Source organism: Mesorhizobium loti CJ3sym, from assembly GCF_000472785.1.
GTDB classification, from domain to species: Bacteria; Pseudomonadota; Alphaproteobacteria; order Rhizobiales; family Rhizobiaceae; genus Mesorhizobium; species Mesorhizobium loti_E.
The window spans coordinates 1-57,671 of sequence record NZ_KI421462.1 but is presented as its reverse complement, the minus strand read 5'-3'; the positions used below and the strand labels follow the sequence as shown (position 1 = coordinate 57,671).

At 58.9% G+C, this 57,671-nt stretch carries 34 protein-coding genes and 2 pseudogenes (1 of these 36 running past the window's edge); 17 read left to right on the top strand and 19 right to left on the bottom strand.

Going from position 1 to position 57,671, the window contains the following annotated elements:
• On the top strand, window positions 1-849 hold the 3' portion of the coding sequence (locus tag A3A9_RS42245) for a tyrosine-type recombinase/integrase (RefSeq protein ID WP_152536310.1). Its footprint begins 726 nt before the window's first position; 849 of the gene's 1,575 nt are visible here — the last part of the coding sequence; the start codon falls outside the window, past its left edge; it ends in the stop codon at window positions 847-849.
• 231 nt (window positions 850-1,080) lie between these two features.
• Window positions 1,081-2,088 carry a hypothetical protein gene (locus A3A9_RS42115; protein WP_152536309.1) on the top strand — a complete coding sequence of 336 codons (1,008 nt, stop codon included), beginning with the start codon at window positions 1,081-1,083 and terminating at the stop codon, window positions 2,086-2,088.
• A gap of 407 nt (window positions 2,089-2,495) precedes the next feature.
• Here the strand turns inward: A3A9_RS42115 and A3A9_RS0136670 are convergent, their stop codons facing one another.
• The 8 genes from A3A9_RS0136670 to A3A9_RS0136640 form a co-directional block, all read right to left on the bottom strand.
• Window positions 2,496-4,553 (bottom strand): UvrD-helicase domain-containing protein, encoded by a 2,058-nt coding sequence (locus A3A9_RS0136670; RefSeq protein ID WP_027062858.1) that lies wholly within the window; start codon window positions 4,551-4,553, stop codon window positions 2,496-2,498.
• Window positions 4,554-5,186 carry a hypothetical protein gene (locus A3A9_RS0136665; RefSeq protein WP_027062857.1) on the bottom strand — a complete coding sequence of 211 codons (633 nt, stop codon included), beginning with the start codon at window positions 5,184-5,186 and terminating at the stop codon, window positions 4,554-4,556.
• Between the two features lie 7 nt (window positions 5,187-5,193).
• A complete protein-coding gene (locus A3A9_RS46175) occupies window positions 5,194-5,505 on the bottom strand; it encodes a DNA methylase (RefSeq protein ID WP_245279232.1) in 312 nt (103 codons plus the stop codon).
• On the bottom strand, window positions 5,502-8,123 hold the full coding sequence (locus A3A9_RS41630; protein WP_245279231.1) for a site-specific DNA-methyltransferase: 2,622 nt from the start codon (window positions 8,121-8,123) through the stop codon (window positions 5,502-5,504). The genes A3A9_RS46175 and A3A9_RS41630 overlap by 4 nt, the downstream gene beginning before the upstream one ends.
• Entirely contained in the window at window positions 8,123-10,000 is a 1,878-nt protein-coding gene (locus A3A9_RS0136655; protein WP_027062856.1) for a GmrSD restriction endonuclease domain-containing protein, read from the bottom strand. Before A3A9_RS0136655 ends, A3A9_RS41630 begins: the two co-directional genes overlap by 1 nt.
• Entirely contained in the window at window positions 9,997-12,993 is a 2,997-nt protein-coding gene (locus A3A9_RS0136650; RefSeq protein ID WP_027062855.1) for a BPTD_3080 family restriction endonuclease, read from the bottom strand. The genes A3A9_RS0136655 and A3A9_RS0136650 overlap by 4 nt, the downstream gene beginning before the upstream one ends.
• 106 nt (window positions 12,994-13,099) lie before the next feature.
• On the bottom strand, window positions 13,100-19,216 hold the full coding sequence (locus tag A3A9_RS0136645) for a DEAD/DEAH box helicase (RefSeq protein WP_027062854.1): 6,117 nt from the start codon (window positions 19,214-19,216) through the stop codon (window positions 13,100-13,102).
• A gap of 2 nt (window positions 19,217-19,218) precedes the next feature.
• Window positions 19,219-22,677 carry an STY4851/ECs_5259 family protein gene (locus tag A3A9_RS0136640; protein WP_152536308.1) on the bottom strand — a complete coding sequence of 1,153 codons (3,459 nt, stop codon included), beginning with the start codon at window positions 22,675-22,677 and terminating at the stop codon, window positions 19,219-19,221.
• Window positions 22,678-22,904: 227 nt separating this feature from the next.
• On the opposite strand from A3A9_RS0136640, the gene A3A9_RS44665 reads away from it, so the two are divergent.
• Window positions 22,905-23,237 (top strand): hypothetical protein, encoded by a 333-nt coding sequence (locus tag A3A9_RS44665; protein WP_152536307.1) that lies wholly within the window; start codon window positions 22,905-22,907, stop codon window positions 23,235-23,237.
• 79 nt (window positions 23,238-23,316) lie between these two features.
• Window positions 23,317-23,748: a hypothetical protein gene (locus tag A3A9_RS0136625; protein ID WP_033839194.1), complete on the top strand. Its 432-nt coding sequence runs from the start codon at window positions 23,317-23,319 to the stop codon at window positions 23,746-23,748.
• A 573-nt stretch (window positions 23,749-24,321) separates the two neighbouring features.
• On the opposite strand, the gene A3A9_RS42110 is transcribed toward A3A9_RS0136625, so the two are convergent.
• The gene (locus A3A9_RS42110) at window positions 24,322-24,984 is read right to left on the bottom strand and encodes a transglycosylase SLT domain-containing protein (protein ID WP_051371539.1); all 663 of its coding nucleotides are present in this window, start codon (window positions 24,982-24,984) and stop codon (window positions 24,322-24,324) included.
• 232 nt (window positions 24,985-25,216) lie between these two features.
• On the opposite strand from A3A9_RS42110, the gene A3A9_RS0136615 reads away from it, so the two are divergent.
• The 3 genes from A3A9_RS0136615 (at window position 25,217) to A3A9_RS0136600 (ending at window position 31,373) form a co-directional block, all read left to right on the top strand.
• On the top strand, window positions 25,217-26,335 hold the full coding sequence (locus A3A9_RS0136615) for a DUF2806 domain-containing protein (RefSeq protein WP_027062851.1): 1,119 nt from the start codon (window positions 25,217-25,219) through the stop codon (window positions 26,333-26,335).
• A 1,379-nt stretch (window positions 26,336-27,714) separates the two neighbouring features.
• Window positions 27,715-28,455 carry an SIR2 family protein gene (locus A3A9_RS0136605; protein ID WP_161634584.1) on the top strand — a complete coding sequence of 247 codons (741 nt, stop codon included), beginning with the start codon at window positions 27,715-27,717 and terminating at the stop codon, window positions 28,453-28,455.
• Between the two features lie 260 nt (window positions 28,456-28,715).
• A complete protein-coding gene (locus A3A9_RS0136600; RefSeq protein ID WP_152536306.1) occupies window positions 28,716-31,373 on the top strand; it encodes a hypothetical protein in 2,658 nt (885 codons plus the stop codon).
• A gap of 274 nt (window positions 31,374-31,647) precedes the next feature.
• On the opposite strand, the gene A3A9_RS0136585 is transcribed toward A3A9_RS0136600, so the two are convergent.
• Entirely contained in the window at window positions 31,648-32,106 is a 459-nt protein-coding gene (locus tag A3A9_RS0136585) for a hypothetical protein (protein ID WP_027062848.1), read from the bottom strand.
• A gap of 328 nt (window positions 32,107-32,434) precedes the next feature.
• Between A3A9_RS0136585 and A3A9_RS0136575 the strand changes: the two genes are divergently transcribed.
• The 5 genes from A3A9_RS0136575 (at window position 32,435) to A3A9_RS41625 (ending at window position 35,000) form a co-directional block, all read left to right on the top strand.
• The gene (locus A3A9_RS0136575) at window positions 32,435-33,190 is read left to right on the top strand and encodes a hypothetical protein (RefSeq protein ID WP_027062846.1); all 756 of its coding nucleotides are present in this window, start codon (window positions 32,435-32,437) and stop codon (window positions 33,188-33,190) included.
• Between the two features lie 29 nt (window positions 33,191-33,219).
• A complete protein-coding gene (locus tag A3A9_RS0136570; protein WP_027062845.1) occupies window positions 33,220-33,564 on the top strand; it encodes a hypothetical protein in 345 nt (114 codons plus the stop codon).
• A gap of 9 nt (window positions 33,565-33,573) precedes the next feature.
• Entirely contained in the window at window positions 33,574-34,266 is a 693-nt protein-coding gene (locus A3A9_RS0136565) for an SOS response-associated peptidase (RefSeq protein ID WP_051371538.1), read from the top strand.
• Window positions 34,267-34,465: 199 nt separating this feature from the next.
• Window positions 34,466-34,759 carry a hypothetical protein gene (locus tag A3A9_RS0136560; protein WP_027062843.1) on the top strand — a complete coding sequence of 98 codons (294 nt, stop codon included), beginning with the start codon at window positions 34,466-34,468 and terminating at the stop codon, window positions 34,757-34,759.
• A 46-nt stretch (window positions 34,760-34,805) separates the two neighbouring features.
• Window positions 34,806-35,000 (top strand): DivIVA domain-containing protein, encoded by a 195-nt coding sequence (locus tag A3A9_RS41625; protein WP_245279230.1) that lies wholly within the window; start codon window positions 34,806-34,808, stop codon window positions 34,998-35,000.
• Between the two features lie 6 nt (window positions 35,001-35,006).
• On the opposite strand, the gene A3A9_RS0136550 is transcribed toward A3A9_RS41625, so the two are convergent.
• From A3A9_RS0136550 to A3A9_RS0136530, 3 genes are all read right to left on the bottom strand, one after another.
• Window positions 35,007-35,216, bottom strand: a complete 210-nt coding sequence (locus tag A3A9_RS0136550) for a hypothetical protein (RefSeq protein WP_027062842.1) — start codon at window positions 35,214-35,216, stop codon at window positions 35,007-35,009.
• Between the two features lie 3 nt (window positions 35,217-35,219).
• Window positions 35,220-36,089, bottom strand: a complete 870-nt coding sequence (locus A3A9_RS0136545) for an RNA ligase family protein (RefSeq protein ID WP_027062841.1) — start codon at window positions 36,087-36,089, stop codon at window positions 35,220-35,222.
• A 1,826-nt stretch (window positions 36,090-37,915) separates the two neighbouring features.
• Window positions 37,916-38,494, bottom strand: a complete 579-nt coding sequence (locus A3A9_RS0136530) for a hypothetical protein (protein WP_027062840.1) — start codon at window positions 38,492-38,494, stop codon at window positions 37,916-37,918.
• Window positions 38,495-38,698: 204 nt separating this feature from the next.
• Here A3A9_RS0136530 and A3A9_RS46455 point away from each other — a divergent pair.
• Together A3A9_RS46455 and A3A9_RS0136515 are read left to right on the top strand one after the other, a co-directional pair.
• Window positions 38,699-38,916 (top strand): annotated as a pseudogene (locus A3A9_RS46455) (carbohydrate ABC transporter permease); the annotation flags it as partial.
• 779 nt (window positions 38,917-39,695) lie between these two features.
• Window positions 39,696-40,148 (top strand): hypothetical protein, encoded by a 453-nt coding sequence (locus tag A3A9_RS0136515; protein WP_033839192.1) that lies wholly within the window; start codon window positions 39,696-39,698, stop codon window positions 40,146-40,148.
• Window positions 40,149-40,998: 850 nt separating this feature from the next.
• On the opposite strand, the gene A3A9_RS40895 is transcribed toward A3A9_RS0136515, so the two are convergent.
• Window positions 40,999-42,411 (bottom strand): exonuclease domain-containing protein, encoded by a 1,413-nt coding sequence (locus tag A3A9_RS40895; protein WP_051371536.1) that lies wholly within the window; start codon window positions 42,409-42,411, stop codon window positions 40,999-41,001.
• A gap of 152 nt (window positions 42,412-42,563) precedes the next feature.
• Entirely contained in the window at window positions 42,564-43,127 is a 564-nt protein-coding gene (locus A3A9_RS0136500; RefSeq protein ID WP_027062836.1) for a hypothetical protein, read from the bottom strand.
• A 1,016-nt stretch (window positions 43,128-44,143) separates the two neighbouring features.
• Here A3A9_RS0136500 and A3A9_RS0136495 point away from each other — a divergent pair.
• The 3 genes from A3A9_RS0136495 to A3A9_RS46170 are packed head-to-tail and all read left to right on the top strand — an operon-like array spanning window position 44,144 to window position 50,330.
• Window positions 44,144-45,337 (top strand): DUF6361 family protein, encoded by a 1,194-nt coding sequence (locus tag A3A9_RS0136495; protein WP_027062835.1) that lies wholly within the window; start codon window positions 44,144-44,146, stop codon window positions 45,335-45,337.
• Window positions 45,334-47,163, top strand: a complete 1,830-nt coding sequence (locus A3A9_RS0136490) for a phospholipase D family protein (RefSeq protein WP_027062834.1) — start codon at window positions 45,334-45,336, stop codon at window positions 47,161-47,163. Before A3A9_RS0136495 ends, A3A9_RS0136490 begins: the two co-directional genes overlap by 4 nt.
• Window positions 47,160-50,330 (top strand): hypothetical protein, encoded by a 3,171-nt coding sequence (locus A3A9_RS46170; RefSeq protein WP_051371534.1) that lies wholly within the window; start codon window positions 47,160-47,162, stop codon window positions 50,328-50,330. The genes A3A9_RS0136490 and A3A9_RS46170 overlap by 4 nt, the downstream gene beginning before the upstream one ends.
• A gap of 45 nt (window positions 50,331-50,375) precedes the next feature.
• Here A3A9_RS46170 and A3A9_RS46450 read toward each other — a convergent pair whose 3' ends face one another.
• The 4 genes and pseudogenes from A3A9_RS46450 to A3A9_RS43645 form a co-directional block, all read right to left on the bottom strand.
• Complete coding sequence (locus A3A9_RS46450) at window positions 50,376-51,872, bottom strand: 3'-5' exonuclease (RefSeq protein ID WP_343286157.1); 1,497 nt, start codon at window positions 51,870-51,872, stop codon at window positions 50,376-50,378.
• Window positions 51,860-53,779, bottom strand: a complete 1,920-nt coding sequence (locus tag A3A9_RS46445) for a UvrD-helicase domain-containing protein (protein WP_343286156.1) — start codon at window positions 53,777-53,779, stop codon at window positions 51,860-51,862. The genes A3A9_RS46450 and A3A9_RS46445 overlap by 13 nt, the downstream gene beginning before the upstream one ends.
• The gene (locus A3A9_RS0136475; RefSeq protein ID WP_202596449.1) at window positions 53,776-56,439 is read right to left on the bottom strand and encodes a PD-(D/E)XK nuclease family protein; all 2,664 of its coding nucleotides are present in this window, start codon (window positions 56,437-56,439) and stop codon (window positions 53,776-53,778) included. Before A3A9_RS0136475 ends, A3A9_RS46445 begins: the two co-directional genes overlap by 4 nt.
• A 986-nt stretch (window positions 56,440-57,425) precedes the next feature.
• Window positions 57,426-57,671, bottom strand: a pseudogene (locus A3A9_RS43645) (IS5/IS1182 family transposase); the annotation flags it as partial.

Below are 57,671 nucleotides of genomic sequence, written 5' to 3'. Positions count from 1 at the left end.
AACTTGTCCAAGTTCATCCGACATAACGACGCCCGTAAGCTCACCAAGCAGAATCTTCTCGATTGGAAAGATGCGAGCCTGAAAACGCTCGCCAGCAAGACCGTCTCTGACGTGTATTTAGCCTCGGTGCGGACGGTCTTGAAATGGGCGGTCAACAACGATCGACTCGAAACCAACGTGGCGGAAAACGTTCGCATCAAGGTTTCGAAAAAGCAGCACTCGCGCGAAAAAGGCTTTACCCTGGACGAGGCGGTTGAGGTTCTGAAGGTCGCTCGTGATCATCAGCCGAAACACTTTGCCAATCCGCAGACGCGGGAAGCACCGCAGACGACCGCCGCGAAGCGTTGGTCGCCGATCCTTTGCGCGCATACGGGGTCGCGGATCACAGAGATCACTCAGCTTCGAAAACAGGACTTCCGCTATGAAAAAGGTGTGCCGGTGCTTCGGATTGCGCCTGACGCTGGTTCCGTAAAGGCGGGCAATTATCGCGATGTTCCCTTGCATCAGCAACTGGTCGATCTGGGCTTTGTGGAGTTTGTGAACGCGGCAGCCGACGGTCCGCTGTTCTACCCACCCTCCAAGACGAAGGAGGGGACGCTTCCGGCGCGAACAGTGGCCGGCCGAGTAAGTCAGTGGTTGCAGGCAAAGAAGGTCATCCCTGAGGGCGTGAGTCCCAACCATGGTTGGCGCCATCGATTCAAGACGGTCGGTCTTGAGATCGGCGTTGGTGGTCGGACGCTTGACGCGATCCAGGGCCATGCGGGGCGAACAGCCGGCGACGACTATGGGGACGTGACAATCGCGGCGAAGGTGGCTGCGATTGAACGGTTGCCCCGGTATGAATTTTGAACATTGGCATAGTTCCGCACCTAGATGACCACCTCCAAGGCGGAACTTCAGTTGCCGGATTGCTCCAACTGCCGATGGCGTGCCGGTGCGATGATCAGGCACACGCTCAAAAAAATAAACTACCCACTTTCCTGCGATCCCTTCGACAGACCGCTATAGGGCATTTTTAGACGGCTCCGCCTGGGCCGTCAGAAGTGCAGGTATTTCGCCTGCTCCTGAAGGAGATCGATCTTGGACCCAATGAAATTAGCGGAAAGCCTACAAGAGCTTTCCATGGCCAGGAGTCTGATTCCGCCGGAACTGCTTGCGCGCGAGCCCAACCTACTAACCAAAAAGTGGTTCGATTACCGCTTCCTCTCCCCGCTGCAAGCGACCATTGCATTCGGCGTTGCCTACAAACAAGGAATTCGGGCCTACGCCAGCATGCATTTCGATCGCGACTTTGCCCAACGCATGAACGGGGTCAACGTAAGTATGCCGCCGGCCCCTAGTGGCATGTTCACCCAGCTCTGGACTGCTAGGCAGCGAGCCGACGAACTCGGTGTCCCCTACGAGGTTTTCATGGAATTCTCGTTCCATTTTGCTGGACGGAGGCAAAGGCAAATGGCCCCTACGCCGCTGCAACTACATGCCAATTCCAGCACCGCATATGCGTGGCTTATCGAGTTTGAAAAGTTCAAAGCCAACCGGCCACCGTTTGTTTTGTATCCGGCAACAGTCTTGCCTCAATATCGCATTGAGCACGAACGCGGCCTTCCGGCTCAAACGGATTTTCGCGAGTCGTTGACTTCGGCAGTGTGCGCTAATCCACGCAGTTGGTCGGACGTCATCGCGCGCTACCATCTTGCAGAATCGCAGCTTTCAAGGTCAGCCGTTCTGGATCTTGTGCCCGCAGACATTCGTGACCAGGCCGTTGAAAAAGCTGAATTTGAGTATGCCGCTGGGATGTTCGGGAGCAGCACTGCCGTCGCGTTAGACGATACCGAGTTTTTCCAAAGCTGCTTCGGGATGCAGGACGCCCGAGCAGGAGCGAGTGATCAATGTGCAATCTGTCCGCAACGGAAGGAATGCGTCTTTCACACGACCATGGTCGATGTCGTTACGAACCGGGAATTTGGGTCGGTCTCACCTGTGGTCGTCGCTCGCCGTGCGGGAGGTGCGGCCAGAGTCGCAAAACACCGTGCCAAAAAGGCCGCCCTGCTGTCGACCGGAGGATGTATCGCAAAATCAACAGCTTAGTGAGAGTCAGGGATGCATCTGAAATGTAACGCCTGCCTAATCTTTCTTTCTTTCTTCCCTTTCTTATTTCTTTTAGGGAGGCGTTACATGAATGACTGGGATTCTCCGGCTGGGAAAGAATCCAACACGTAGAATCATCTGTCGTTATCCGACGGCACTGTCGTTGATTTGCCTGAATTCTCGAAACGAGCTGCGCGAGGTTGCCTTCGTCGAAGACTTGCTCCGGCCCGGTAAACGCGAGGTTGGTGAAGGGCGACTCGCAGAGCAAGCTCGGGTCCATCGTGCCTTGGCGGTCTGATGCTCGATGATGATGCCTAGGAACACGATCTGAGCGCTGAAGGTCTCGCCGAAACGGCTACACGGTCAAGCCCGATCAAGTGAACGTATGATGGGGGCCGATGCCGCTCCTATTGCGTGAAATCCGCGAGATACTCAGAAGTCGGTGACACGCCGGTAAGCAGCAGATGCTCGCGCGCTCGCGTGCAGGCGACGTAGAGCAGGCGCCGCTCTGTTTCGTAAATATCGTCGAGTTCCGCTTCGTCTGCTGCGTCCGCCACACGCTCATCGAGCGGCAGAATGCCCTCGTCGCAAGCCATCACGACAACAGCACGGAATTCTAGTCCCTTGGCCAGGCTCATGGGCACGGTCACCATCTGGTCGGCGCCAGGCAGCCCGCTGACCGCAGATCTCGCCCGAGCGACAAGTTGTGGCGTGCGGACAAACAGGCCGATCTCCTGGGCGACGATGCCCTCGCCAAGCCAGGCAGCAACCGTGTCGCGAACGGTTTCGGCCTCGGCTGCAACTGTGGCGAGGGACCTGACCTCCGGCGGTGGCCCATCGAAGACCGAGATGATGCCGCGCCGCTCATCCTCCGCGCCGTCGGCATCGCGCAGGATTGTTGGCAAAAGCCGGTCCGCTGCTCGCCGGATCTGTTGCGAGGTGCGGTAGCAGACCTTGAGCGTGTGCGATCGGCCCCGCACGTCCACACCGAGGCTCGCCCAGGAATAGGGATGCTGGAAAATGCGTTGGCCGATGTCGCCCGCCAGAAACAAACCATCCGGCTTGGCGGGCGCCAGGGCGGCGAAGAATCGCAGCTCGGCCGGCGCGAGATCCTGTGCTTCGTCGATGAGGACATAGTCGAATGGCTTGGAGGATCGATGCGCCAGCGCCTCCGCTAGGTTTGTAAACACGTCCGCCCAGGTCGTATAGCGTTCCGCCGCCAAGGCCTCGCGCACGCCTGAGAAAACGGGCCACAGGCGCGCACGTTGGTTCGGGCCGAGCCGGCTCTTCCGGCCCATGCGCTGAACCGTTGAATAGGCATCGGGCGATGTCAGTCCCCAAGCATCGACCACGTTGGTCCATTCGGACAACAGGAAGCGTTCTGAAAAGCCCTTGAGATCCGCCGTCGTGGCGGCGACGCGCAACCTTTCGCGCAATATGGCGTCGGTCGCGATGCGCGGTTTCACGCCATATTCGAGCTGATACATCTGCTCGGCGATCCCCCGGAACGACGAGGTGGTGATCCGGGGAACAATGCCGCCCGTCTCGGGAGCGAGGACCAGAATCTTCTTCGCCATGGCAACCGCCAGTGGCTGAGAAAAACTCGCCAGCAATATTCGTGCGCTTGGGTTCTCGCGGGCGAGCCGGACGGCACGGTGGATCGCCACGATGGTCTTGCCGGTTCCCGCCGAGCCGGCCACCCGCGCCGGACCTGAGAACGAGCGCTCGACCAGCGCGCGTTGCGACGGGTGGAGGAAGACGCCCCATTTCTCCCACGGAAAGGCCAGCGCCTGTTCCAGTTCCTCCTGATCGGCGATCGGGCGGATCCGTCGCAGCGCATCAGGATGCTTGAAGGGATCGGCGACAGCTGGAACGGGTGCCGCCAGTCTGCCGGTGGCGGCATATTCGAGCAATGCTTCGGAGGCCTCGGCCGGGAGATGCCCGGCCAGTGCGAAGAAGCCATCTTCATTGGCGGCGCGAACATCGGCCAGCCAGTCGGCCGGAACGCCGATGGAGAGCAGCGCATCATCGTCCAGCGAGGAAAACAGGCCCGTCGCGTCGACCTGTGCCTCCTTGCTCTTTGCTGGCTCGGGGAAGACGAAATCGAACTTGGCGGGCAGGCCCACATCCTCCACCCGCTCGCGCACCTCGACGATCTGGACCGCGCCGGTTCGCGGATGCGCTTCGATTCGCCGCCGCTCCGCCCAGGCGTAGGCATCGTCGTGGTGGCCGACATAGGCGACGAGGAGGCTGTCGTCGGTCTTGTGCACGATCAGCCGGACATCGCGATTGACGCGCGCCGACCAGAAATTGGGATCTTTGCTCTTGTCGACGCGGTGCAGTTGGAGACCGTTGCCGGTCGGGTCCATTTGCAGGTCGAAGACGCTCGCCTTCACTGCCTTTTGGTCCAGGCCGGACAGGCGGTTGAAGGAGGCCGTGAAGGTGTCAGCGATCAAGAAATTCACTCAGTCTTTCTCCTGATCGCCGAGAATAACCCTAGCAGAAATTAGCTTTCGCTCCGCCAATCTGCTGACGATCGCGTCCTGGTCGCGAACTAACAACGGAACCAAGGCATCGTGCATATCAGGGTGAGAATCGAGCAATTGTAGAGCATCCTGCGCATTCCTTATCTTCAACGCCTGAAGGCTCTCCCGGTCTTTCTCAATTTCGATGCGTTTGAGTTCTGTGTCTAAGCTCGCTTGGGCATCTCGCTCGCTCCGAAGGTGGGCTTCATCGAAGTAAGTCTTCATTCGCCCGATCGAGTTGGCCAAGGTCTCGACGATCTTTCCAATGCCAAGCAGATCGATTCCGCCCGGCGAGGCATATTGAATTCTGCCAACGCTTAGCCGTCTGTAAGACGGAGTTTCGTAACGCGCTCGCTCAAGCATTCTCGCGTTCAGTTGATCGAGAGCGGCCTCAAAAGACAAAACGCCAAACCGCTCTCGCTCGAAAAGGAGATATTCGTCGTCTAGCCAAAATGGCGGCCTAAAGCGATGCAGACGCTCTTGCACCAGCTTGTAATAAAATGACTCAATGGCCCCCAGGACTTCTATGAAGTCTTGCGGCTCCCATCGCCCGTCGATCTCAAGGCTAAGCATGGCGGCCTTACACTCCGAACACCTTCATCACCTCGTCGCCGAAGTGGTTGATGACCTTCACCGCGATCCGCCCGCCCGCCGGCCGCCCAAACGGGCGCGAGGTATCGGAATAGAGAGTCGCCCAGGCATCCTCGTTGATCTCGGCCTGGAGTGCGGTCTTGAGGCTCTTGTAGGGGTCGTTCGCGCCGAGGAAATAGGCGTGGCGAACGAAGAAGCTTTCTTCGTTATAGTCGGTATCGATGAACCAGGCGGCGATGCCCTTGGTGTCGCTCGATCGAATGTCGCCGGTGTTGGGATCGAACACATCGACGCCGTTCACCTTGACCCGGATTTCAGGGCCGCCGTCGTCGAGGATTTCAAGGTCTGCTCGCCGAACACCACGAACATGTTGCCACGCCCCGTGTTCTTCAGCTCTTCCGACATGTGCATGTCGGGGTTGATGCGCGCTTTAAGAATGGTGAGGCTACCAAGGCTCGCCAGCTCGGACGAATGCGCGTCGAAGTTGAAGGCGCACGCGATCAGCACATCGAAGCGCGCGTCGACCGCCTCGCGCGCCGCCGCCACGATATCCTGCCGACCGACGGTGCCATATTCTGGGCCTATCAGGATCGCGGCACGGCGCTCGGGACCATTGTCGCCTTCGATAAAGGTGCCGCTCGCGCCGATGAAATTGCCTGGCCACGGCGTCAAGCTTTCGAAGGTGATGCGGTCGCCCCTAGCCTGCTGCTTCACGCCCTCGGCCTTAAGATAGTCGATCACGATCGCCGAGAAGTCCTGCCCCGCCAGGTCGGCATCGGCAGGCGAGCGCTGGCCCTCACCGGCATTGATCTCATCAATCAGTTCCTCCTCGCTCGCGGGCAGCACGCGGTGCGGCGAAAGACTCTCGACCGTGAACGGCCCGGCGACGCGGACACGAGCATTGTCGGGGTAGGGCTTGTCGTAAAGATATTCGACATCGGCGCGCGCAGCGATGCTGGCGTCGATTTCGCGCTGGCGGGCGATACGTTCTTCCCACCACGACTTATGGACGGCTGCGATGTTGCCTGACCAGGAAGGGTCAGCGTCGAGCGGGATTTCCCATTCTTCCCAATTCTTCTTTGCGAGCAGGTTCAACTCGGCCCGCCTAAGCTCCAGAACGGCCTGCCATTTCTCCCAGATGTCGTCGATCAGCGGGTTGTTGGCGATCGACTTGAGCGTGATGTGCGGCACGCGCTCATAGACAAAGCCCTGGCGGATATCGTTGTGGACGGGCGTATCTACCGGCGGTCGCTGGGTGAGCGCGGCTTCCCTGGCGCGGCCTTCGCGGCTGTCGGCGAGCAGATACCAGGGGTAGCGCGCCGCCATGAGGCGCGTGCGCGCAAGCGCCAGCGCGACGCGGCTCGTGTCCATTGTGATCCAGCGCCGGCCCCACTGTTCGGCGACATAGGCCGTGGTGCCCGAGCCGCAGGTGGGATCGAGCACGAGATCGCCCGGATCGGTGGCCATCAGTATGCAGCGTTCGATAACCCCGTCCTGTGTTTGAACAATGTAGATACGCTCATTGGCTTTACCTGACGTGTCAGTCCAAGCGTTTGTCAATCGACGCTTTGGCCAGTCCTTGTGGTAGCGTTTATACCAGGGTCGTCCACCCCGAACCTCAAGCCTGCCGGCCAATGAAAGGCGGTTGACACCAATTTCAGTCGTCTTCCAATGTGAGTTGCCACGTGGGCGATACGCCTCCCGTCTAAAAGAGAGCTCGAAAGGGTTCTTCGCTGCACCAGCCGAAAACATATCCGTAAGCTGATAGACACTGGATGAAGTTCTCAGACCCGTAGGGTCCGCTTTTTCGGATGGCGTCAAAGGCCGGTCTATATCATTCTCCGTAACACCCCAAGAACCTCCTTTGGTCTCGCTAGTCCATTCCTTTAGGGGTTTTTCGTTGTATACACTTCTAACCTTTATTCTGTCTATATCAAAACAATACCATATTACATAATATAGATTATTGTCTAATGTTGCACTTGGTGTAGTTGTTTTGAATACAGATATCAGCGAGACCGCACAGTTCTCCCCGAACACCTCATCCATCACCGCCCGCACGCGGTGCACGTTCTCGTCGCCGATCTGCACGAAGATCGACCCGCTTTCCGTGAGCATGTCGCGCATCACGGTCAGACGGTCGCGCAGATAGGTCAGGTAGGAATGGATGCCGTCCTTCCAGGTGTCGCGGAACGCCTTCACCTGCTCGGGCTCTCGCGATATGTCCTTCTGCTTGTCCGTGACATCACGCGACTGCGTCGAGACCTGCCAGTTCGAGTTGAATTTGATGCCATATGGCGGGTCGAAATAGATGCATTGCACCTTGCCGCGCAGGCTCTCGCGCTCGGCTAGGCTCGCCATCACCTGAAGGCTGTCGCCCAGGACCATGCGGTTCGACCAATGTTGGTCGTGCTGGTAGAATTCGGCGCGTTGATCGGGCTCGATACCGTTGAAGTCGGCGAACAGGTCAGGAGCGTCGGTCTGTGCCTCGCGCTTGTCGGCCGTGCGGCGCTTCAAATCGTCGATGATCGCCTTGGGGTGAATCTTCTCTTGGATGTAGAGCGGCGGCACGTTGACTACGAGGTCGGACCAGTCCTGCCGGTCTTTGCCGCGCCACACCAGTTGCGCGTCGGATAGCGTGAGCGTTCCGGTCTCGGCCAGCTCGGCCATCTGCGCGTCGGTGATCGTGATGCGCGCCCCATTCCAGATTAGCTCAGGCACGCTCGGCTCCTCTTTGGTGCGCCCCTCGCCTGCAGCCAATGGCCGGGCGCGCGGATAATGTTTCGGTGGCATCGGCGACTGATCTTCATCCCGGCGGAAAAAGCTCTCCATCTCCGCTGTCGGGATGTTTTTCCGCGTCGCCGCATCGTGTTTCAGCGCGTCAATCTGCTTCGAGGAGGATTTGGGCGGACGGGCCATCAGGCGGGAACCTCTTCGCTCTCGGCTGCTTCCATCAACTCGGCCTCGTGCTCCTCCTCGCCATAGCTGTCATCCGGATCGGGCGGCGCCACGTCTTCGCGGACGGCAGGCTTGCCCATAGCGGTCTCGATAAGAGCCAGCAAGCGCGCCCGCCGGTCGTCAAAGAATGCTTGGAAAGAGTCCGCTGCCAGGAGCGACACGTCGATCTCATGTGATTTGAGGATCGACCGCAAGCGATCGGCGGGGATCGGCGGGTTCTGGTCGTTTCCTTTTTCGATGCGCGCCAGATAGGCGGCAGGCGCCACCCCGCCGATCATGCGGTTCGTCCGCGCAGACAGCGGCGTCTTGTTGACGGCGCTGTTGTAGACTTCCGGCTTGATCTTCTGCACCTTGCACCACGCTTCGGGGAAGATGTGGTGAATGTCGACGCTTTCGTCGAAAAAAACCATCTGATCGAAGGGTTGCCCGGACCGGAAATCCTCGGCTCCGGTCTGCATGAGCAAGGCATGCACGCCCTTGTAGGCGGCGGAAAGCCGGGTGCGCAATGTGCGCAGACGTTCCTCGCGGAAATCAGCACGTTCGATCGTTTGCGGTAACGGGCCGCCAGTCAGCCAGCGGCCGAAATCTCGGATATCGAGGGCGAAGCGCGACTCCACCGCCGAACCGTAGAGCTCGCCGAAGACACCGCACCAATACCACTGCGACAAACTTTTCCGGGTGACGTCATTCTCCCAATTGTCACCGAGTTGGGCGAGGATCGCAGCCAGGGGCACGAGCTGCGTCTGATACGGAAGATCGCGCGCGCGGAAAATCTTCAGCCAATGAAGGAACTTGGCGGCCGTCAGGTAACCCCGCTCAACCTGGTCGGCATATTGCCGATACGCCGACAGAGGCAGTTGTAGCAGGCTGTTGCGATTGGCACTGATTGCAGGCGGCTCCTTGCCCGCTCCTTCGGCCGTATCGCGAAGTCCTTTCGTATGCAGAAGCGAAATGGCCTGAAGGAACTCGACAGGTTCGACATTAGAGAGCACGGAGTGCTTCACCAATCTGTCGCGTCGCGCCCTCCAGTCATCGCGCAGGCGAAATTCCTCCTTCTCTCCAGCATACATGGCGGTAACGAGTTCAAAGGCGTCGAGCGCCTTGCCGCCAGTGTTGACCTTCTCGAACACCAGACATACAGCCGCGCGACTCGTTTCCTTGCCGAGCGTGATCACCGGCAGATGGTATTCGGCGAAGTTGTTGACGATCTGCTTGGAGAACTCGTTGATGAGATTCATGTGCTCCTGGCGGGCCTCCATATCCTGAAAGGCCCAAGTAAGTGCCTTCTGCGTCCAGATATGCGCGTCGAACATGCGATCAATCGGAAAGTGGAGCGCTGCGAACTCCTTGTCCTCCGACGAAAGATCGAGCGCTATGTCTCGTCCGAAATTCTCGCGCACAACGCGGTCCTCAGGGACGGGCAGGATCGCATCCCGCCGGGCGATGTTGGGATTGAGTGCGTCTCGAATGCTGAAATAGAAATGCAGCTTCGCGGGTCGATTCTTCGCGGTTTGGGTCAGCACCGGACTGCGCGACGATGTGGACTGATAAAGCGAGGTCATGCGCTGCTGCCCGTCGAGCAGATAGGCTTCCAGCTTTTTTTGCGGCGCGGGTGCGCCTTCGACGGGACGGACGGCAAAGGCAACTTCACCGGAGGCGTCAAGCGTCATGAGCGCTCCTACCGGAAATCCTTCCGAGATCGACGCCAGCAGATCGATGATCCGATCCTGGTCCCAAACCCAACCGCGCTGGAAATCGGGAAGCTGTAACTTGCCCTCATGGCAGTCCCGCATCAGATCCTTGAGCGAGACCGGGTGGGTCTTGAACGACGTCGTCACTTGCTATCTCCCATCAGTCTCTCGACCAAGGCTGCGAAGTCCTGGTCCATTACTGTCCAGTCCCGAAATTCCTGGAAACCCCAGCGGCCGAAGCCGCCCAGTGCATTCACCCCACTCACCCACAGGTCGCGGGTCGTCTGTGCCTTCGCTTTATCAGTCTCGTCGCGAATGCCCTTCACTTCGAGCACGAGATTGAGCGGCGCCTCGCCGCCATCATCAAGCCTGACAAGGAAGTCGGGCAGATAGCGCCGCAGAACCCCGCCATCGAGATAGGGTATCTCGAACCCCAGCGCCTGGTTCTTGGCATAGGCGATCACACGCGGATGCCCTTCCAGCGTCAGGGCAAGCTGCTCTTCCCAAGTCGAATCAAGGACGACATGACTTATGTGGCTCTTTGGCGGGCGCGCGCCGGTCGCCCAGCATTTCTTGGACGTGATGAAGTTGACGTGGCGCGTGGAACCCTTCGGATTGTAGGGATCGAGGACGGCGAGGATGTGACCATCGCCACCACGCGTCAGCGCGATGTCGATCTTCTCCGCCGCACGGGCCAGCTGGTCCTGATAGAGGATCGCGCCAACCGGCACGCCTTTGGTGACCAGATAGCCCTCATCGAGCCAGCGACGCGCGAGACGTTGAATCTGCGGGAAGAGGTGCTGTTTGGGAAAGCCCTCGTCATCGCGGAAATGGGCGTAGAGCAGATGCTTGGCGAGATTGAAGCTGATCTCCGAGGGCCGCAGCCGTTCCAACACTTGGGGCGTGATCGTGACACCGGCGCCGACGATCCCCTCCATGACGACGGACGTGGGGCCGATGTCGGCGGGCGTGATCTCCAGCCGACTGTCCTCGCTGAATACGGCTTCCAGCTTTTCGGACGGCAGGTCGCGGCGGTAGCCACTGACGCGCGGAAAGACGATCTCCAGCTCGCCCCGCTCCTTGATCGCGTGAACGCGCGTGACCGGCTTTGGCTTGGTCGCCTTTGCCTCTTGCGGTGAGGATGCAAAGTCGAACGGAATTCCCATGATGTCGGCATACTCGACATCGAACAGGCCAGTCTCCGGATTGAGGTCATAGGATTGGCGGCGCAGGCCGCGGCCGACCACCTGTTCGCACAAGAGCTGGGTGCCGAAAGCGCGAACGCCGAGGATGTGTGTGACAGTGTTTGTGTCCCACCCTTCGGTAAGCATCGACACCGAGACGACGCAACGAATCTGTTCGCCGAGCCGGCCTTCACGACCGACGGTGTTCATCACTTCTCGCAGCAGCTCACTCTCGGTCGCTTCGCCTTGCGCACTTGCGGCGCCGACGCGGGCGGCAAGCTCACGCTTGAATTGCTCGATCTCCGGGCCGGCGGCGTCGCGGAACCCCTTGTCCAGCGCGTCGCCGGATTCGATCTGGCGGGAGTCGATCAACAGCGTGCGCGGGCGGGCAAGGCGGGCGCCCTGGTCGTCATAATTTCGGAACAACTCGAGATGCCCAGCATGGAAGGCGGCGCGCTCGCCCTCCTCGACATCGCCACGCTCGAAGCCGGCGATCCATTCGAACACCAGCTTGGAGATCGCGGTGTTCTGGCACACCACGATGAACACTGGCGGCACTCCGATCCCGGCGCGCTGCCAGCGCTCGAACTCACCCTCATAATGGCTGTAGAGCGCGTTCAGCGCTGTCTTCAGCATGTTGGGCAGGTCGAACGGGCTGAGCTTGCTTGCGCCGGCAGCGGTCTTCGGTAGGTCCTTGCCGATATGCTTCCACAGGTCGCGGTAGACCACCGTATCGGTCTGAACCAGGTTGTCGGTTACGGGCACCCTCGGCAGCTTGACGATGCCGCTCTCGATTGCGTCCATCAGGCTGAAATCAGACACCACCCAAGGGAAGAGATAACCTTCAGGATAGCCCGAGCCGCGAAGGAAGAAGGGGGTGGCTGACAGGTCGTAGACCCCGCGAACGCCCTTCGAGAGTTTGCGCCCCAGGGATTCGATGCCGTTAATCCAGAGCCGCGCGGCCTCTTCGTTCTCGGCTGCCTCCTTCTTGTCATCGCCGGTCAGTGCACCTTCGACATTGTCTCCGACCTTGTGCCGGTAGCAATGGTGCGCCTCGTCATTGATCACATTGACACGGTCATAGTTGAGCAGCTTGCCACAGGCTCGTTCCAGCATCTCCGCGTCGGTTTCGGTGGTCTTGAGCGGCTCGGGCGCATTGCCTTGCAGGAAGCTGCGCGCGACCTTGGGCAAGGCGAGCGTCTCGCGGTGCTGGAAGGCATGGTAGTTGGTGATCACGATCTCAGCGCGGCGGATCTCCGGTAGCATTTCCGGCGGCACGATCTCGCGGGTCTCGTAGTAATTGTCCGGCTCGCTAGGCAGCAGCACACGGAGTCGGTCGCGGATGGTGATGCCCGGAGTGATGATCAGGAAGGCGCGGGAGAAATCCTTCGAATCCTTCCGAGCCGCATTCACCGCCTGCCAGGCGATCAGCATGGCCATCACGGTCGTCTTGCCGCTGCCCGTCGCCATCTTCATGGCAAGACGGAAGAGCGCCGGGTTGGCCTCCTCATTGGCTTTGGCGATCTGATCCAGGAGTCCCTTCGACGCAGCCCGCTTCGGAGCGACCTCGGTCAGCCAGATGATCGTCTCGACGGCTTCAAGCTGGCAAAAGAATGGTATCGGCCCATTGAATTTATGATGGCGCCAATGCTCAAGCAGCCGTTGCGTCGTTCCCGTGACACCCCAGTCGGCGGGGTTGCGAAGCACACGCCACCTGTCGAGATAGCCGCGGATCTCGTTGATCAGCGCGTTCTCGGTGTAGCTTTCTAGGTCGAGCGACGCCTGACCGGCTGACGCTTTTTTTCGCGAGGCCGGAACAGGAACGATGAAGCGGGAAGGACGACGCCCGTGCCTCGGCTCACTGCTAAGCGGTTGGCCATTCTTGTCGAGGGGGTGGTGCAATTCCGGCGCGCGATAAGGCGAGTTCAGAATCGGCCGCTCGTAGAAGCTGTTCAATGGTTCACCCGCCCCCCTGCAAGTCATACTCAGTTCGAGTATCTACAACAATTCTTTGCTGGCCAAGATCCGCTCGCAAGGCAATCCCGAGTCGACCGCCATTCTCTCAGGCCAGCGTGGCGACCAGATAGGTCTTGCCTACGCCATTCTTGTGAAGAACGGCGTTTATAGCAGCGAGCTTCTTCGCTTGCGCGGTCTTATCTCCACCGAAATCATACCGGACGGGAATTTGCCTGGGCGGCGCCCACGCTCCGAATCCCTGATCCAACACGATCGTGGCGCGACTTCCATCTTTGAAATCCATGTATATGTAGCGGCCATGTGGCACGTCCCGATGAAGCAGCGATACACTGATACCCCTCTGTTCTCCTAGCAGTTCGATCACGTCCCGCTGATCGCCTGCCTCCCGCCAATCGTGCCAGATCTGCCACGGCTGACCACGCTGTTCGGAGTTACGCGGTGCACGGGTCTCGATAATCAGGGATGCGTCCTTCGCACCAGATTGGAAAAAGATCTGGCTCATTGTGTCGATCAGCAGGCGCGCCACAAGAGGAGATGAGACATAGGAATCCTGATAGGTCGCTTTTAAGACGCCAGCCTTCGACCAGGCGCCACATTCTATGAGAAGCGCAATCATTATCTTGGCCGCTCGAGGGCCAAAGGACGCGACGTCACAGTCGAGTTCCGAACCGATCTGGATAAATTGCGCACCCGGAGCCGGGAGAAGGGCATTGGGGTTGATGGTCGCAAATTTCGGGCTGACCGGGGCCTTTCCTCTAACCACCGGATGGGCGTTCGGGCTTCCCCAACGCAGTCCTGGAAGGCGCGTCTCCTCTTCGCGCGATGCCCAGACGTGGCTCGAAACACCTTCCCCGATCGTTGCTAGCGCAGATGCGCCGTTTGCGAAAACCGGCGCTTCTGCCGAAATCAGCTCAATGTTGTGCTGCAGGGCGAAATCCCGAACCGCGAGTTTTTCTGCTGGGCTCAGCTTCTCCATGGCCAAAGGGGCGATAGCCAATCTCACCGTATGCCCCCCCATCGTCCAACGTAGGAACTGCCCAGCGAGTGCCCAATCCTGCATATCTGCCGAGACGCTACGTTCGGGGAGATAGACAGTCGTAATCGAGCGGGCTGACCGACGAAGTTCCCGTGCGATTTCGTCCACTGGAGATAGAGACAGTTCGGCGCTTTCCACAAAGCAATCAACCGGATCAAGCTCTTTGGGGAACATGAGATGGCCGCGAACGAAATCGAGCGCAGCCTTGCGGTCGAGATCGTCCTTCCCATCGGGCGCATCTGAGGTAAGCACGCAGGCCGCGCAGGCCTTTTCGCAACCGGGCGTTTTGCAATCCAGGATTTGCTCGGCGCGGCGAATGGTTGCCCGCATAAGATGCTCGAATGACACCGCGAAGCCAGCCCCACCCGTCGCCCGGTCGAACAGGAACAGGGAGGCGGTGGGAGCTCCGAGAACGTTGCGGCTTTCTGCGACGGCAAAACCCATCTCGTCGGCCTCAACGCCAAGTTCCTGGGCTAGTGCTTCGCGCAGGGCGATCACAAGCGCATTTGCACCCGCGCGGCGTAGAGGGTGCCGCGGCTGCAGTTCGAAAACGTCGGTGGTTATTTCGTGCCCGAGCGAGATGTTTCGCTTGATGCTAAAGGGCTTGTCACTGCCCGGACATATGTCCTGTCCCTGGCGGTAACGAAGCGGCTTGTGGTCCACCAGCGCCGGTGATGGCGTCGCCAGGCCACGATTGTCGGTATCGACCTCCGCCCGACCGCAATGCAGGCAGACCGCATAGCCGAACCCATTTGGGCCACCCCTATTGGAGTAGTAGACGAGGCCTTCCCTGCTGCATCGATAGCGACCCAGTTCGGGAACCGGCAGGCTCCGCCAAACCATGTCGCGCGTTGACACGACTGGGTCTTCTGGCGGAACATACGAAAGTGTGTCCGTATCGGCATGCGCGCTCTCCCTCGGATCGACGGAGAAGCCGGCTGGGCGCAGGAACTCGATACTGTTTGGGCGCTCGGCACCGCAAGCTTGACAACGTTCCGGACCGCCGCCGCGTCTGGTATCGCTCGCTCCGCATTCCGCGCATTGCCAGTGATGGCGTAGACTCTGTATCTCCGCCAGGTTCTCTTCGCTCGCGGGACGCTTCCAATTCAGAGTTACGCCGGCGGATTTGTGGACAAGGCCGTCCAACACGACTTCCGACCCTGGGGCATAGTCTCGGATCGCGAGGTCGAGTGACCGCTGGGGGCCGACAGTCCGAAACTGGCGCGACCCGTCCTGAGGGGCGTCTTCCGGTGATTTGAATTCCTTTCCCGGGATGAAGGAAACCACGTCAGTGGGAAAGCCGTGGCCGGGCAAAAATCCTCGATCAGCCAGGCCGCTCAGCAGGAACTCACCACACATCCGCTTGAGCTCGATGCTCATGCGCGATTTGCCAGCTTCTTTCATCCCCTCGTCCTTCGCGAGAGCCACCAAGCCCTCCCATTCGGCAACGAAACCTTTCGTGAGGTCGACGATAAGATTCTGGGTATCTTCGATAAGCGTTTGGTCGCCTTCGAGGATCGAACGCATCGTGAGCGTCGATAGGCTGCCCTTGTGGGCGGCGGCCACCGCGGGACGCTCAAGCCATTCGACGAAAGCCTCGACCGGCCGGTCCACTTTCAGCGGTCGAGCCACTGTCAGTTCCGCCGGGCAACCTAGGAAGGCGCCGATTTGCATCTTCAGCGAGTCGCCGGCACGCTCGCGCATGAAGGCACCAAGGAGGAAAGCGTTCACGTGACGCTGCACGATCGGCCTGCTGCTTAACGTCACCGTTGGTGCCGAAAGGGTCCGGCCGAGGAAGCTGTGTGGATCGCGGAACGCCTCACGGTCGAGCGGTCGATCCTTGCAGAACGTGAATGCCAGAGCCACGGCCTGGCCACGGCGTCCGGCGCGACCGACGCGCTGCCGGTAATTGGCTATGGATGGCGGCACATTGGTCATCATCACCGACGAGACCGAACCGATATCGACGCCCATTTCCATTGTGGTGGAGCAGTTGAGAATATTGATCTTGCCGGCCTTGAAATCCCGCTCGTAGCGGCGGAGCCGACCGCTATCCTGCTGGGCCGAATGCTCGGCGGAACGCGCATAGTCGCCAAAGAGAGCGATCCGATCAGAAATGTTCGTCCACGAGCCGCGGTCTCGCAGATCGGCTATGAGTGCATCGGAATCGATCCACTTGCGAATGTTTTGCCGTGCCTGGCTCATGTCATTCTGCCCAAGCAACGGTTCGGGATGTCGCGGCATGGCGACAGGAATAGCGCGTCGGCGTCCTTCTGGTTTCTCCTCCAACCCGTAGGGCGTAAGGCCAAACGGCGCAGCATCGAGAATGCGACGCGTCACCGGGCAATAGAACGCGGCTAGAACGGGCGAAACGAAGGTTTTGGAGAAGTCGAAGACGCGGCGTTCCGGGTCGGGGGAAAACGTAGGCTGGACCTGTCTCCAGGCTACCGACAAGCACTCGTCAAGGTCCGCCCTGTCGGCTGCGTTGCTCAGATCGAGCCCCAGGCCTTGAAGAAGAAGGGCTACCGGCCGCGATCGCGGGTGGGCACGAAAATAGCCATTCGGCCAAGCCTGTAGCCTCTTGTCGCGGTTGGTCTGCTCATCTGGGCCGATCATTGATTTCAGCTTCGCCTTCGACGATATCCAATGCTGCAGCTGTCGCGAAATGGAAACTGCGCCGTTGGCACGGACGAAGAAAGTAAGCACAGCGTCGAGGTAGCCCCGCCAATCTTCGATGGTCTTTCCCCTGCGCCGGAACGCGCCAGGGATTTCTGTGAGCCGATCGATCATAGGGTTGCGCAGCCGTGCCATACCCAATGTTTCCATCGAATTGGCGCGCCTGGGCCGCCGCGAGAATTCGCGAAGCAGCAAGAACTCAGCGATCTTCTCGGCATCCGAGAAGAGCGCTTCGTCACGCGCTTGCCAAACAGCCTTGATCCACTCGGCGACCTCGACCCGCTCCGCCAGCCGCATGACAAGCTCTGGCCACGCAATACCATTCACGCTGCCCGAAGTAAGTTCAGCCAGCGCACGCTTTTTCTCGCCGAGGATTCCCTCAAGCGCCGGCAAACGCGTCGCTGCAAAGGCGGTCTCCAGTTGCTCGATATCGGCCTCTGCCTTCGCAACTTCCTCCTCCGCGCCGGCCTCTGGCAGCATGGAGGCAACTAATTGGTGGTAGACAAAGCCCCGGACGAAGCTTCGCTCCGATTCGACTTGCAGCTTGGCCGCCATCCTGGCCGTGCCTTGGCGGCTGTCGGTGAAGGAGAGCAGGCGGCGTCCGTCCGAGGGCAGTCTCTCTCCCTCCGCTTTCTTGGCCGGCTCTACTCCTTCGAGGAGGATTGGCGCTGCGTTGCCGAGGATAAACGGCGCGCCGAACCGCAGCGGACGCATTACTTCCGAGGTCTTGCGGCCTTCAGGACTGCAATGTGGGCAAGCGCGTGGCCCGTCGTGCTCCTCGCACAACAGGGACTGGCCGTCTTCCACGGGCGCGTCGGCGACCCGCCACCCGGCTTTCCGGTCCAGCCAGAAGCCGCGAGCGGCAGGAGTCGGATTAGCGGCGAACAGACGATCGCGCTCGAAGACCGCTTCGTCCTCTCGGGACGGCTCCTCCTCATTCTCAATGTCGTCGGCAATCTCGGAGGCGGAATCATTCTCACGGCTGCTCTCGAAGGCGAACTCGTCGCGCGGCGGGTTGCGCAACGGTGAGGAGAGCCGTGAGCCTCTCTCTGTTCCTTCTAGATAGACTTCGCCGCATTCGGTGCAGCTCACAATTTCCAGCACCGGCGCGTGGCAGGACGGGCAATGGTCAGCACGCTCGGACAAGATACGCCCAAATGGCCAGTCCGAAGGCCTGTCGGGGCATTTCGAATTGATGCAGCTCCATATACCAGGAACGGCGCGCTCGAATGCGTGAAGTCGAATCGGCGCAAGGCGCTCCTCCTCGCGGTCAGCAGTTTTGCGTGCTGCGCGGGACATGGCGAAAACGAGATCGGGTGCGCTGGCGTCATATACACTGGCGGGCACATCGAAATCGGCAAGGGGCACACTTCCCAGGAACAATCGCTCCACGAGCCGCCATGTCTGCGGATCACGACCGAAAATGTCATACAGCCGAGCCGGGTCGATGCTGCGAATGTCTTCAGAGGTCAGTGCATGCTCGCCGATTGGACGATCTGGCATCCGACGACGACCCTCGACCACGTGCACCCGGCTGTCCGGGATGCCAGCGACGTCGGCTAGAAAGCGCTGGAGCTGCTCGCGCACCTTTTCGCCCGATCCGATAGTCGCCGAAGTGGCTACGAAGCGGACCTCCTCTGGCTTCACATCGAAGGCGAGCATCACTCGCCGCAGCAGCAGCGCTATCTCGGCGGCCGCCGCACCGACCAGGGAATGGGCCTCGTCGAGGACGATCCACCGCAGCTTGCCTTTCGAGGCGCCGATGATCGTTTGGTCCTCAGCACGCGCGAGCATGTATTCGAGCATGGTGATGTTGGTAACAAGCACCGGTGGCGGACTGGCGCGTAGCCGCACCCGATCGATTATTTGCTCCGGCATGCGACGGCGATCGGATTCCCTAGCATCCTTCGGCAGATCGCCGTTGTAAAGGCAATAGCGGAGCTTGCCGGAGAATGGCTTCGTCCAGGCGGAGAGGCGCTCGCGCTGGCTCTCAATCAGCGCGTTGAGAGGGTAGAGCATAATGGCTTGCACTCCTTCGAGCGGCTCGCGCTGAGCGTCTGCTTGTGCAGCCAAATCGCTAAGAATGGGGAATAGAAAGCATTCGGTCTTGCCCGAGCCGGTTCCCGAGGTCACCAGCACCGATTGCGGAACTTTTTCCGCAAGCCGCTCCCACGCTATAACTTGATGCAAAAAGGGCTTTCGTTCCCTCGGGAAGCGGTAGTCGTGACTGTCTGCAAGTGCGTCCAACGCTGAGATCAGATCTGGATGGAGCAACGATCCAGACAGTTCGTCCATGGTCTTATCGGCGGTCACGAAAGGGTGAGCTCCTTCGATCACCGCCTGCTGCATCAATGCACCGTCCTCGGGATTGTTCCCACCCAGTAGTCCGCGGAGATGCCGTCGTAGTCCCTCATGCGCCAGACCGGATTGCGCGATGACAGCCTCGGTCGTGCGGCGTTTCACTTCGTCCAGGACGTCAAATGGAGTCATTGTCAAAGGTGACCATAGAATTTCAGAAGATGGGCATAGGCGCCGGAAACGTAGGTCGGGTCTTCTCGCAATGTTCGGCGAACGAGCAGCGCCAGATCGCTCTCGATAGACAGCCTTCCCTGAGCGCTCGCTGCGAGCACGACCGGCGCGAACAGACCTGCGAACGCCTCGTGGGACTTTGCGATGATTTCGGGTGGGAGCTTCAATCCAGACGATGCGAGCCGCGTGGCGAGATCATTCTGTCCCTCGTTACTGCGGTGAAATTGACTGGTGATGTAGCCATTTGTCATCTCATTGAACGAAGGTGTGGCGGCCGCACCCGCGGGGGAGATTCCGAGAAGGCTGAAAATGGATCTCAGTGCAGGCTCCAACGCGATCATTTCGTCGCCCAACATTGCCAATCGCGCTAAGGCCTCTCCCGCTGCCTTCTCCGCACCGAATACGGTTTCGAGTGCAGCGGAAAAAGTCGTGTAATCTGCCTCAAACGCAACGCGCCACGCGGACAACGGCAGCTCCAGCCAAAGGAAGGGTAGTTCGTTCTGCAATGACCAGATGATGCCGCGTTCTCCTGCATCCCGGGCGTTAAGCAGAAGGCCCGTCAACGCTTCCGGGCAGGACGGCAGCAGCTTCAGCGCGTCGAAAGCACTGGCCGGGAGACCGTTCAGATTCGTGGTTGCTTCGAGCAGCCAGCTGAATCCTCCAGCCTCATCCCGTTCGCGGCCCATGCGGCTGAGAGCATTTCTGATTGCGGCATGCCGCGCCTCGTAGTCGGTAATTGAGAGGGCGGATGCAAGGCCCCCGGAATAGGCGTTGGGAGATCCAGGGAGCGGAACGGGGACCGGTCTCGATACAACATCCACTCCGTCCCGCAGATAAACAAGGCAGAGGCCTTTGCAGCTTTCGGGAATGCGCCAGAATCCCTGGGCTTCGCGTTCAAGAGCATGCTCGTGGCGTGGATCAAGTATCATCCTGGCCACGGGAAGGACACGGGTCGCAAGAGGCGGCTCGGACCAATGAAGTATGCCGGCATCGAGCTTGAGTTGCTCATGGCGATAGCGACTGATGCGGATTGGCGGATGCGTGTCGCCGATGAAATCGAGTTCCACGATATCGTCCTGACCAGGCAGGGTTGCAAGCGTCTCTTCAATGGCGCTTCTCAGCACCCCGATGGGCAGTTCGCCATCTACGGCAGCGCTCAGTCCGATTGATTTTGAACCCTTGGCTCCAAGATGAACGATTGTCCTGCGCGGCGATATGGCGCTCGCGCCACGAAGCGCGCCAAGACTGACCATGGAGCCGGGCCCGAGAATGGAGCCGTCGGCCAACGCTATCGCAGCGTCACGACCGACCAGGGGGACGATGATCTCAAATGGCTGCCCAGCCGGCGGGCGAAGTATGATCGGGAGGCGATATGCCGGGCGTCCACTGAACCTGAACGATAGAGTGCATGCATCGGTCTGTTCGACCATACAGGAAGTATGTTCGACCGAGGCGGTCCAGTCCGGTAGCGCTTCGAGCCGGATTTCGCCGCTCTGGGCATCCCTCATCGTTCCGGTTACGCGAGCACCGCTCGGAATGAGCGCAATCAACCGTTTCTCGAGCTGGATACCAGCCTCCGGATCGCGCCATGAAAGTTCTATCAGCCCCGCGCCATCCATACGTCCGGACAATGGCGCCCATTTCCCCTCCGGCCGCCTGGAAAATAGTTCACCAACATGTGGCGTCCTCTGCTTTCCTCTGTCTCGGATGAGCGGGTTAAGCGGGGCTACGGCAAGTTCGCATCGGTCGTCTGCGAGGTCGAAACCGGGTGACGAAACAAATGAAAGTTCCAGCTCTTGTTCGCGACTCTCCGTGTCTGGCTCAACTCTGAAGCGGACCGAATCGCTTTCTCCACCACGAAAAAACGCAGCACCTGTCAGGCAGGCGAGCTTACGGCCGAGTGCGGGCAGGCTTTCGATTGCAGCGATCGCATCTTCCGACTTGGGCTCAACCGTCCAATCGTCTGGAAATAGGACATAGAGAGTCTTGATAGGGGAACTTACCGAACCCGATTGAAGGAAACGAATAAGTGGTTCGTTTGGGGTTGATCCCTCGTCATCCCGGAAGACCAACACGTCTGAACGCAGCGGCTCGCCCCGCGGCCAAGTCCATGAACAGGGAACTCCTTCTGGTGAGGTTAGCGTTGCTGTGACGGGGGATGTGAACGGAAAATTCTTCAAGAGCTTGGCGGTTCGCGTGAATGGCCGCACGCGCCAGCGTCGCTGTTCCCCGACTGGCGGCTCAAGTAGCGCCAGTTCACCAGAGAGATGGTTGCCGAGCTCGCCCGTGGGAATTGCGCGGACTCGACCGTTCGCCGACAAGCTCGGTAGTTTTAAGGGCGGAATTTCGCCGTCGGCCAACAACTGAAGTGCCGGAAGCCATTGGCCGTCAAGTCTGACCAGATATCGTTTCGCCTCCACTCCCTCGGTGGAGAGTCCGGTCATCTTCTCGTCGAGCAGGCCCGTCAACAACTCGGCGACGAGGGCTTCGTTTTCGGCTGGAACGTATATCGGCAGACGTTCCCGCCAGCCAGGGTCCTTGATATCGAGGAACGCAGAATTGCGGATCTTGCGGTCCCCCCCGGCCTCCGCCCTTTGCCGCAGATCGAGAAGGCTCTTAACCAGCTCGGAACACAACGCGACAAAGTCATCATGTTGATAGCTCTTGCGCATTCGCCCCCGTTCTTCTTCGGCGATCGAAAGAATCTCGTCGGGAGTGTCCACTCTGTAGGCGATCGCTCGGCGCATGATGGAACGCAGATATTCTTTGAGCCAGCCTCGCGCCCCATTGGCAAGAATACCAACCGGAAAGCCCCCCTCGAGTGCTACCGTCAGCAAGAATTCACGGTTTGACCCGCTCGTGCGCAGCTTACGTTGCCAGTATGTCAGGCCGCGGCCGGTCAACTCGCGCTTGGCGGAATCGGGGAATGTCGGAAACAGGTCTGGCTCAGGGTCGTTCCATCTGAGAAAAGTCGAAACCGACTCGCGGCGAAACCACTCGCCACAATAAGCGACGAATAGGGCGCCAGCACGATCGTCCGGCTGGGCTAGTCGCCCCTCCCGCGCCAGGTGACGCAGGATCCTCTTGGCCTCGTCATATTCGCTGTCGGCCATGCGGTAGCGATAAAGCTCTCGCCCGTCTGGTCTCACAATATTCCTTGCGGCCAGGAAAGCTCGGAGCCAATCCCGCACCGGGCCTGACCGCCGTAGCCTGTGTTCACCTTCCGTCGACGGTGCAACACGTGCAAAGGCGCGGCGCGCTAACACCACCTCGCACTGAAGATCAAACGCCTCATCACTTTCCCGCTGGTTCAGCTCCCGAATGAGCGAGTCCAGAAATTGCGGATCATGACGCCGTTGTTGGAAAACTTCGCCGAGCTGCCTATCGTCCAGACGAGACAGAGTCGATATGCCCTTCTCCACCCAAGTTCCTTCCCCCATAGCCCAACCAAGAATGCACGATTTTCCGGCAAAGGAAACCTGTTTCGACTGGCGTTTCTGGATACTTCAATTCAAGGTTCTCGTTTCGTTGTCACTCAGATCAAACGAAAATATTCATCGAGATGCGGACTAGAAAGTTACTTTGAAAATCAGGCCTGATTTTCGAAGACAAAGGGTGGGGAAGCCTTCTTTTATTCAGTTGACGGCAGTTGCTCGATCAAAGCCGGGACAATCTGGCTGGCAGGCATCTGGTGCTTCTTGTCAAAAAGATATGCGTCGTCGGATGTCTCCAGATTGATCTCGCAGGTTCTCGCGCCCAGCCTGTGAGCGTCTGGCCCCAAGAGGCGCATTGGCTGACGGCAGATCGACGTCAGTTGATCATGATTGGAGACTTCCAAGATTGCCACATGATGACGCCGGCAAGCTACACGGTGCGCGCCCGATTCTGGAACGAGGCCCGCTTGCACGGCGTTTCGATCGATGGTCAGTTGCGGAAGGCAAGAGGATCGATCTATACTGATGTAATTTATGCGTTTTTCTGAGTTATATATAAAAAACCCCGTTATATTCTCGCTACATATAAGACATAGAAGATCTTATTTAGATGAAGCGAGAAGCGAAATGAATACATCCCCTGGTCGTCCAAATGCGAATACGGAAATCGCGAAGTTCATAGATGGCCGCATCGATCAGCTAAAAGGGAGAAAGAGCCAGAAAGACATTGCGGCTGAAGCTGGGTTCACCAACGTTAATTTTCTCTCCATGATAAAGTCGGGTGCCGCGAAAGTTCCCTTGGATCGCGTGCCAGCGCTTGCTGGAGCGCTAGAGTGCGACGGAGCGCGACTTTTCCTCTTGGCACTCGAACAATACCATAAGCGTAGCGCGCTTGTGGCGATCAAGCAGATCTTCGGAACTGTCCTGAGCCCGAACGAGGTTTGTTGGATCGAGGTCCTTCGCAAAGCCTCCGACAAGACCGACCCGCCCCTAACTGTCGTGCGCGCAAGGATTTTGCGCGCGATGTTCGGAAAGCTCGGACCATACCCTGGTCGATGACAGCTGCTGTGTGAGTGGTCTATTGACGCTTGGTTCGAAACCTCGCCCGCCGGCGGTCGCTCCCGCGCCGTTGATGATGTGCGGGTGAGGGTAGGTGGATGTGGGTGCCGCTCCTATTCGAGACAACTGAGAACCGTGGCGCCAACGATCGCAGGTGCCTCGGTTGATCTGCTGTGACGCCCACCCGGTTTTCGGGGAACCAATCGACTTTATTTGCGAAACGGGATGAACCCCACAGATGGAAAGTCCTAGGTTTTCCATGGCGAGATCTAGGGGATGCCTTTTGTTGCCGGAGCAAAAATTTCACCAATGCACCGCTCTCTATGGGACCGGCAGGAGGGTCGAGCGTGCATTTGCTCAACAGTTAGAATGGTAGCCTTTGCGACTATGGGGGATCCTCTCGTCGAAGGCCAATAGGTGGTCGCCCGGAAGAATTCGGGAGATCGATTGGTCTCCCGTTTGTCGCCACAGCGCTGAACTGATTTGCATTCGCTAATGGTCGCAGCGTCGTCCAACGCCAATGACAACCAACGAGGAGGAGGCCCGGCTTCTGGGCCTCCCGCTTTCGGCCGGTCACTCGTAGACAAAATTGGCGAGCGAACGGTCAAACCTCACAGCCCAAAATTCAACGAACTCTCGCGCTTTCGCGGTGTCCGGGTTCTTGCCGGGCAAGTTCAAGGCGATCGCTTTGCGGGACGTCACAGTCTTGGCGAGCTTGTTACCCGCAAGGAACATGTCGACGGCGACCTTCGCGCCCTGCTGGTGCATAAGATACTGCATGCTGCCGGAAGGCTTCTGCCCAACGCGGCGCTCGAAGTAGCGCGCATTGGCCTTCCACAAACGCACGCACGCCACGAGGTTCGCACGGGCATCGAACGCATTGGTCAGGCCGTATGCCTTCGCGGTCGAGGAAATGAACTGGCACAAACCGGATGCCGAGCTGTAGGGGTTCTTGGCCTGCGGGTTCAACCGACTTTCGATCCAAACCTCCGCTGCGAGCTCGGCGGCATCGATCCCGTGTTCTTTGGCGATCTCCTCGACGAGCTTCATTGCCTTGGCCTGCTTGGCCGACAACTTGAGATCCGATTTGAGCGTCTTGCCACTCAAGTGCGCTGCTCGGCTTGCAATAGCATTCCCAGATGTGTTGGCGACACCTGCGTCCGGATATTGGAAGGTGGTGATGCCGAGGCTCACGCAAAGCGCGATCGCCGCAGCGAATTGTTTCATCCTGATCATTGGTCTTCCTTTCGAGGTTGAAAGGAGACCGGGCCCGATCTCTGATGTCGAAGATGACAGGGAGCGGACTGCAATGAAATGTCGTCAGACGGCCGTCGGTCGGCAGCGCCGATGGACTTCCGATAGACTTCCGATTGCTTGTTCCGTAGAAGCGGCAATGGTGTTCTGCGGCGTAGGAGCAGATCTCATGGATCGACGACGAACCATTTCGTAGGGATGTGCGGTGACACATGTGAAGCCCGACACGAGCGCCCTTGACAGAGCGATTGAGAGTTATCGCCGGAACAAGCAGGCAACCGTGCCCTATGATGCAATTGCTCTTAAGACGACCGAGCTGCCTAACCCCTTCGTCGCCGTCACAACCCGCAACTTCTTCAATATCCGCTACGGAACAAGAACCAGCTATGAAAAGCTTGCGAGCATCGCCAAAGTGCTGGGTGTGGAGGTCGATGAGCTCGTAGATCACGGCGCGGCTACGGTGCCAGCGCTGGGTAAGAAGCGCGATCTCCTCGACCTGAGTGATGAAGTCGTTCAGGTCCTGGTTGAAACACTGCTCGACGGCATGATCTCGAATATCAAACCTTCACACTCGGTCGAAGAGATATACGCTAGCATCACGCGCAAGGTTCTGTCCGGGCAACTTACGGCCGAAGTAGATTCGGACGAAGCCAAGGAATTTTTCAGCCAGTCCCGAAATCCGGAACGTGATGCGCGCTTCGAGCGAAACATCAGAAAGGTGGTTGAAAAATCTCTCCCGTATCTCCGGAAGTTGGATGATGTGGAGGCTCCTCCTGATCAGACCTGGGTGGATACATTCAGTGCATATGCTCAAAAAGTGTCGGACGACGAGCTACAGGGCCTTTGGGCACAAATTTTCGCGGGAAAGCTGGAAAGGCCGGGGGCGTTCTCTCTGAAGACCTTGCGCGTTGTTCAAGATCTTTCGCGCCGGCAGGCGATGCTTTTCACGAGGCTGTGTGGCTTGGTTTTCTTGGTAACAGACGCACCGCGCGACGCCAGCGAGGCTTCGTTACTCTCCATCCGGCTTGACCGGGGAACGGATGAATATCTTCGAATGGGAGGATTAAAGTTCGATGATCTTGTGGAACTTTCGGACTTTGGATTAGTCAATCTCGGCTCACGAAGTTACGAGGTCGAAACAGGTGCGTGGTTCACTTATTTCGATAACGCTTTTCAAGTTACTGACGAGGTCGCTTTCAAAGCGAATCCACTCTCATCGGTTGGGCGCGAGCTTTTTGGCTTGGCGACGCCGACAAAAAGCGAAGCCTATTTGAAGGCTGTGCTAAAGATGATTGGGCAGAAGGCTGGACCGCTTCAGCAAAATCCAACTTGACAAGGCCGAACCAGGACAACAAAATTCTGCATCCCGGTTAGCTCAGTGGGAGAGCATTGTCATCTAAACATGGCAGGGGTCGGAGGTTCGAACCCTCCACCGGGTAGCCTCCCGTAGCGCACAGCTGATATCTGCACTCACCAAATAGATTCGATGTTGACATTGTCAACTTGATTGTCTGAATGGTGTCAGATCCGCACCCAACTCTGTCAACTAGAACTTGCGTTCTCTTAGGCCGGTAAGAGAATGCATTACATTAAGTTTACCTCAAGTTGACAGAAGTCGCCGGAAATCCAATTTCTGGGAAGTTGTCAACTTCGGCTGAGATCAGCGAGCTTTGTTGGGCAGAAGAAGCCGGGCTGAGAGGGTCGAAGGTAAGATGCTCGGATGCTACGAACCTCGATACCGTCAGGAACCTATTTCACGTCCTGCTCAGTTCCACGATCGCTTTCCTTCTAAGGCTCTGATAGGCCACACATAAATAGATGTATTTACGTGGGCCGAGTGCAGGTGCTCGGGAGATATGCGAGACCTGGGCAGGATGCCTTGATAGCCCGTTTCCGCGGTTGGAAGTCCTAACTACTGCGATCCGTTCCCGACGGTTCTCTCACCCGATCTCGTTCTCAATGACCGTTCATTCACGGCGCATCGTCTTTAAGGATCGGCAGAAGGCCACGGACTAACCGATGTCTTGGGATTTACGGGTTGTCACAAGACTGCAGCGGTCGCAGGGCGCCGGAGTCGCTCACCATGCCGCCAGGGGTGCCAGAGAGCGCCGTGGTGCGCTGCGCTCCTGGTTAGTCATCCGGTCTCAAGCCCTCTAATGAGCTAGCCGCCGTCGTTAGCGTCGATCGCGTAGATTTACCGACCATAACGAACTGCTTCGATCCAAGGTGATGACGCGCGAGGAGGCGCGGACTTCATTGCGCCTCACGTTGAGGAGGTTCTTCGAGCCTGGAAGGGACCTGCGCTGAAGCTACGATTGGTGCATCGGCAGGGAGACGTCTGAGCGACCCGAGTGTCTATAAGCTGGCCAAGCGAGCAGGCTTCACGGCTTCTGGACGAGCAGTGCTGCGGTCGCGTAGGCGTCGAGCCGGATCAGCCCTTGTAACAGCCGACCAGCGCGGCTTGCGCCTTCGGCCGATCGTCGTCGGGATCTGCCGCTAGACTAGCATTTTCGATGGCAACCTGAAGTATTCCGTGTATGTAGATTCTGCCGCCGCGAGATATTTAGGGCCATGCGATTTCTTTCCAACGGTCCTTCGATCCCGGATGATCTACTGATCGCGCGCGACGCCGGCGACGTCATCTTCTTCTGCGGGGCAGGTGTATCACGACATCGCGCCGGGCTACCCGATTTTCTCAAACTCGGCGGCGATGTGATCGACCTGCTCGGCGCCGGCGAGAAGAGTCTCGCTCGCAAGCTATTTCAGCGCATTCGCGAAATCGGTCCGATGGATGGCGTCGGAGGGCTTGTTGCTACCGACCGCATCTTCAGCCTGCTCGAACGTGAGTTCGAGCAGAAGGACGTCCAGGCGGCGGTCGCGCGGGCGATACGTCCTGCCGACGGCGCCGACCTGAGCGCCCACCGCACCTTGATCGACTTATCCCGCGGAAGGGATGGCACGGTGCGGCTAGTCACGACCAATTTCGACCGGCTGTTCGAGCAATCCGTCGATGGGATCGCCTGCTCGGGGCCTCCGATGTTGCCCAATCCGCGCAGCGCATCCTTCGAGGGGATCATTCATCTCCACGGCCGCGTCAATGCCGACTACACCGGGCCGGGTGACGAGGAATTTATCGTCTCGAGCGCAGACTTCGGTCGCGCCTATTTGTCGGATGGCTGGGCCACGCGGTTCATGCAGTCGCTGCTTGCACGTTTCCAGATCGTCTTCGTCGGCTATGCCGCCGACGATCCGCCCGTCCAGTATTTGCTCGAGGCGCTCAACCTGCACGCCGGCAACCGCAGTCGGCTGTTCGCATTCCAGCCGGGCAGCAACATCGACGACGCGGCGCTCTGGGAGCATCGCGGCGTCCGCGCGATCCCGTTTGACAACAGCAAGAGTTTCGATCCGCTCTGGGGCAGCCTCGCCGCTTGGCGGAGCGCGCACGCGATGTAGAGGGCTGGTATGCCAATCTACTTGCGACAGCCGCCGCCGGCCCGGCAGCACTTGATCCGCATGTTCGCGGGCAGATCGCTCACGTCCTTTCGACACGCGAAGGTGCCCGGCGAGCAAGCGTCGCAGACGTGCCGCTACCCGCTTCGTGGCTGCTCGCGCTCGATCCAAGACAACGTTTCGACAAGCCCGGCCTCGCCGATCCCTATGGCGAGTCGACCGAGCGCATCGATCCTTATGCCAGCCTCTCATTTGATTTCGACATGCCGCCGCAGCCCGACGAGGGAGACGACGATGTGCTGCGCGACCGCGCGATCCCGGACGGCCCTTGGGACGGTTTCGCGCAGACACAACACGACCAGGACGACACGCAGAATCCGAGCTTCGGCGACTTCAGCGGCGAGCGCGCGCCGGTCAGCGGCGCACTCAGCACACGGCTAAATCATCTCGGAATCTGGTTCCAGCGCATTGCACATCAACCGATCGCACTCTGGTGGGTGGCCGGCCGCGGCCCGCTGCACCCTCACATCGTCGATATGATCAAGGCTTGGCTGCGGCAGGATCCAGATCGCTGGCCCGACGACGTTCGAAGGGGCTGGCGCTTCCTGATAGCGAGTTGGTCTGACCGCCGCGTTGACCCTAACCAGGCCTATTTCGATCTCTCCCATCGCGTTCAACACGAGGGCTGGTCTGAGGTGCGGGTTCGCGACTATGCCGACCTGTTCCGGCCGCAGCTCAAGATCGAGCGCAAGTTCGGCCTTCGCCATCCCGTCTCATGGACCGACACCGACCGACCCAGCCCGTTGCTCTCGGTCGACGTCCACTATCCGCACCCCTATGAACTGCTCGCCATACCTGACGAGCAACTGACCTATGCCGTCACCCGCTTCCGCGAGAATCTCGACCTTGCCCGCTCGCTTGAGGCCGAGATTTCTGGCCGCGACCATGTTTACTTGCAATCGACGCGTCCCGACGATGGCGGTGCGCCGATCGCCTATGACAGTTACGGGGTCACTGGCCCGATCGCGCTGTTCCAGCAGTTGATGGGCCGTCTGGTCGAGGTCGCGCCGGCGGTGGCGCGGGCGGAGATCGTGCGGTGGCCTGCCCAGGATCACTATATTTTCGGGAGGTTGCGCATCTGGGCGGCCGGCGTGCAGATCACGCCGCCAGCCGAAGCCGCGGACATCCTGCTGGGGTTTCCCAACGACATCTTCTGGGGATCGGAGCAGCAGCGCGATCTGCTCTTCGCGATCCGCGATCGCTGGAATGACTTTTCGGAGGCCGATCGCGCGCGCTTCGAGGAGCGGCTGCGCACCACCGCCTTCCCTTGGTCGGAGAGTGCGCGCGGTGGCAAGGCGCGCGTTGAAGCCTATCGTCGCCTCGACCGCCTGCATTGGCTGGCAAGTCAGGGGGTGGTTTTCTCGTTTGATATCGATACCGAGATCGCGGCTCTCCGCCCGCTGGCTGAGGGCTGGTCTGAGCGTTCGGGCCAGAAAGCCGCGGACTCTAATGCGCCGGTTGCAAGCAGCGTCGACACCGACGCCGATCCGAGCGCGCTGGAGCACGGGCCGATCAGCGATCTCCTCGAGCGAGCGCGCCAGGCCGGCCAATCGGATTTCTTCGATTTCGTTGAGCGCCGTCCTTTCACCGGTCTCTCGGAAGCAAAGCCTGCTCGTGCACTTGCCGCCCTTGGTCAGGCGGCGCGCAAGGCTGAAATACCGGTCTCTTTCTGGTCGGCGTTCCTCTATGCCGAGAACCGCAAGACTGACCGGCCGCGCCTCGTGCACGCGATCGCCGCGCGGCTCACATCTCTGTCGCCCGAGGCACTCAGTTCCATCGCCTATCCCGTGGCCGAGTGGCTGCAAGGTCTCGGTGAGCGGGTTTATGGCGAACTCGCCCCATTGCTGGACTGTATGTGGGAGCCGCTCCTTGCGGCCCTCCCGCTTCGCGAGGAGAACCGTAAGCACCGCGTCGATAGCAGCTGGGCGAACGACGCGCTCAACGCCCCGGTCGGTAAGCTCGCCCAGCTCTTGATGAAAGACCCGGCAACCAAGGGACGCGACGACGGTGAAGAATTCCCCTTCGCGTGGACGGCCAAACAGGAGCAATTGCTGGCGCTCCCCGGCGACATGCGCCGGCATGCGCTGGTGATCCTCGGGTTCCAGATCAATTGGCTCTATGCCATTGCGCCGCAATGGACCGGGCAGCATCTCCTGGCGATCGCCACGAACCAAGATGATGATGGCGATGCGCTGTGGGACGGCATCCTATGGGCGGCGCGAGCGCCGAGCCGACAGCTATATGAGCTGCTCAAGCCCGGTTTGCTGGCGCGAGCGATGTCGCCGATGCGGCGACGCGCCGAGGCCAATGTTATTGGCGGTTTTCTGCTCGTCGGTTGGGGCGGCGATCCTGATGCCAACCCGCCCGAGCAACTCGTCACCAGCGTCGAGTTGCGCGACATTCTGGTGGAGAGCGACGACGACCTGCGCGGCCAGATCCTCTGGCACATCGAACAGTGGTCTGCCGATGCTGAGGGAAAATGGCGCGTCCGCCTTGTCCCTTTCCTGAAGGACGTTTGGCCAAACCATCGCGCCGTCCGCACACCAGAAATGTCGACGCGCCTAGTCGACCTTGCTTTGGCGAGCGGCGACTTTTTCCCGCAAGTCGTCGAAGCGATCCTGCCCCGGCTCGTCCCGGTGCGCGGCGGTATGCTGCGCGGGTTCATGCTGCGAGAGGAAGCAGAGAAACATCCTGCCTCGATCTATCCGGCGGCGATGCTCGATCTGCTGTGGGCTATCCTCGCCGAGGATGCAACGCAGTGGCCATACAAGATCGAAGATACCCTAGATGTTTTGTCGGAGGCACCAGAGACGCGTGCTGATCCGCGACTATCCGAACTACGTCGCCGACGCCTCAGCTAGATGGCTAGAGGCAATATTACGATTTCAGCATGTTGGCGTCGATCTGCTGGCCCGGCGAGATCACATCCAGCGCGTCGGCCGAATAGATGAAATAGCCCAATCTGTTGTGTGGTGCCGGCCGACCTTCGACTTCAGTTCCTCACCTTCGGCGTGATCTCCTCGATCCGCACCTTGTCGCCGATCTCCTCGGCCATCGCCAGCGATTTGGTGGCAACTTGTCACCGGCTGGGGGCGGTGAAGCGGTCGGAGTCGGCGATCTGCCGGCCTTTCTAAGCTATCTCCGCGGCAGCTTGTGGATCTCCAGTCGAACCGGGCCTCCTCTGTCGCAACTCGTGCAGAATAGCGCTCTTTCGACGGTGCCGAGCACCGCACCCTTGCCGTATCGTCTGATTAGGCCGGCGGGCTTCACCTCCGCATGGTGCGAGCACTTGCACCAGGCGCGCAGTGTGTGCCATTCGCGAAGGTCGCCAAGGGCCACGTCCAGGGCGGCATGGACGCTGCCATTGATGATTGTTTGAGGCGGGACCTTCACTTCGCCCGGCGTGATGAGCTTTTCCATGATGTGCCGGCTGTTGTAGTGGATCAGCAGCATGCCAGGCCTGCGCCGGATAGCGGCCTGCCAGGCAGCCTGACTGACCATCGCGTCGGGAGACCGGCATATGGTTTCGAGATGAGTCTTCTCCTCGCTATCCCAAACCTCGATCCGAAAATTGTCCTCGGCCGTATCCACCATCTAGGAACGCGCCTTGTGCCAGCCGCGAGAATAGCCGTTCGAGACCGCCGCGCGCGACAGGGCCAGGTCGCGCTCGAGCCGAGCGCACCTGGCAAGGGCATTTAGCAAGGCAACCACAGAATCGCCGTTGGCAGCAGCAAGGGCCTGCCGGGCAGCCAATTCTAGTTCCGGCATAGCTTCGCCGGCCGGCGCGTTTTGGCGCTTTCCCATAGCCCATTTCCTGCTCAGATTCCTTGGAATAAGGAACATATTCCTGTCGGGTCAAGGGGTATTGACTCTCATGTTCTCATTTTGTTCACTACTGGCAGGATAGCCACAGGAGGCGGAAATGACACTTCGCTTGTGCATTGAGAGAGCAACCACTGAAGAACTTGCCCGCGGGATAGCCGCTGCAGAGGCAGTTTTCGAAGGCTCTGGAATTTCCTACAAGGACGCCATGAACGGCATGCTCGCGGTAGAGCTCTGGGAAATGAAGGGCTTTCCCAAGGATGCGGCGCCGAGTGAGGAGATGGATGACAAAGCCGGCGTTTGGTATGAGGCCGAGCGTGCTGCGTGCGAGGCATGCTGTGCCGGATGGCCCGAAGACAAGGTGGTCAGGGATAGAGCTTTGGGCACCGGACCTGGAGAGCCTAAGGCGAAAACAGCCAACCCGACGACATGGCCCGAACGACAGAAACTGTATCCCTCTATCATTGAGCGTCTCGAAACCATCGATAGTCCCGACCGTCAACTCGACATCGACATCTGCTATGTAATGGGCTGGATAACTGAGCCAGGGACTCCAGAAGAGGCTGCCGAAATGGGCCTGCCCTACCTGACCAGCAATCTGGCCGAGGTAGCAGCACTCACCCAGAAGTCCCTTCAGGGCTGGACAATTGAAATCGACCAAGCGCCCTGCGACGCACGCCTGATTAATCTGGAGCGTGACCGAGATGAAAGCGATGGTTATGGAAGCGTGGCTGCATGGCGTCACTTCGATGGCCGGCTTCATATGGAGAAGCCGCCCGCCAACACCGCAATTGCTCTGACGATAGCGGCAATGCGTCTGCAGGATGAGAGCTTCGTCGGGCGAGCGTCTTGGTAGCTCGGGGTCGCAGCATTCCGGCGCCATCGGTGATTGACCAGAAGTGGCCGCACCAGGTTGCCCTGCCGGATGACCTCTGCACCGACCGGAACTTCACGATGATCACAAAGTTCTGTCAGGACCGTGGGATGACGTTTCAGATCAGGCAGGTGCAGGCGGTGTGGCCGAATGGCAAGTATGAAAACTATCGGCTGCACTGCTTCACCGATGCCGAGGCGGCCAAGGCTTTCCGTGACCATTTCTGCGGCGAGGCGTTCAACCCGAAGCGCGACCGGGAGAATGGAAAGATACGCGGCGTCTGGCCCCGCTTGGATGAATATAAGCGTATCCTCGATCTCGGCCCGCTCAGCGTGCCGGAGATCCTGCGCAACTAGGGGCAAGATATGTGTGGTCGCTATACCCGATACCTGTCCTGGTCGGAAATCCACCGGCTCTACCGACTGACGGCGCCGGCCGAGACAGGGCGTAACGATGTCCCTCGCTACAACATCGCGCCTACTGATGATGTCCCGTTCATAACGGCTAGGGAAGACGGCAACCACAAGCTACGCACTGGTAGATGGTGGCTGGTGCCGTTCTGGGCAAACGAAATGCCAAAGGCTACGACGTTCAATGCCCGTATAGAGGGCGTCGACACGACACCTGCCTTCCGTGACGCCTTCAAGTCAAAGCGCTGTCTCATCCCGGCCGACGGATATTACGAGTGGACAATATCGCCGGCCGACAAGAAGCGAGACCCGTGGCACTTTTTCCAGCCTGGCCATACACCGTTCTCATTTGCTGGCCTCTGGGCCTACAACTCGAACCTCGATATCACAAGCTGCACCATCATCACCGAGCCGTCCGCCGCGCCGGTCAATCAAATCCACGATCGCCAGCCGCTCATTCTCGATCCGGCCTATTATGATGCTTGGCTCGATCCGAACACGCCTACTGGCGATCTGAAGGAAATCCTCAGCCACGACATCGATAGCAACCTGCAATTCTATCGTGTCGGTCGAGAGGTCAATGCTGCCGCCATAAACAAGAAGCCCAACGACCACGCCGGGATGATCGAGCCGATTGCACTCCTATGAGCGACGAGCCATCCAGACTTGCTGAGGGCATGACAGCAGTTCCACGCGAGCGCACACGAATCGAAAACCATGCCTGCGAGCATGCCGGATGTGGCATCCGGGCGCCGTTTGGCTTTGCAAGGCCAAAGGGACCGCCCCGCTGGTTCTGTCTCGGGCATCGTGGGGACGGGGACCAATATCTTTCAGGAGGAAGGCACCAATGACCCGCTCGACCTTCGCAGAAGAACTTCATGGCGCATCCGACCGCATCGCCGAGATCCCCCGTGCTGACCTTCAAATCATGCTGCGAAGGGCCGCGCTTATGATCAGAAACACCGACGGCATCGATCTCGATCCAAAGGTAGAGGATTCGCTGTTAGGCATTGCAGCCGAGATGCAAATGCCGAAGTCCGATCTTATCAAAACGATCATCAGTGATTGGCTCATTGCCAATGCGTATCTCCCTGTGCCTTATGGGCTCGATGAGGATAGCAGCGCGGATGGAACTGCATGATTAACCCGCCTAGGCACCAAGAGGAATATCAAGATCGATCGATCGAATGCCAAGAGGCGATGGAGCCGGCTTTCAGGCGATCGTCGATTGCATGTTGGAGGTCGGCTGGACCCGCGGCGAGGTGCTGCGATCACTGAAGCGGCTCATTGCCGCCGACAACATGACCCAGAAGGAGAACGCCAAGGTCGAAGCCGAGCTTGCGATAGCGCGAGCCATGATCCGCGCCGGCCGAATGCTATAGGTGCCGCTATCGGCCCAAAGGCTGCCTCGAAAGCGAAGCCAGTTCTGCTTCGTCAATCACGCCAGCCATGTAGTTTGCAATGATGCGAGATGCGAGCCCTTCGCGCGCTTCGGTCGATTGGTCGTCACGCTTAAGTTGCTCGAAGACTCGCCCCAACAAGGCCAGTTCGGATGAGTCAAAGATACCAGCGTCGACCGCCTTTCGTCGGATCGGCATGACTCAAACTCCACCCTTCTCCTCGCGAAAATCCTGAAGCGAGGCATGACGCAAAACCTCCTCACCGCGCAAGTGCTTCACGCGGCCAATGAGGCCCGGCTTGACCCACTGCGTCGCCGGCCGCTCCATGCCCTTCGGTGCCGTGCCTGAGCGCTCTTGGACACGTTCCCAGAGGCGTTCGCGCATCTCCCGGTTCAACGTGATGAAGGCGCTGCCGACATAGCGGCGGGTGCCACGCTCCGCCATGAGGGCGAAGGCCGGCTTGCCCGCCTCACGCTCGACGCCGAGCAGTTCATATTCGTCGATGGAATAGCACTTCGCCTTCAGCCAGTTCGTAGACGGGCCGCTGCGGTATTTGCTGTCCTTGCGCTTCGACACCATGCCTTCCAGGCCGGTTTGGTCGACTAGGTGGAAGATTGCCTTGGCCTCGCCCGGCAGCTGCTCGCTGAACTGGATACGGCCGCCAGGCTCGATCATGCTGGCCAGGATCTCCCGACGCTCCTCAAGCGCCATGTCGCGCAAATCGTGGCCGTTGAGGTGGAGTATATCGAAGGCGACGAAATAGAGGTCGTGCTGCCGACGGGTGATCGCCTTGCGCAACTCGCCGAAGTCCGACAGGCCGGCGTCGTTCAGCACAATGATCTCTCCGTCGATGATGGCGCTTTCGGCGCCGAGGCCGGCGGCCTCTTTCATCAGGTCGCGATATTTCGCCGTCCAGTCGTGGCCGTTGCGCGTGTAGATCCTTGTGCCATCGTCATCGATGATCATTTGCGATCGGTAGCCGTCGAACTTCACCTCGTGAATCCAGTCGTCGCCCGCGGGCGGCGTCTCGACCAAGGTCGGCATCAACGGGGCGATGAACTTCAAACGCATGCACAGACTCGCAAAACCGCGATTCAATTAGCATGCGCTGATATAGTTCCGGAACATTTTAGACGAATTGAAAGTTCGATATCTATGACGAAGCTATCGGATCTAGGCCCCCCGATCCCCGGCAAGCTGCACGGCGGCGACCTCATCCGCGAAGAGGGCCATTTCTACAACTGCCCGAACTGCGGCCAGAAGGTCGATCAGCGTGACTTACGCCAGGTCTTCTGGCACGAAGAGCCGGGGCATGAGCCGCTAGAGCCGGACCCCGACGCCACGATCCTCAAATTCCAGCGCGCCAGGAATAGCTCCCACGGCGCTCCCGGCGATCACAGTTCGGCCCCTAGCCGAAAACCGGCCGAGATGACGAGCAGGATCAGGGGAAGGCGAATACCAATAGCCTCGTCGATCCATGTTACTACGCCTCAAACGAAAAGGCCCGTCCCGGCGTGAGCCGAGACAGGCCTTAAGACTTTCTTTCGCACCAGCCTGCGACAGATGCCGGTGAACAAAATGACCACCAGGCAGGTCCGCGGTCACTGCAGCATATTGAATTTCTCCAAACTGCTGTTGACGCACTGTTCCATCTGCACGCCCGTTCCTGGCGTCTGTTGGACGAGACACAGCGGGCTAAGAAGAAAGCTGCAGACGCCGGCAATATGACGGCGCTGCCCCTGTATGGGCGGTTCTAAGGAGCGCACTCGAATAGTTCGTCATGCCGTGTGGACACCCAACGTCCCGAACAACACATGAGAACGATTCATCCTGGCACTAGCCGCGATCGAACCTTGTGCCTTCAGCGGCAAAGCGCCAGACCTGATCGTCGAGGCGCTCATGGCCGCCGAGATATGGCCGGCGATCGTGAAGCCTCTGTCAACAAATTATGAACAGTGTGTTCCAAATCGAGAGCAGCGAGACCGCTATAGGGTAAATTCCGACGCTCCTGTCGGCTGACCAAGGAGTTCCAACATAATGACCACACCCCTAGATGCTATTCGCGACCGCGCGCGGACCGAGATCGACGACGCCCGACGCTCAGGAAACAACCCCAACTACGGGGTAACCGAACTGATTGCTGATCGCCTGTTACACCAAGTGCTAGACTGCTACCTTGCAATTGATGCCCTAGCGGCGATTGTCGGGGCACCTCGCGACCCGTGGCCGGGACTCACCGTCGCAATGGTCAAGGAAATGATCGGGACTAAGCAAGAGCGGGTCAACACCGCTAGCAACCTTGGCTTCTATAGCCACCGAGGTGGCGTGACAAACAGACCGTGCGCTACAGACGAGAAGTGGTTCGCGGCGAAAAGCCGAGACTGGTTAGAAGCCGGCCCTGATTTCGAGGGCACACCTAGAGCCGCCAGGGGTCGCTGGAACAGAACAAGCCACGAATCCGCGTGCCCGTCGACACACGACAGGTGGCGTGATGGAGCACCAAGTCCCTCACGCTGGTGACACTGGTGAATGGATAGGTCGTGTTGCTGGCTGCTGGTTACAGTAGCCCCACCGATCGCCGACAACATTTTGCAAAGGGCGCGGCTCACGTCGCGCCCTTTTGTCCGGACGGGCACGCCTCAGTGATAGCAAACGACCTCGGCAAGGCGATAACCGCAATGGTTGCCGCCCAAGCCGAATCGCTCTTAGTATAAACACCGCACCGTGGCCCGTAATTACTGCCACATACCTCCGAACAAATCGCGACGCGGCCCCTGATGTGCAACGCCCACCAGCGCGCCGACAAAGAAGCCCTCGATCATCGATCACCTCTGGTGTTCCGACTAGTCATGCTCTTTCTCCTGCAATGCCTTCACCGGGGCAGAAGTCCGGCTAAATCAGTCAATCTTCGTGCATTTACCAACGGCGATGTGGGGACGGTCGTAGTCCTCGAAATCCGCGGGGGAGAGGTAACCATCGGCGTAGATGGACATAAACCGCAGCTTTTCGAGATTGAACTTGTAGACCTCAGTTAATACTAAGTCTGAGCAGCTGATCTGGCCAAACGAGATGAACGCGCTTTTTACGTGCGCGTCATCGATCGTTCCTGGGTTGCTGATGGGCACCGGTTCGCAGAATTTCGACGACCGGGCCCCTGGCTCCTTTAGGGTCATCTTGTAGGCCGTCGCGCCTTCCACTTCCCCATACATGTCGATGGTGATGTCATCCAGCTTCGCGATCTGGAGGATGAAGGTGCCCTCGGCTGGGTTGAAGACCGCGCCCACCCACCGTTTCGATCGCTCCTCAAACATGACGCCGCCGACGGCCTCAGGGGTGCAAAGATAAGTCCCTGCATATTTCCCCGTGGCATCGTAGGTCCATGTCGTCCTGTCCTCAGCTCCCGCTCGCGAACTAGGCACAAGTGTCGCCGTCGCAATAAGAACGATCGCGCCGCTCAGCAAACGGATTTTAAACATATGATGCTCCTTAGGGCGTCGGCGTGTCCTACGGCCTCAGACCGCGGTGGGCAAGCCAGTTATCGAGGAGCTCGAGGGCCGCCTTTGCCTGGTTGTTCTGGCCTCCGGATGCGTTGGCGGCGACTTAATGCTCCGGCAACAGGTTTGAGATCTGAAAACAAGAAGCCGGCGGTCTGTGGAACAGCCTGAGGCAAGTAGGCGACGATGCGCTATCGGAACGCCACGGACTATCATTTCCTGGCGCCCTACCTGCTGATCTTCTAGGTCTTCTGGCTGTGGCCGATCATCAGTTCGTTCCCGATTTCCTTCCGGGCCGCGCGCACCCTGCCGTGAAGGTCGCACCCGGTTTCAACTAGGCCCGCCTGATCGGCGACCCGGCCTTTTTCAACGCGCTGAAGAACACCCTGCTCACTCTGGTCATCCATGCTGGCAAGAAAATGGACCGTCGAGGCCCCGATCTAACTCGACACGCCCGCCGACTGTCCTCTACGCTCCACATCGGAGTTTCTATCGGCCGTCATACGCAGGCTGGGTTCCGCTGCGCTTAGCACCACGACCCGGCGCTGGACCGCAGGGGGATTGCTCATCTGGCTCCTGGCTGTGTTTTTCATTCCGGCCATGGGACTGACAGTGGCTGGCACCGGGATCGCAATCTGGGGCTGGGTGGCTGGAGCAGTCGCGTTTATTGGAGGCTTGATCGGGAACGCTTTGGGAGCGAACAAGCAGAACCGCGCGCTTCGTAAGGACAAAGCTCAATAGGTCTTTAGCGCAGCGGCAGGTCAACCCAAGGCGATTGGGTGGTCCTTTCCTGGATCGTCACAATGTTACAAAACTAAGCGTAAGTTATTGATTTTGTTGAAGCTAGTCAGAGTTCCCACCTCTCTTGCCACACTACTACCGCGGTGGCTCTTGAACTAACAGCCAGAACCAGCCCGCTCCGATCGATACTCATGCTCAGAAGTGCCCTTTCGACCATGCTAGATAGGCACGCCCTTGCCGTAGCGGGGGAAATCATCGCAACGTGGTGCGGCAAGCGGGCGGGTGGTTGCTGAACTACAGATTGCGGGGGTCGAGGATCGCGTGATCCTTCTCTTCCTGACGACCGCATTCGATCATCGATCCAAAGGGGAAGCCGGGTGACAGGATGAGATTCGAATCGCGCCGACGGCGGAAGCGTCCGGCCGGTCGACCAGGGCAGGCTATGACCAAAATTATGATTGAACAGATCGATGATGCCCTCGCTACAGTGGCCGGGCTGATGCAGTGGCCGGGCGGGCGCGGCCTAGCCTACCTGCCTATCTTCGAACGCCTGGAGCGAGAGCGGGAGCAGATGGCCAGCCTGGACAATCGTCTGGCAATGGCCATCGCCCGCGCTAAAGGGCGACCTTCTCCGGCGCTATGGGAATGGCGCGTCGAACATCGTGACAACGGGCAGTCCACGATTGCTGGTCGAGCAGGGCAGGCCATGACCAAAATTACGATTGAACAGATCGATGATGCGCTCGGCACGTTAGCCCGGCTGATGCAGGCGCAGGGCGAGCACGGTCTCGCCTACCTGCCCATATTCGAGCGACTGGAGAGGGAGCGCGAGCAGATGGCCAGTCTGAATGGTCGGCTCGCCCGCGCCGTCGCCCGCGTTAAAGGGCGGTTCTGAGGTCCAAGGACTAACCGATGTCTTCCACGTCAGGAGGTGTCGCAAGACTGCATCCGTCGCCGGGCGCCGAATTCACTCGCCACGCCTCAGGGTTGACCGTCAGAGAGCACCGTAATGCGCCGTGTCACGTTGCAGCAGTCCAGTGCTCGAGCCCTCCAGTGAGCTCGCCTGCGAACCCTAGCTCAGAAGCCAGCGGACACCCTCGCGATAGCGATCTAGTTCGAGTGTGGGGCTTTCTATGAATTCACGATCGGCGCGGATGTAGCCATGACGCCCCATCCCGACACCGTGCTCACCTTCGCCATCAAGACAGTCGATTTCTGAGGCATATGTTTCACTGACCCAGTCCTCATGGACGATAGGCAGCAATTCTCGCAACGCAATTTCGCATCGAATGCATCCACAGGCAACGCGCTCAACGTCACATCATTGTCCATGACGGTGGCCCTTTGAACGGGCCGAGGGTCGATGGTTCTAAACAGGTCTGCGTCGTAATCGCGGCTCGAATAGTCAACACCAACCACCGGTAACAGGCGTGCTAGCTTTATGATCGTCGATCGTGGGATCTTCCCGTGCTCAACGTTGTCCATGGATATGGTTCTCCTAGTGCTGCAAAGTCAGAACCCTTCTTCAGACCCTAATTCAGCCTTCCGTTTGGCAAAATTTGTCGTCGGGGAGTTGCACTTGTGATGGCGTATCTGGACGAAGGTGCAACGATGAGACATCCCGCCTCAAATGTGCTCGTCGAGTGTTGCATTGGGGTTGTGCAGGAGCCGATCAGGCGCTGAGCTAGAATTGCGAGAATAAGGCAGGTGGCGCGATGGGTTCAAAGCCGCCGACAACGGGCATCCTAAACGTGCAGCGCCAACGTTGCTTCTTCTCGCCAGGCCGTCAATTTAGCCAAATGGTCTTTCAGGACGGCCCTGCGGCTCGGCACAACGTCAGCTAGCATCTGCGTTGCTGTCTCGATCGCTTCATCCAATGTGGTCCAGCGTCCCGACGTCTCTGTCCGAGAATGAATGCGTGCTGCAATCGCGCGGTTGTAGTCCGCGCGCATCTTCTCAGGCATGACATGTGGCGCCTCAAAAAAAACGATGCGCCGTGACAGCGCCCGCAAGCGTCGGTCAGAAAATTCCATGCAGATATCGAACCGACGCGGCCAGTCCATGCGATGGAACTCATCAATCAGCGACTGGTCGGTCGAAGAATAGAAGCTGCCGTAAATTTGCTCCTCGACGTGCGGGCTCTCCGAGAATGGGACACGGTTCGCTTTGACAGCCGAGATCAGACGTTGCCGGAGTTGACCATTGCTGCGCACCAGTTCGGCTCGCCGGTTAATCTCATCGAGACCGAGCTCATAGCCTGAAGCCTTCGAGCCAACAACATCGATCGGCATGAACAACGGACATGCGTTCAGCTTCAGAGAAGACACTGGCCGCGGTTTGCTAAAAATAAGCGCTGCCAACTCGTCCTCGCCCATCGATACGAGGGCGTCGGGGTCTTGTCTGAGATCAAGGACGAACAGCTCGCCAGTGTTTTCTGTGTTGACCCCAAGAGCCGTCACCAGGTTCGAAGAACACTGTCCAAATCGCAGCCGTGTCGCGACGAACGCGGCATTGGTTTCGACGTATTCAGTCGCCAGAGCTTTTGTCCGATATGACATTGCCGAGTTCCAGACTGCGGGTGCGCGCTCGCGGATAAGCCTGGCCAAATGAACCGTGGCATGGACGTCAGCGAGAGCATCGTGAGCTTTGCTGTGGTCAAAGCCGTTGGCAGGCGCTAGCCGATCGAGCTTGAAACTCACTCGTCCCTTCTCATTTATAGGCCACTGAAATCCGTCAGGCGCGAAGGCGTGCGCGGCAACCATGAGAGGCAAGACGTCGAGCCGTGAATTTCCACCGGTGTTGGTCAGGTAAATCGGCAAAAGCGACGAATATAGAGCTCGCCTAAGGAGCTCTTCGTCGAAGGTAATCGAGTTATAACCAACGATCGTTGCCGGGGACCACGCCGTCATCACGTCATGGATCCGCTTGGACATGTCAAAGTGAGAAGGTAGCTGTGGATCGAACAACTGGTCGACGCTGACGGCGGTGACAACCATTGCTCCCGGTGAAGGAATGATGTGAGGTAGCAGCCGTGATCGTATCTCGAACTGATCGACGACGTTCAGATCGTCATCGGTCACCGCCGCCGCGAACTGGAGAATCTGGTCGAAAGCCCGGTCAGCTCCCGTCGTTTCGGTATCGTAGAAGATAAAAGCCATCTACCACCTGCCCGCGCCAACTCATGCACGATGTTTTACTCGGAAGACAATGTCGTTATCACTCACGTCCGCCGAAATTCAAGCTGCACAAGAGTGCGGAAGGGCAGCATCGCAACATCGTCGGCATCACGACCGTCGGGCTGGCGCCTCGCCTAACAATTTTCCATAAGCGCCGAAACCGTTTCAGTCATCTCCTGCTTCGACGCCCGCTCTGGGTGCCGCAACATATAAATTGGTGAGGAGAGGTCGCTATCCAAAAGTCTGCCAACACGCGCGTTATTTAGCGCCACTTTAAGCATTTCGACGTCCCTCACCGGTAACATCCAACGGACTGCAGAGCTGAATACAAAAACCTTATCTGGTTTTTTCTCTTCCAAGATTTTGAGAAACCTCGCTTTCGCCTCATCTGCCAAGGACGGAGGAATGGCGTCATAGCGATTTGCTCGCGTCCCAATGCACCGTGGTGCGTAGTTGAAAAACACCACACGATTCCAAAATTCGCTTGCATCGGTGAACCCAAAATAGCCTCTGATCTGATTGAAGAATGCAATCTTGTCGTAGGCGCCAATGCACACTTCAGAGACGGTTTTGATCGTGCAGTCCTGATCGTCGACTTCGCCATCTTCAGACCAATGCGTGTTTCCGACAACGACTACTTTGCAACCAGACAAGCCATTTGTGTATTCGGTGCCAATCCATGGGGTGTGCTGAAACATGCTAGGTTTCTCCCTTTGAGATGTCGTGCGTCTTGCTACCTTTGACATCGCTTTTGTTGTCCATCGTCAACTCAGATCGCAGCAGGATGTCCTCATCCCGGTCATCGTCTGGTGGGTGTCAACCTCGCTGCCCTTTGATCGCCAACAGCGTATCTAGGACTGCGAGCGACGCGCTCCACTCTGAACCGTTGCCTTGAAGGCCGGGTAACTCGTGTTGGCATCCGCAAGGGGCACTCGGATCAACGACCGAAGTCGGCTTCCTTTCGTTCGCGTGGCAAGACCAATTCTTGGCATTCGGTGGCATTCGAACAAAACGCCAAGGCAGAGATCCGAGGCCGTCACATCGATCCAAAACATGTCTCGATAAGACAGGGAGGCAGCGCCTGGTCTCCTTGCGCGCGCAACCTTGCGTGGCCTGAATGTGGCGCTAGTAGCGTTATAATTTCAAAGCCGAGTTCCCCCTCCCTGTCTGGACTTTAGATTGGGTGATTGTATCGAGGGATGTTGCTATTGCCATTTCTCCGGTCGGAACCGAGCTAAACGACTTTTGCTACCGAAAATCCGCTGCAGGCCTTGAGTTCACCCTCAAAACGAAAAATTGTTTTCATCGCTTGTTCCCGCTACCTAGCAAATCTTGTAACTGTCGGCGCAAATGAAAGCGCCAGTATCGAAACCAACACTTGCGCTCCGGCCACCATGCTAGTGTTCCCCGTTTCGGCTCCATACCCTCAAATCTCTCAGGTTGTCTTACGATTGGTGGCGCCAGTGAAGCGACGCTTCTCTAACGCACGAAGAGACAGAAAGCGCGGGCAGCAACCGACGCAGACTACACTCAGCTGGGAACATCACGTCCCGCGAATTCGCTTTGAAAATACAAATGTAAAAAGAGGCCGCTTGAAGGCGGAAATGAAGCCCCGGACTCTCCGTTAAACGGAAATAAAAAAGAGTCTTAGGTCACGAGTTGATTGCTGCCATTTTTTCGCAAGGGTTAAACGAGGAGATTTTTCGTGTCAGCTATGGGGTGGGTGGATTTCGATCGGCGCGAGGCTGAGGCAACGCAGGTGCTGCTAAGGCAATTGAGCACGCCGGAAGCGAGGGATGAATTAGGAATTGGTGCGATCCGAGACGCCTTTTCTGACCTTATGTTCCCCGGAACCAGCACAGTGCAAACGCGGCTGCGCTACTTTGTTCTTCTTCCACGTATATTCCGAGATATTACGCCTGTGCTGAGGAAGGCGCGCGACCGCCGTGCCGTGCTGCGCGAGGCGGAGGCCGACCTCATCGAGCGGTTGCGCAAGTCTGGCGAAGACATGGCTGGGCTTATCGGAAGGGAAGCTGGGGCGGACATAAAACGGATGCCAAGCTCGGTCTATTGGCTCGGCTTGGGCGAGTGGGGCATTCGCGATGCGCGCGCAAAGCGCTCCGGGATTGGCGAGGTGCTGGAGCGGATGGCGACGGGCGACATGCTCTGGGATGAGAGTATTCCGTCGAGTTCTGGTGCGACCACCTTGGGATTCTGTCTGAACAATGATGAAAAAGATTGGATTGTGGATCGAGTGGCGACACATGCAGGCGGCGGGGAGCCCACGCTTCTCAGTTGGCTCTTTGGTCGAGCCGATGAGGTGGCGTCAAAGTTTGGTGGCAAATGGGGTCGTCTCCAATCATTGTCCGACCTGAGGGAGATTGGACACGGGGGGCTCAACTTGCCGCCGGAATTCGCCATGGTTCTAGACCGTGCGGTGCGGTTCGCATCGATCATGCATGGCGCGGCCTTGCTCTACAATCTCCTTCTTGCGCGGCACTTCGCTAGGGGGCGGGGCGAGGATCCGCTCGTCGCGAAATATCAGGACGAGTTAGACCATTGGCGTAAGGAAGCTAGGCCAGCCTGGGAGAAGATGAGATCGGTGGATCTACTGATCGAGCCGCTTTCGAAGGAAAATGGCCGTCGGCCACCTGTGCTACCTCGACTTCATCCTGCGACAAAGGCGTTCGTGGCGAACTGGATGGATGTCGGGAGGCGCGACCCTTCCGGAAGTCAGGCTGAGGCGCTGATCCGTGAGCGAGAGATGGTGGTTCGGACGCAAAAAGCCCGGCTTACCAAGGATCCAACGCAATACGTGTGGAATGGCGCGTCCGGCGCCGGACGGTTGGACTTCCGTTGGCAGACGGTGCGCCAATATCTCCACGATCTAACAGCGGTTTCCCTATGAGGCAGAATAGCACTGAAAAAAAGGGGCCAAGCGCCGATACGGTGCTCGCTCCCGACAATCGCTTGCTTTTCGGCACGGCGTTGCATCCTCCGAAAAATCATAGGCTGCATTCTGCAATCGGCACGACCTATTCGCTCGACTTCATCGCTGCGTTGACTGTTCCCGTGGCACTGACTCTGGGATCGGCGCTTGACCGGGCGGAGGTAGCGCAAAATGCATTGGCCACGCTCGCAGCGATGCAACGGCTGAGCGACCGGGTTATGATCTGCGTCGAAGCAGGTAATATCCACGCTCGTCCGGGTCGACAGCACCGGCTTGTCACCTTGCTAGAGGGGCTTTTGCACGAAATTGTCCCGCCTCCGGGCGCGTCCTTCCACCCCAAGCTCTGGGCGCTACGCTTTGAGCCGGACGACGGGAAAGGACCAGCGAAGCTTAGGTTGCTGGTGATGTCACGCAATCTGACCCAAGATCGCTCGTGGGACATGGTGTTGCAACTCGATGGGGAAGAGAAGAACGGTGAGAACGCATCTTTAAGCGCCTTTATAGACTACCTTCTTGATCAGACCGGGCGCGTTGATACTCCGCGATTCAAGGCACTGCGAAAGGGGCTTCACCGTGCTCAATGGGAGCTACCGCCGGGCTTTGACAGTTTCGACTTCGCGGCCCATTTGCCGGGCAGGAAGTCACTATGGCAACCAGAGCAGCGTGGACGGCTCGCTGTGATTTCGCCTTTCTGCGATGATGGAGGGTTAAAGACCTTAGGTAAGGCTCGGATCGAGGCGCTGGTCGCGCGCGATGACTGGCTTGCTAGGCTGCCCGAAGGTGGTCGAACTGCGAGTAGTTTCGTGCTGTCCGACGTGGCCGATATGGAAACTGAGGAGGGCATGGGCTTTGCGCCAGCGAGTGAGGCTGGGCCGGGGCTGCATGCTAAGGTTTATATTGTGGAACGCGGTCCTCGGACATGGATCACGTTGGGCTCTGGCAATGCCACGACTGCTGGTCTCGGCACCGGCGCAGTGCGCAACATCGAAGTCTTCGCGACCCTTAGCGGGCTAACGCGGCGTGTCGGAGCGATTGGTCTTCGTGACAAGGGGCTTCTCGGCCAAGGCGGCCTGGGACCCCTCCTAAAAGAGTGGCAGCCCCGCACCCGGACACCGGAGGAGATTGTCGCGCAAGAATTCGAGCGGAAGGTTTGGAGTATCCGTCAGGCGATCTGCGCCACGCGACCGCGACTGGAGTTCACGCCGAACGACGGCATGCTCGAAGTGCAACTAGACGTCGAGTTGCCCGCGCGGATGGGCTTCAGCTTCGGCGCCCGCCTGATCACACAGGAGCGGGTGGTGATGCTCGATACGCGTAGGCCTTGGGGGCTCGGCCAAGTCCCGCCCGGGGATGCTACTTCCTTCCTGTGCGTCGAGCTTGCGGATTCGAATGGACAGACGGCAGCCTTCGTAACGCAGGCCGATACCGAGGGCCTGCCCAATACTGAAGAGCGGCTCGAAGCCATTCTTGCCCAAGTGGTGGAGACGCCAGCGCAATTTATGCGCTTCGTCACGGCGATGCTGGAGCGCGAGCCGGATCTCGATGGCCTGGTGCGACTGGAGGAGGGCTGGCGCGGTGATGCCTCCGGGCCAGGGCGCACAGAAGAACCCGTGCTGGAAGCACTGCTCGCCGCCTTCCTTGCGCCGGACGGCTCGGAACGGCTCGCCTCGCTTGACCGAATGGTGCGAGCGATGAAATCGCGTTGGCAAGGAGATCGGGGCGCGGATTCGCTGTGGCGTGAATTCGATGAACTCTGGTCCGTGTTCCGGGAGGCATCCAAATGAGCCAGCTTATCGATCCGGAACCCCATCTCGCGAAGCTGAAGCCCTTTCAGCTGGCGACGGTTAGCTATGTAATGGCAAGGTTCGCAGCGGGTGTGCGACGGTTTCTTGTGGCCGACGAAGTCGGCCTTGGAAAGACACGAGTAGCACAGGGCGTGGTCGCAAGGACAATTGCGCAACTGCCGAGAGGAAAGCGGGCTGATATCGTCTATGTATGTTCTAGCAGCGCAATTGCCCGCCAAAATCTCAAAGTTCTGAACGTGCTGGGACTGTCTAACAACGTGTTGCCGACGCGGCTGACACTACTGCCGCTTCTCGATGCTGGCGCCGAAGCGGGAATGCTCCGCGACAGAGTTAATTTTATCAGTCTTACGCCTGGCACCAGCTTTGATCCTGCTAGCACTTGGGGATGGATGAGGGAAAGGGCGCTCATCAGAAATCTGCTCTCGTCAAACCGGGTCGGCAACAGTCGGTATGATCACTTGTTGTGCGGCAGAGTGACTAAGAATTGGCAATACCATCTCGACAAGACGCGGATTTTAGCAAAGCCCGCCTTCCTTAAGAGGCTGAAAAAAGAGTTCGCGCGACACGGACTGCTAGATCGTGTCGAGCACTGGCTTCAGAGTGCCCGCCCCCAAGAGGAGGCGGGAGTGTTGGTCAGGGAACTTCGCCTTGCGCTAGCCCGTGCCTCAATCGCTACGTTGCGCCCTCGACTTATCATCTTCGACGAATTCCAGCGATTTCGTGACCTATTTGGTGAGCCGGCGGAGGGCGAAACTGTCACGCCTCGGCAGGCGGCATCGCGGGAATTGATGGCGTCTTTCCTGGCTCATGACGGAGGCGCGGCACGAGTGCTGTTCCTTTCGGCCACGCCCTATAGGATGCTCACATTGCGGGAGGATGCGCGGGATGAGGGCGATCACCACGAAGATTTTCTGAGAACCATTGAGGTTCTGTATGGCTCCGAGAACGGACCCCGCGCCGCAGCGGAACTGAAAGCGGAATTGCGCGCTTTTCGACAGCATCTGCTCAGACTTGACCTTGCTAAGCCGGACGCGGTGAACGCTTCGCGGAACGTGGTCGAGGCTCGTCTAAGAACAGTGATGAGCCGGACTGAGAGAGTGGATTTGAGCGATCCGAATGCCGGGATAGAACGGCGCACCATTCTGGCCAATTTGCAGTCGGACGACCTGCTTCAGGCTCGGGCGGTTGATCAGGTGGCGCGCATCGTGGGGGCGCCTGGGATTGTTCCATACTGGAAATCAGCTCCCTACCTATTGAGCTTTATGGGGGATTATACTCTGGCCCAGAAGATCCGTGACCACGGTCGCCGCGCCGCATTGGCAAAGATAGGCGCACCTGCGCTGCTGCCCTTCGACAAGATTGAGCGGTTCGAGAAGGTCGAGCCAGGCAATGGTCGGATGCGCGCTCTAATGGATGAAGTGCTAGACAATACCGACCTGCACCGCAGGATCTGGCTCCCGCCGTCGCTGCCCTATATCGCGGGTGGACCTGACAAACCACTGACCAAAACGTTGATTTTTTCGGATTGGCAGATGGTGCCCGAGGCTATCGCAGGACTCGTCTCCTACGAAGTGGAACGGCGCATCCGCGACGAAGCGGGCGAGAACGGGCCGCCGCCGGATAAGGTCGCACGCTTGTTGCGCTTAGTGAGGGATCCACGACACACCGAAAGCGGCCTGAGGGTGCTGGCGCTGCTCTATCCGTCGGATTTCCTTGCCCGAGTGGTCGACCCGCAGGCGATCTGGCAACGCTGCGGGGAATTGTCGCCAGAAGCTATGCTGCGGGAGGCCGAAACCGCAATTATGGTGGCTTTGCCTGCCGAGTTGCGGGAAAAAGGGGGGGGCGCGCTTTGGGAATTACTTGCCCTATTGGACGGCTGTCCCCCCGACTCGCAGCGGTTTGAAGCGGTTCAAAAGGGTTTCGCGCGTCAAGTGAGGTCCAAGGCGGATAGCGCTGTCGAAGAAAGCCCGCTCACCGAACTGTTCTCCAGCTTCACCCAGGCGCAATTGCCCGAGGACGGCGGCCCGCTGCAACCGCAAAGCCTGCAGTATCTGGCCCGGGTGGCCCTCGGCAGTCCCGCGATATGCCTCCTCCGCTCGCTACGAAGATATGTGGGACGGAAAGGCGACGTAGAAGAGCACCGACGGACACAAATGGCTGCTCAGATCGCAACTGCGTTCCTAACACTTTTTAATCACCGCGAGGTCGCGACGCTAGTAGGGCGTGCCGGGAGCGAGGGGGCGTGGGGAAGGGTGCTTGACTATTGCCTACGGCACGACCTGCAGGCCGTGCTGGACGAATATCTCTTCCTGCTAACCGATGGGCATCTCGATCCGAACGGGCTGCGAGAAGGCGATGATCCGAGGGATATTCTGGCTCGTGAGCTGCAAGAGGTCACAGGTATCCGCACCGCTTCGATCGCACTACGCGACCCATTCAGGGCGGAGGGCAGAGGCACGCGGGTGCGATCGTTGCCATCGCATTTCGCGGCGCGTTTCGCCAGCAACGCCACGCGCGACGCCGACATCACTGATGAACATCAAGCGGGGCCACGGATCGACACTCTTCGTGAGGCGTTCAACTCGCCCTTCCGACCATTTATTCTTGCATCGACTTCAGTGGGGCAAGAAGGCTTGGATTTCCACCGCTATGCATATCGTCTGTGGCACTGGAACCTTCCGGGAAACCCCGTCGATATGGAGCAACGTGAGGGTCGGGTGCAGCGCTATCTCTGCCATGCTGTTCGCCTTAATATAGCCCAAGCCATGGGCCTTGCGGCACGAGGTTTCGAGAAAAACGCGGCATGGCCTCAGATGCTGGCAGCGGCCGAAGCTGAGGTTCGTGCAGGGGGGCGTGCGCGGATGGGACTCCGGCCGTATTGGCTCTATGACGGTCCAGTAAAGATCGAGAGCGTCTTACCCTTGCCGCCGTTGTCTCGCGAGGCGAGAAAAGCGGAGTGGCTGAAGCGGAGCACAGCACTTTACCGGCTCGCGTTTGGGCAACCACGGCAAGATGACCTGCTGGCGATGCTCAACCGAGCTGGCGTGGCGCAGCTTGGCGCGGCGCGGGAGCAGCTGCTTATCCGTCTGGCCCCCGGAATGACCGAAACTGGTGGGAATAGTATGTCGGGAACTGAAGGAATGTAGCTCACTGGAGTTTGCTTACTCAGACGCCGTTTTGCGATCAACCGTTTAAGGTGCGACCGTGATTGCCGAAGGTGTCACTTGGAGGATCTGGCCCGAAGTCACCAGCACGATCAGCCCGTGTTCAGCGCCGGTCATATCGAGGTAATTTCTGACTTGCGCGCAGTAGTGGTTGATGGCTTCCGGAGTCGGTTCAACATCGGTTTTCCAGTCGACTACAACCTTCGGCTTGCCGTCGGGGCCAAAGCTGGTGGCGTCGGTGATTCCGGCAGTCGCCCGTTCAACGCCATCGAAGACCCTGGATGAGTAGACCGGGAACTCGGGAGCGAGAGTCGGGCGAAGTTCGATGATTTCGGGCAGGGCAAGGGTGCGGGTCACGCATCCTGCTAGCTCGTCAGCCGAAAGACCTACAGCAGCATCATCGACGACGGGCTTACCGATGGCGAAGATGAGCGCCCGCGCCCGCTCGGTAAGAGCTTCGGTATCTTCGCCCGTCTCGCGGGTCAGCACCTCCTCAAAGAGCTTGTGCAGGATCAATCCGCGCTCCCGTCCGCCCTGAATGCTGGGCGGAAGCGCATCCTCGGTATCAGGCTGGTGCCCTTCGCTCGCCGTCCAGATTTCAGCTCCTTCAGATGTTAGGATCGGGCCGTTGCTGGTTTCGTCCCGGCTCGGTGCCAGCCAGATCAGCCGGCGCTCTCTGGCGGCGATGTTGGAGGCCTCTACTGCGAACCTTTCCCGGGTTTGATTGTTACGCTCTGCGGCTGCGGCTTTTTGCAGGTGGCGGGGTAGATGGGAAAGGTCGAGCGCCGGAAGCTCGTCAAGTGACAGGTTCACGAGCGAGATCCAGGCTGACTTCGGCGGCGCAGCGTCAAGGCGGGGCAGAACCAGCAGCTCTCGCGCCCGCGTAGTGGCGACATACCAGAGCCGAATACGCTCGCGGTCGAGTTCGGCCTTTTCCGCATCGCGCGCATTGTCATATCCCGCCGGTTTCACGCCAAAGATGGGGCAATAGAACGTGTTGCTGTTGCGATCGGTTACGGCGCTTTCCGGCGCCATGATCCCGGTCATGGTGTTAACTGGCACGACGATTGGCCACTCAAGGCCCTTGGCGGCGTGTATAGTGTAAAGCGCGACGGCCTCCTCCTGCGCATCTGGTCGGCCTTCGACTGCGCGCGCCTCGTCGGTCCACGCGGCTGTCATGGCGTCGGCAAATGCGCGAAGGCCCCTAATGGCGAAGGCTGTGGTCAGGCTTAGATAGAGATCGACATTGGCCAACGCTCGCTCAGCCTGTCTGCCGTGACGTTCGAGCAGAATCGGACGAACCCGCATCAAGTCCACCGCTTGCGATAAGAGGTAGTGAGGATTGGTGTTGTTGGTTTTGCGATACAGGGTTTGCAGCTTTTCGATCGTCGATCGCGCCAGCGGGTGGGCGATCCCGCTGGCATCCACTCCGAGGTCTAGGCGCGGCAAGGTATCGGGATAATCGCCGGATCTGGGCAGCGCCCAGACGATGTCTAGCAACTCTTCTTCGGTCAGCCCGACCAACGGGCCGCGCAGAAGCGCCCCAAGGCTAGGGTGTCACGCCGATCGGCGAGAACGCGTGTCAGCGCAATCAGGTCCTGAACTTCCTGACGGCGAAACAGGCCTTTGCCTGCTTGGGTGGCTACAGGGATGCCGTGCCGCTCAAGCGCCTCTTCATAGCGCCACAAGTCGCTCCCAGTCGGTGCCAGCAAAGCGATATCACCAGGTCGACAGACACGTTGAGCGCCTGAGCGACGATCGAGGATCATTTCGTTGCCAATCAGGCGGGCGCACATCTCGGCGACGGCTTCGGCTTCGGCGTCTCGTTGCTGTTCGGCCGATGCTTTGCCGTTCTCGTCTGCGACGGTAACGTCCAGAGCCACCACGCACGGGCCCCCGCTTCGGCCGGCATGGAAGGGATCTAGGGCGGTAAAGCCTGGCTGCCCCTCGCTTGAAAGCACCGCCTCAAAGCGCGCATTCACATAGGCGAGGATGGGCGAGCAGGATCGAAAGTTGGTAGAAATCGACAGGACGCTGTCAACATCCTGGGAGAGAAAAGCGTCGCGCGCTCGGACATAGGCGCTGACGTCTGCGCCCCGGAAGCGATAGATCGCCTGCTTGGGGTCGCCGACCAGGAAAAGCGCGCCGGGACGAACGCAGAATCCAGCCCAATCCTGCGCGACGCGATCGACGGGTGGGTCGCCGCATAGGCGCCAGAATATCTCGGTCTGTAGCGGGTCGGTATCTTGAAACTCGTCGACGAGAACATACGAAAAGCGCGCCGCCAAAGCGCGGCGAACTTTGTCGTGGTCGCGCAACAGATCGCGCGCGGCGAAGATCAGATCATCGAAGTCGAGCAGCGCCGCCGAGCGTTTATAGTCCCGGAACCGATGGAGCACCGACCGCACCTGAGTGATCAGATCGGACAGAACTCGACTGGCGGCGTTCTGTATCATGATCTGCCAAGCCGTGCAGCACGCTGCGTGGAGCGCTCCGGCCGATGTGTTGAGGCGTTCGCCATCGATTTTGGCAAAGCCTTCACGCTTGGCGGCCTGGACCCACTTACCCTTCTTCTTGAACGCCAGGAACGTGCCCCCCTTAGTGCAGAGGTCGGGATGCGGTTCCGAAACAAGCAGCCGAACCATGCCGGCGGGCATTTCGGCCATAGGAATATTGTCCGTGCGTTCCGCCATCTCGGCGAAAAGGTCGGCGAACACCGCCGTCTCTTCTTCAACGACAGGTGCGGTTCGGATAAATTCCGAAAATGCTTCAGCCGCGCGGCCAAATGCCCGGAGGTGCGGTGCTAGCGAGATGGAGGCCGGGGCCGACACGGTGCGCCGCTTGCGCAGGTTCGCGACGATCTTGTGGATTAGTCCGACCGTCTCGCTGGGGTTTTCTAGCACCATTTCGGCAATAATCCCGCCATCGTTACCCGATAGCTGCTCGTGTAGCCAGGTATCGACGATTTCGGTAAAGGCGAGATCCGCCTGATCGCGATCCATCACGTTGGCGCCCGGATCGATGTCTGCCTCCACAGGAAAGGGCTTTATCAGGCGTTGGCAAAAACCGTGGATTGTCGAGCAGGTAATCTCGTCGATCGCAGCGGATGCCGCCGCCAGATTTACCTTGTGGGTCTCTGAGAGGCCGCCCGGGAAGGCGATGCGCAGTTCGGTTGGAATCTTCCCTGTCGCAAGGCCGTTGACGAATTCCCCGACCCGGATTTGCAGCTCGCTGGCGGCCAATTCGGTGAAGGTTACGGCAGCAATCGAGTGGGGAGTGACACCTTCGGCTAACATGGCAGCTATGCGCCCAGCCATGATAGCCGTCTTGCCCGAACCGGCACCGGCTTCGACCAATATGGATCGGTCATGCATGCTGATTGCGTCGCGGCGAGCGGCGTCGTCACGCAGCTTTTTGCCTTCGACGGTCACTTAGCCTCCCATACTTGTGCTGCATCTCCGAAAATCTTGATCGCGCCGGGTAGTTTGCGTTTGCAATAGGTTGCGCCCGCGTTCGCCGGCAGGGCGAAGGCGAGGTCGTCATAGCTTCCGCCGGAGTCAGGCCCGATCAGCGCTTTCCCAGCGGTCAGACTGTTGCGCGCCGCCTGCAAATAGCCCGTGATCTCGACTAGCACGGCCTCGGGGTGGGCGAGTTGCAGATCGATCTCGTCACGGGGGAAGAGCAGAGAAGCGATGATCGCTACATCGGCCCCGATCAGTGCCTTGACGGCAAACGCATAGAGGCACCGTTGCAATTCGCGACCGCCGTCAAGGCGGATATCATCCTTGGGCGGGCGTCCGGTTTTGTAATCGCGGACCAAGGCCCGCGTGCCGTCGCCGGAAAGGTCGAGGCGATCTATATAGCCTTTGATACGAAATCCCGTGTCGGGGATCTCGACGGAGGCCGCAGGGTCCCAGGGGCTCATAGCACCCGGCTTCGGTTCGGCCCCGCCAAAGGCCACCTCACCGTAGGACAAGGCATCGGGCAGGCGCTCGTCGCCATAGGTTAAAGCGCGACTGGCCAGGAGGCGTGCCTCGTCTAGCGTCCGGCTCCAGATCACTTTGGGCGGGACGGCGCGCTCGCCTTCCCACATGTCGGCGACCTCGCTTGCCGCATCCTTCACCGCCGCAGCAATGCGACCTTCACCCGCCGTGGCCAAGCCGCCGGCACCTTCAAGTTTTTGTAGCGCCAACTCGAGCGTCATGTGGACGAGGTCCCCCATGCCTAGGGGGTCGAGAACAAGTGGGTCGGCGCCGCTCTCGGGCATTTGGAACCGCATTCCGTAACGCCAGACAAAACCGAGAGGGTTGCGAAGGAGAAGGCGAAGCGAACTCGCAGACTGGGTCCGGCCCAGAATCGCCAACAAGACGGGATGGCTTGCTCGGATCAGACCGTCGTGGGGCGTGATCTCCTTGCGGTGCCAATTGCGCCAACAGGTCGTCGCGCTGATCGCTTGAGGATCGCGGGCGAATTCCTCCGCTCTCGCCATCAAACGGTCGGTTTCGCTGAAAGCAGGGACTGGAATCGCGTTTCGGCGGATGTAAATTTCGGCGCCATGCCCCACGGTCAGTGAGCTACGGCCGAGGAGCCGCCCTTCGCTATCTCGTCGGGCACGGGAGAGAACGATCTGTCTGTCTGTCGTCGCGAGGATCGTTTCGTAGTCCCGACGATCGGCTGCACCGGCAGGGAGCGGGTCGAGTTCAACCGTTGGAATGATGTGGTCGGAGATTAAGTGGTCTTCAGAAATGCCCCGAGGCCAACGCGAAGAATTCAGGCCCACCAGGCGGACAAACCGGCGCGGTGATGCGGCCAGAGCGCTGGCCGGCATCCAAACAGCGGAAACGCAAGCCTCAAGCCCGTCATCCTGCTTGAGAGTTTCAAGTGTCACGTCGAGCGAGCCCGAGGGACCGGCAAGCAGCGCCTCGCGCAAGATCGCCAGCGCCCGACTGCCTAGAAGCGCCCTGCCGATCTCGTCGGCAGAACCGTGGCCCTTTGACAGAAGATCGACGATTTGGCGCAATGGTTCGACATGATCCCGCTCGTTGGGCCAATCCTCCGGTTTTAGACGATCGAGCAAACGTGCCCAGTCTGTGGTCGAGGACAGTGGGGCGTCGGTCGGCAGGATACGCATCCAACCCGTCGGCAAGTTTTGAAAAAGGCCCGACTCAGTGCTGCAGAGCGCGGCCAAGCGGCGCATTCGGGTCTGTGACAGACCACGGATCAGAATGTCGGCGAGCGCAGCAGCGGCTTGGCCGTCGCGCGTTGTGGTAACCTTGATACCATGGACGAAATGAAGATGTAGGTTAGCGTCGGCGCGAAGTGATAGGAAATGGTCGTCATATTCCGCATTCGAGACCGCTGCGATGGCAATGTCGGCAGGCTCCGCCTCACCCGATGCCAGCAGGCCCCGCACCCAACGGACAGCCTCGATTGCCTCGTAATAGGCCGTCGCTGCGCTGACGACTTGAATGGTCGGTGCTAGCGCCGTGGCTCGGGTGATAGAGACCCCAGTCGTTTCGAGCCAGATAGGTGTTGAACGCGGCCCTGCGGTCCAGGTCACCGGCGTGTGGTTGGTCAACGCCCGAAGCAGGGGACGCCAACAAGGCGAAAGCTCGGTGATGCCGACGATCTCAACGGGACCCAGGAGGGTAGAGGTGTGCTGAAGTCGCTGCGAAGCCGCGGCGACTAAATCGTTCGGGCGCATCATTCCCGGTGGCAACTGCGCCAGCACTGCCATTTCAAGGCGCGCCATTGAATGTAATCGGGGATGATCGTCGGCCCTTGCTGCGAGATCAATGCCAGCGCGCCAAGCCTTATGAAGGGTTTCGGCTGCCGCGGCCATCATGCCTGGGAGCAGTTTGATGCTCTCCAACTCTCCCATCGGCGTCGTTGGCAAGGCCGCCAGAATAGCGGAACGCAGTGTGTCATCGTCAATTTGCGTAGCGAATCCGCCGGCAAGCCGCACTACGAGTTGCTCGAAAGACATAACTTGAAGGCCGTGGCGCCGATTTCGGGCAGCGTCGAGACGGCGTTCGCGCATAGCCAAGCGCCCATGGGCGACGATGGTCCGCCGCTTGTATAGCTCAATCATATTACCCCCTCCATCTATATCCCAAAGCCAGGGGCATTAGTCAAGGATATCAAATTTATCTATTCGTTCGAATTATAGTTTCTATTTTCTAATAAAAATTGTTTGTTGGCAGAAAAAACTAATATTAGATTAGGTAGTCAGAATGCATATTGTAAATCATTATCTTACCATTTCTGCAAGAAGCAGACGAGGCTCTGCCGGGAATTTGCGCCCTGCGGCATTGGAAATCCCCCATAAATCACTCACTGTCCGGTCAATTGATGATCTTCCGATGGACGTGATCTTGCTAATCGGCGGTTTTGTGAGAATGCGAGTAGTAGCATAAATTATTTCCGAGATTGATTTTTCGCTACTATAATGGCGATCATTCTATTTTATAGTCGTGCCAAATTCTTCAATCCCTGAATTGCGTGCGGGCATTGGCAAACTTCGTATGCCCGGTGTTTACGTCGAGCATGTCGTCGCTGGTAGTTGTATTGAACCCGCTTGCCTCATTCGGGGCCCCATGGTTACTGGATCGCGCCAGCTCGAAAGGTTGTTCTGATCGTTGCATACCATGTGTTATCGGGAAGAATCATGGGTGCGGTTCGATGCCCGAACCCTCGTCAGATTGCAGCATCGGAAAATCGAAAATGAGCGAGACTCAGAAGCTTCATGTGGCAGAAAGCTTGGCGACCATCCCGCTCCCGCGTCTGTATGAGCGAGACATTGATGTCCTACTACGTGAAGAACTCCTTTTCGGCCAACCTGTCCAGGAACTGGTTCTTTTGGCCCTAGCGCTTCCCAGAACGGCTCAGTTTGAGAGATGCCGGCTGTCTGTAGTTGATGCCACTGGCGAGACTGACGTTCTTGCGGAATTGCAGGTGGAGGGAAGACAAATCTCGCTCCTAATTGAAAACAAAATCGATGCCGAATTCCAGCCTCGCCAGCCTGAGCGCTATCGAGAGAGAGCAAATGCTCTGGGGTCGGAGAAAGCCTATTGCCTGCTAGGCCGCAGACTCATAATGGCGCAACCAGATACGGACTGAGGCGANTTTGATTGCAGCGAGGAAGTTGAGCGGGTCTCGGTCGTATCGGGTGGCTATGCCTCTGAACTGCTTGAGCTTGTTGAAGTATCGCTCGACGAGATTTCGCTGCCTGTAGACCCATGTGCAGAACGGGAAGCTGCCGGTTCTGTTCTTCTTGGGCGGGATATTGGCCCAAGCGCCTTGCTCTGCGGCAAGGTTTCGGAT

Bases quoted from the DNA above. Each gene is read 5' to 3' on its own strand.
- A3A9_RS0136665 (WP_027062857.1), bottom strand. From the start codon at position 5,186: ATGCTTAGCCTTGAGATCGACGGGCGATGGGAGCCGCAAGACTTCATA.
- A3A9_RS41630 (WP_245279231.1), bottom strand. From the start codon at position 8,123: ATGGCCCGTCCGCCCAAATCCTCCTCGAAGCAGATTGACGCGCTGAAA.
- A3A9_RS0136645 (WP_027062854.1), bottom strand. From the start codon at position 19,216: ATGACTCCATTTGACGTCCTGGACGAAGTGAAACGCCGCACGACCGAG.
- A3A9_RS0136625 (WP_033839194.1), top strand. From the start codon at position 23,317: ATGAATACATCCCCTGGTCGTCCAAATGCGAATACGGAAATCGCGAAG.
- A3A9_RS42110 (WP_051371539.1), bottom strand. From the start codon at position 24,984: ATGATCAGGATGAAACAATTCGCTGCGGCGATCGCGCTTTGCGTGAGC.
- A3A9_RS0136600 (WP_152536306.1), top strand. From the start codon at position 28,716: ATGCCGCCGCAGCCCGACGAGGGAGACGACGATGTGCTGCGCGACCGC.
- A3A9_RS0136585 (WP_027062848.1), bottom strand. From the start codon at position 32,106: ATGGTGGATACGGCCGAGGACAATTTTCGGATCGAGGTTTGGGATAGC.
- A3A9_RS0136575 (WP_027062846.1), top strand. From the start codon at position 32,435: ATGACACTTCGCTTGTGCATTGAGAGAGCAACCACTGAAGAACTTGCC.
- A3A9_RS0136565 (WP_051371538.1), top strand. From the start codon at position 33,574: ATGTGTGGTCGCTATACCCGATACCTGTCCTGGTCGGAAATCCACCGG.
- A3A9_RS0136560 (WP_027062843.1), top strand. From the start codon at position 34,466: ATGACCCGCTCGACCTTCGCAGAAGAACTTCATGGCGCATCCGACCGC.
- A3A9_RS41625 (WP_245279230.1), top strand. From the start codon at position 34,806: ATGCCAAGAGGCGATGGAGCCGGCTTTCAGGCGATCGTCGATTGCATG.
- A3A9_RS0136550 (WP_027062842.1), bottom strand. From the start codon at position 35,216: ATGCCGATCCGACGAAAGGCGGTCGACGCTGGTATCTTTGACTCATCC.
- A3A9_RS0136545 (WP_027062841.1), bottom strand. From the start codon at position 36,089: ATGCGTTTGAAGTTCATCGCCCCGTTGATGCCGACCTTGGTCGAGACG.
- A3A9_RS0136530 (WP_027062840.1), bottom strand. From the start codon at position 38,494: ATGTTTAAAATCCGTTTGCTGAGCGGCGCGATCGTTCTTATTGCGACG.
- A3A9_RS0136515 (WP_033839192.1), top strand. From the start codon at position 39,696: ATGACCAAAATTATGATTGAACAGATCGATGATGCCCTCGCTACAGTG.
- A3A9_RS40895 (WP_051371536.1), bottom strand. From the start codon at position 42,411: ATGGCTTTTATCTTCTACGATACCGAAACGACGGGAGCTGACCGGGCT.
- A3A9_RS0136500 (WP_027062836.1), bottom strand. From the start codon at position 43,127: ATGTTTCAGCACACCCCATGGATTGGCACCGAATACACAAATGGCTTG.
- A3A9_RS0136495 (WP_027062835.1), top strand. From the start codon at position 44,144: ATGGGGTGGGTGGATTTCGATCGGCGCGAGGCTGAGGCAACGCAGGTG.
- A3A9_RS0136490 (WP_027062834.1), top strand. From the start codon at position 45,334: ATGAGGCAGAATAGCACTGAAAAAAAGGGGCCAAGCGCCGATACGGTG.
- A3A9_RS46170 (WP_051371534.1), top strand. From the start codon at position 47,160: ATGAGCCAGCTTATCGATCCGGAACCCCATCTCGCGAAGCTGAAGCCC.
- A3A9_RS0136475 (WP_202596449.1), bottom strand. From the start codon at position 56,439: ATGATTGAGCTATACAAGCGGCGGACCATCGTCGCCCATGGGCGCTTG.